Here is a 54307-nt window from a genome sequence, read left to right as displayed (position 1 = left end):
GGAGGAGAAGTCGGCCCCGTCCTCCCAGCCGCCCAGGTGCAGTTCCACGGTCTCGTCGAGAGACTGCGTGACGCAGCCGTCGGCCTTGAAGTAGGCGGTCTCGGTGTGCTGCATGTGCAGCTTGGCCCGCAGGATGATGCCGGTGAGGCCGATGCCGCCGACGGTGGCCCAGAACAGCTCGCCCTTCGGGTCGTCCGGTGTGCCCTTCGGCGCGAGCGTCAGGATGCGGCCGTCGGCGACGAGCAGCGTGATCTCGGCGACCTGATTGCCGAAGCTGCCGGTCGAGTGGTGGCTCTTGCCGTGGATGTCGTGCGCGATGGCCCCGCCGACGGTGACCTGCCGCGTGCCGGGGAGCACGGGGACCCACAGGCCGAAGGGCAGCGCCGCCTTCATCAGGGTGTCGAGGTCGACGCCGGCGTCCACGTCCGCGATGGCCTTCTCGGCATCGATGTCGTGGATCGCGCTGAGCGGCGTCATGTCGATGGTCAGGCCGCCGGAGTTCTGCGCCGACTCGTTGTACGAGCGGCCCAGACCGCGCGCGATGACGCCGCGGCGCAGGTAGGCGGGCTTGTCGGCCTCGGCGTCGGCCACGACGGCGACGGCCTTGGCGATCTGGTCCACGTCGGGGGTGGACAGCACGTGCCCCTCGATCGGGGTGGTGCGCGACCACCCCATCAGCTTGCGCGTCGAGATGGGCAGATAGGGAAGAGTTGTCTCGGACATCGCAGGCCAGAATACCGCGCCCAACCTGAGTCGACACTGAGCTTCCCGCCCGCTGTGACGCTTCCGGCGCATCGCACCGGGGCGATCGCGTGGCGGGGGTACGCCATTCGCGCGACACTCGGATTCGGTCCGTACCGGACAGCGTGTCCATATCGGACAGGATCCGAGTGCGCCGGGATCGACCTACCCCGAGGTCGCGGCGCGAAGTGAGCTCGGACCGGCGTCACGCCTTCCCGGGCTCGGTGTTCACGGACAGCAGGGGCTTGTCGTCCGACGGTGCGCCGGGCTCCCGCAGGTGCTCCCACATCGCGTCCACGAGGGGCTGCAGGAACAGGGTGCCGAGCTGCCGGACCATCATGGCGATGACCTGGTCGGACTCGGGGCGGTCGGTGGACGCGAGGTGGGCCGCGCGCAGCCGCACGACCTCGCTGCGGCCGAGCTCGGTGAGCCGGATCAACAGGTTCGAGCCCGCGGGGTCGAGGAAGGAACGGCGCAGGTAGTCCACGACGGCCGGATGCCGGGCCAGCATCTCGCGGACGGCCGCGTCGCGTGCCGCCGCGACCTCCGCGGGAGCACCCTCGTCCGGCACGCTCGCGATCGCCCGGGCGTGGTACTCGACGATCTGCTCCTCGACCGCGCCGCGCAGCCCGTCCTTCGTCGTGAAGTGGTGTTGCACGAGGCCGACGGTGACCCCTGCGCGGGCCGCGACGGCGCGCAGGGGGACGGCGCTCGCACCCTGCGCGGCGAACAGCTCCAGTGCGGCGTTGCGGATCCTCGCCTTGGCGGTGAGGTCATCGCTCGTCGCAGGGAGATCGGTCACGGATGTCCCTTCCACCTGCGTGATGGTACTGGCTCAGGGGTTGCGCTGTACAGGCGCATCGTGGACTATACAAACGTATCGTCCGTTGATCGAGCTGGAGAAGAGACCGTCGTGACCGCACTGTTCCCCGAGTACCGCCCCTCCTGGGAGACCCCCGAGCACACGGAGTTGCGTGCGCACGCCGCGGAGTTCTTCCGGCGCGAGGCCGCCCCGAACCAGGAGCGATGGGCCGAGCAGCACCAGGTGGACCGCGAGTTCTGGAACAAGGCCGGTGCCGCCGGACTGCTCTGCACCGAACTGCCGGAGTCCCTCGGTGGCGCGGGCGGGGACTTCGGTCACGATTCGGTGGTCGTGCAGGAGCTGGCCCTGTCGGGGGACTCCGCTTTCGGCTTCGGCGTGCATTCGACGATCTGCGCGCACTACATCGAGGACTGCGGCACTGAGGAGCAGCGTGCGCGCTGGCTGCCGGGCGCCGCCTCCGGCGACGCGGTCCTCGCGATCGCGATGACCGAACCGGGTACCGGCTCCGACCTGCAGGCCGTGCGCACGACCGCGGTCCGCGAGGGCGACGACTACGTCATCAACGGCAGCAAGACCTTCATCTCCAACGGCAGCCACTGCGACCTGCTCATCGTCGTGGCCAAGACCGATCCGTCCCAGGGCGCCAAGGGCATCTCGCTCATCGTCGCCGAGACCGACGGACTCCCGGGCTTCGAGCGCGGGCGCGTGCTCAAGAAGATCGGTCAGCACGGTCAGGACACGCGCGAGCTCTCCTTCGTCGACATGCGGGTTCCGGTCGCGAACCTCCTCGGCGGTGTCGAGGGCCAGGGCTTCTACCAGTTGATGCGGCAGCTTCCGCGCGAGCGGCTGAGCATCGCGATCGGCGGTGTCGCAGCTGCGGAGGCCGCGCTGGCGGAAGCGGTCCGGTACACCAAGGAGCGCAAGGCCTTCGGCAGCGCGATCGCCGACTTCCAGAACACCAAGTTCGTGCTCGCCGAGTGCAAGGCCGAGGTCCTCGCCGGAAAGACGCTGGTGGACCACTGCATCGGGCTCGCCATCACCGGCGGCCTGGACGCCGCCACGGCCTCGATGGCGAAGCTGTGGGCGACGGAGATGCAGTGTCGCGTGATCGACCGCTGCCTGCAGCTGTTCGGCGGCTACGGCTACATGATGGAGTACCCGATCGCCCAGATGTACGCGGCGGCGCGCGTCCAGAAGATCTACGGCGGCACCAACGAGATCATGAAAGAGCTGATCGCCCGGGGGATCTGAGGTCCGCGCGAAGGGCCTCGAGCGCGCGGTGCTGGCGGACGCGGACGGCGTGCGGCGAGAGCCGTAGGGCGGCGGCCGTCTGCTCGACGGTGCGTCGCTGCACCACGCGCAGATGCAACACGCGGTAGAGCTCGGGCGGAAGCGCTGCCCGCAGGCGCGCATCGGCGCACGGAGATTCGTGTCCCATGGTGCTTCCACGGTAGGGAGCCGCGCACCGTCACCGCATCCTCCGAACGGATGATGAGTCCTCCGACTATCGGACGATTCGACGTTGGACGACGTGCGGACCGTTTCGGCGGTACGTTGAGAGGGACCGAGACGGACGCCATCCGAGGAGGTCCGATGAACGATTCTTGGGCCGAGACCGTTGCCCGGGCCACCGAACTCCGACGCGAACTTCATCGCCGCCCCGAACTCGCCTGGGCGGAGCACGTCACCGCCGCGGCCGTGCGCGCCGAACTCGACGCGATCGGCCTCGCGTGGAACGCCTGTGCGGGGACGGGCACGGTCGTCCGCCTCGCGCCGGACGCCGCCGGGCGGCACACGGCGCTGCGCGCCGACCTCGATGCCATGCCGATTCCGGAGGCCACGGGACTGCCGTACGCCTCGGAGAACGACGGTGTCATGCATGCGTGCGGTCACGACGGGCACACCGCCGCGCTGCTCGCCGCGGCGCGCTGGCTGCACCGCCACGCGTCGAGCCTGCCCGGCCCGGTGACGCTGCTGTTCCAGCCCGCCGAGGAGGGCGGGCACGGCGCGCGCGGGATGATCGACGACGGCGCCCTCGACGGCGTGGATGTCGTTTTCGGCTGGCACAATTGGCCCGGCCTGCCCTTCGGTCGGGCGCTGTGTCCCGACGGTGCCGTGATGTCGGCGAACGGCACCTTCGAGGTCGAACTGATCGGCCGGGGCGGCCACGCCTCCCAACCGGAGGCCACCCACGATCCGGTGCTGGCCGCTGCGGCGGTCGTGGTCGCTCTGCAGCAGATCGTGGCGCGACGCATATCGCCGCAGCAGGCGGCCGTCGTCGCCGTCACCTCGCTGCGGGCCGAGAGCGCCGCCACCGTCACGCCCGGGTCGGCCTCGCTCGCCGGTAGCGTCCGCGCCGCCGCCGACGGCGCCCGTACGCGCATCTTCGCACTCATCGACGAGATCTCCCGGGCCACCGCCGCTGCGCACGGCGTGGCGGCCGAGGTCCGGACCGTCGTGCGCTACGGCGCCACCGTCAACCATCCGGGACCGGCAGCCGAACTGCGGGAACATCTGTCGACGGTCCTCGGCCCGGACTGGCACGATCCCGTCGCGCCGACACCGGTCCTCGCCTCCGAGGACTTCAGCTACTACCTGCAGCGAATACCCGGTGCGTTCGCGCTCCTCGGGTCCGGTGCCACTGCGCCGCTGCACAGCGGCGACTACGACTTCGACGATGCCCTGCTCGACCCCGCCGCGCGCCTGCTGGTGGGTCTCGCGGGGGCGCCGGAGCCGCCCTGAACGGAAGTCACTCGCACGGAACGAAAGGGATTCGCATGGACACCACTGCATTCGAGAACTGGGAATCGGAAGTCCGCGGCTACTGCCGGAACTTCCCCACCGTCTTCGCGTCCGCGTCGAACGCCCGACAGGTGGACGAGGCCGGGAAGAGCTACATCGACTTCTTCGCCGGCGCCGGCGTGCTCAACTTCGGACACAACAACCCGAACATGAAGCGCGCCATGATCGACTTCCTCGAAGCCGACGGAGTGGCGCACAGCCTCGACACCTACACCACCACCAAACGCGACTTCCTCACCCGCTTCCACGACGTGATCCTCGCCCCGCGCGGCATGGACCACCGCATGCAGTTCACCGGCCCGACCGGGACCAACGCGGTCGAGGCGGCCCTCAAGCTGGCGCGGCTGGTCACCGGTCGGCGCGAGGTGGTGGCCTTCAGCCACGGCTTCCACGGCATGACCCTCGGCGCGCTCGCCGCGACCGCGAACGAGGCCTTCCGTCAATGGGCGGGCGTGCCCCTGCGCGATGTCGTCCGGCTGCCCTTCGAGACCGCGCCCGGCGGGAAGGCCGCGCTCGCCGACTACGCCGCGGCCCTGGCGGATCCGTCGAGCGGGCACACCGCGCCCGCGGCCTTCCTCGTGGAGGCCGTGCAGGCCGAGGGCGGTGTGAACGTCGCGAGCTCCGACTGGCTGCACGCGGTGCAGGACCTCGCGCGCGAGACCGGCGCGCTCTTCATCATCGACGACATCCAGGCCGGCTGCGGCCGCACCGGCAGCTACTTCAGCTTCGACGGCTACGGCCTCGACCCCGACGTGATCACCCTGGCCAAGGGGCTCGGCGGCTACGGCACGCCGATCGCCATGAACCTCAACAGGCCCGCGGTCGACGCGCACTGGTCCCCCGGCGCGCACACCGGCACCTTCCGCGGGCAGGGTCTGTCGATGGTGGCGGGCACCGTCGCCCTCGACTACTTCGCCGACGACGAGCTGATGACCGCCGTTGCGGTGAAGGGCGAGACGATGCGCGAGAAGCTCGCGGCGATCGCCGCGGCCCACCCGGACCGGGACTGGGAGGTGCGCGGCAAGGGCATGATGCAGGCGCTGGACACCGGCGATGGTGCCTTCGCCAAGGCCGTGCAGAAGGCCTGCTTCGACGCGGGATTGCTCATCGGCCCCTGCGGTAGCGGCGGCCGGGTGCTCAAACTCATTCCACCGCTGACGATCCCCGACGAGGACCTGGCCGCGGGGCTCGACATCCTGAAGGGCGCCGTGGCGGAGGTGGCCCGATGAGGGCGCGCGACGACATGACCTTCCCTCCCGAGGAGTACGAGCGGCGCCTGGGCGAACTGCGGGAGCGGATGGAGCGCCGCGGGTTGGACGCGGTGGTGATCACCGATCCCGAGAACCTCATGTACCTCACCGACTACCAGACCACCGGGTACTCCTTCTTCCAGGCGCTGGTGGTCCCGCTCGACGACGAGCCCGTCATGATCACCCGCGCGATGGAGGAGTCCAACGTGATCGCGCGGACCTGGGTCGAGCGCACCCGGCCGTACCCCGATACGGGCGACGCCATCCAGGAACTGGTGCTCACCCTCAAGGAGGGCGGCCTCGGCACGAAGCGCGTGGGCTACGAGCGCAACAGCTACTTCTTCCCCGCCTACCAGCAGGACCGCGTGCACACCTCGTTCCAGCAGGGGGTGCTCATGGACTGCTTCGGCATCGTCGAGGCCGGCCGGGCGCGCAAGTCCGACGCCGAGATCGCGGTGATGCGCAAGGCCGCCCACGCGGCGGAGGCCGGCATGGCCGCCGGGTTGGAGGCCGCCGTTCCCGGCAACACCGAGAACGACGTAGCGGCGGCGATCAGCGCCGCGATGTTCCGGGCGGGCGGCGAATTCCCCGCCGTGATGCCCTATGTCGCGTCGGGCCCGCGGTCGATGATCGGACACGCCACCTGGGAGGGCCGCACCATCGAGCCGGGGGAGCACGTCTTCCTCGAGGTCGGCGGCTGCTATCGCCGCTACCACGCGGCGCTCATGCGCACCGTCGTCAACGGGGATCTGTCGGGCACCATGCTCGAGGCGCAGGAGCGGATGAAGCTGGCACTCTCGGAGCTGAAGTCGCTGATGCGTCCGGGAATGACGGTCTCCGACGCCGATTCGCTGGTACGGCGCATCATCTCGGACAACACGGTCGGGGCGCGGCTGGTCACCCGGTCCGGCTACTCGATCGGGATCGCCTTCCCGCCGTCGTGGGACGAGGGCTACATCCTGTCGCTGAACCCGGGTGACTTCACCGCACTGGAACCGGGCATGACCTTCCACGTGATCCCGTGGATGTGGGGCGTCGACGGCGACAAGACCGTCGGCATCTCCGACACCATTCGGATCACCGACGACGGATGCGAGTCCTTCTTCACGCTGGACGAGGACTTCACCGTGCACGACGGTTCCGCCGGCGACGGTGCGACCCAACAGGAAACGACCGAGGAGGTGCTGCCATGACCACGATGCTGACCGTGATCGATCCCTCGACCGGTGACCGGATCCGCGAGGTTCCGGCCGCCGGGCCCGTGGAGATCGAGACGACGCTCGAGCGTGCCGAATCCGCCTTCGTCGACTGGCGGCGGACCGGATTCGCCGACCGGGCGAAGCTGCTGCGCGCAGTGGGTGCCGAACTCCGCAGGGGTGTAGAGGATTACGCGTACGTGATGACCGAGGAGATGGGCAAGCCCATCACCGAGGCGCGCGGCGAGGTGATCAAGGCGGCGTGGGCGGCGGAGCACTACGCCGAGCACGGCGAGCAGTACCTGGCGGCGGAGTCCGTCGAATCCGATGCCACGTCCAGTTACGTGCAGTACCTGCCGCTCGGCCCGGTACTCGGCGTGCTGCCGTGGAACGCCCCGTTCTGGCTGGCCTTCCGGTTCTGCGCGCCCGCGCTCATGGCGGGCAACACCGCGGTCATGAAGCACGACCCGCACGTGCCGGGCTGCGCCGCCGCGATCGCGGGTGCCTTCCGCGCGGTCGGGGCGCCCGACGGTGTCTTCGCCTCCCTCCCGGCGGCCACGGCCGACGTGGCCGGGGTGATCCGGGACCGCCGGATCCGGGCCGTCTCCTTCACCGGGTCCGATCGCGCCGGCGCCGCGGTGGCGTCCGTGGCCGCGTCGGAGATCAAGCCCGCCGTGCTGGAACTGGGCGGGTCGGACCCGTCGATCGTGCTGGCGGACGCCGACATCGAGTCCGCGGCCGAGACGCTGGCCCTGTCCCGGATCATCAACGCGGGGCAGTCCTGCATCGCGGCCAAGCGGATCATCGTCGAGCGGCCGGTGCTCGACGAGTTCGTCGAGGCCCTGCGCACGCGGCTCGCCGCGCTGCGGATGGGCGATCCCCGGCACGACGACACCCAGGTGGGCCCGATCGCGCGTGCCGACCTGCGCGAGAACCTGCACCGTCAGGTCACCGAGACCGTCACCGCCGGCGCGACCTGCCTCCTGGGCGGGACGGTGCCCGACGCCCCGGGCTTCTACTACCCGCCGACTCTGCTGACCGGCGTGCGCCCGGGCATGGCCGCATGTGCCGAGGAGACCTTCGGCCCCGTCGCCGCGGTGATGACGGCGGTCGACGCCGAGCATGCCCTCGACCTCGCGAACGCCACCCCGTACGGCCTCGCGGCGAGCGTCTGGACCGACGCCGCGCGCGGCGAGGCCATGGCCCGCGACCTGGAGGCCGGACAGGTCAGCGTCAACGGCATCGTCAAGACCGACCCGCGGCTGCCCAGTGGCGGTGTGAAGCGCTCCGGCTACGGCCGCGAGCTGGGCCGCGCGGGTATCCACGAGTTCGTCAACGCTCAGCAGGTGTGGGTGGGGCCGAAGCGGGACTGACCGTGTGGCGGCCTATTCGACGGTGACCGACTTCGCCAGGTTCCGGGGGCGGTCGATGTTGAGGCCCAGGCTCAGCGCCGCGTAGTAGGCCAGCAGCTGGGTCGGGATCATCAGCAGGATCGGGTCCAGCTCGGGCTCGTTCTTGGGCACCGTCAGCGTCACCTTGGACTCGGGCAGGTCGACGCCCGGGTTGGTGATCGCCACGATGTCGCCGCCGCGGGCCGCGATCTCGTGCAGGGCACCGATGTTGCGGTCGAGCAGCTCGTCGTCCGGCACGATCGCGACGGTCGGCATCTCCGGGTTGATCAGCGCGAGCGGGCCGTGCTTGAGCTCGGAGGCCTGGTACGCCTCGGCGTGCCGGTAGCTGATCTCCTTGAACTTCTGCGCGCCCTCGCGGGCGGTCGGGTACCCGCGCACCCGGCCGATGAAGAACAGGCTCGGCGCCTCGGCGAGCAGCTTCGCGGCCTGCTCGACATCGCCGGGGGCGTCGATGATCTCACCGATCTGCGCAGGGAGGGCCTTGAGGCCCTTGACGATCCGCGTACCGTCGGTGATGGAGAGGTCGCGGACGCGGCCCAGGGCGAGCGCGAGCAGAGCGAAGCCGACCGCCATGTGCGTATTGGCCTTGGTGGAGGCGACGGAGACCTCGGGCCCGGCGTGCAGGTAGATGCCGCCCGAGACCTCGCGCGCGATGGTCGAGCCGACCACGTTGACCAGGCCGACGATGGTGCCGCCCTTGCGCTTGACCTCCTGCACCGCGAACGCGGTGTCGGCGGTCTCGCCCGACTGGCTCACGGCGACGTACAGGGTGTCGGGCTCGACGATCGGGTTGCGGTAACGGAACTCACTGGCGGGCTCGGCGTCCGCGGGGATGCGCGCGAGCTCCTCGATGAGCGACGCGCCGAGCTGACCCATGTAATAGGCACTGCCGCAACCGAGGATCTTGACGCGCTTGAACCGGCGCATCGCCTGCGCATCCAGGTTCAGGCCGTCGAGGCGGGCGGTGGCGAACCGTTCGTCGAGCCGGCCGGAGAGCATCCGCTCGAGCGAGAAGGGCTGCTCGGCGATCTCCTTGAGCATGAAGTGGCTGTGGTTGCCCAGCTCCAGGTCGTCGGGCGAGATGTCCACGGTGGTGGCCGACTTCGCGACGGCGCGGTTGTCGTCGGCGTTGAACATGCGGAACCCGGACGCGGTGACGGTGGCGCACTCGCCGTCGTCCAGGTGGACCACCTGGCTGGTGTGCCGCACCACGGCGGAGATGTCGGAGGCGACGAACATCTCCTTGTCGCCCACGCCGAGGATCAGCGGCGAGCCGTTGCGGGCCACGACGATCCGGTCGGGGTGCTCGGTGTCGATCACGGCCAGTGCGTAGGTGCCGCTGAGCCGGGCCAGGGTCTGCCGGACGGCGTCCTCCAGGTTGTCCGCGCCGGTGCGGGCGATGAGGTGCGCGACCGCCTCGGTGTCGGTGTCGGAGGTGAGCTCCACCCCGTCGGCCTCGAGTTCGAGGCGGAGGTCCCGGGCGTTGTCGATGATGCCGTTGTGCACCACGAAGATCCGCTCGGTCACGTCGGTGTGCGGGTGGGCGTTCGGCTCCGAGGGAGCGCCGTGCGTGGCCCACCGGGTGTGGCCGATGCCGGTCTTGCCCGCCAGCCGCTTGGGCAGCGCCGCCTCGAGATCGCGGACGCGGCCGACGCTGCGCACTCGCTTGGCGCCCGACGGGCCGAGGACCGCGATGCCCGCCGAGTCGTACCCGCGGTACTCGAGCTGGGTGAGCCCGTCGACGAGGATGTCCACGGCCGTCTGGCCACCGATGTATCCGACGATTCCGCACATGCTGGGGTGGGGCTCCTAGCTGTAGATGAGACGGCGCAGCTGCCGCTCGGTGAGATCGGGCGCGGCGACGAGCCTGCTGCGCAGCTCGTCGGACAGGGTCGCGAAGATCTCCGCGTTCTTCGCCCCGCGGCCCTGCAGGGCGCTGTGGCGGCGGCGGACGAACTCCTCGACGGGTTCCCGGTAGTAGGCCGTGACATCGTCGATCACGCGCCCGGCCTCGGCGGCCGAGAGCCCCGTGGTCCGCGCGATGTGATCCACGAGGTCGCTGTCCGGCACGCCTCGATCTTGCGGGTTCGACGGTGCCGTGTCAATTATCTGCCCGGAATCGGGCAGAACTGAGACGAAACCTGCGTATCGCGACGCGCTCGAGTCGCGATGTCAAGAAGGCTTGACATAGAAATGTCAAGTCTGCTTGACTATGTGCGTGGAGGATGAGAACCCGGTGCGGGCGCGGCGACGCGCCCAGCGCATCACCCAGGCCGAGCTGGCCGTCGTCGTCGGCGTGAGCCGTCAGACGGTGGTCTCGGTCGAGAAGGGCGACTACGCGCCCAGCGTGTACCTGGCGTTGAAGATCGCCCGGGCCCTCGACAGCACCGTCGAATTGCTTTTTCCGCTGGAGGAGGAGAGTCATGTCCGCTGATACGAAGCTCGAGGAGTTCATCCTGGCCCCGTCGGACCCCGCCTGGGGCGACGAGCGCAACCGGGACGAGTACTACCGCGCCAATGCGATCGCCTCCTTCTGGAGCATCTACGCCTTCTTCGGGGTGGCGATCGTCGCGGCGGCCGAGGGCGCGGTGGCAGCCGCGCTGCTCGCGCTCGTCGCGCCGGGGGCGATCCAGATGACGGCGGTGCAGCGGTACTGCCGGCGGCACGGGGTGCCCCTGAGCCAGGTGCTGAGCATGTTCAACCGCGGTCGGCGGCGGTGGATATCCCTGGCGACCACGATCCCCCTCGGGCTCGCGGCGCTGATCCTGATCCTGCTGCACGAGGGCGGCCGGTTCCGCGACCTGGGCACGCTCGCGGGCGGCCTGGTCGGCGGTGTCGTGGGCGCCGGCGCGGCTTTCGTCGCCCTGCGCGTGCTCGCCTCCCGCGAGCGCAAGAGCGAGGAGCGGGCCGCCGCCGAGGACGACGTATTCGAATAACGAAGGATCCGTCGGTACGATATGACCTCGTGACCACCTCCGAAGCCGCTGATCGGGAGCATCTCGATCTCAAGACGCAACTCGTGCGCTTCATCGTGACCGGTGGCTTCTCGGCGATCGTGGACTTCGGCCTCACGCTGCTCCTCGGCAAGTTCCTCGGGCTCGATGAGGCCCTCGCCAAGACCATCGGCTTCATCTGCGGAACCACCACCGCGTACCTGCTGAACCGCCGCTGGACCTTCAAGGCCGAGCCGTCGACCAAGCGGTTGATCGCGGTGTGGGCTCTGTACATCGCGATGTACGGCGTGCAGCTGGGTCTGTACATGGCGTTCTTCACGCTCTTCCCGCCGCCGGAGGACGGGATCGGGAGCTACGTCAACCGTCTCGTCGCCTTCGTGATCGCTCAGGGCACCGCGACCGTGGTGAACTTCATTGTGCAGCGCACGGTGATCTTCCGGTTGATGTGATGTCCTCGGCACCGCGGCCGCGGCCGCGATGGCGAGATCGGGAGGGGCATTGGCCGCGGCGAGCACTGTTCCTTCCCTGGGCGTTCGCGCTCGGCGGCGTCCTGCTGTCGCTGTGGCACGGCGGGCGGCCCTCGGTGTGGTTCGACGAGCTCGCCACCGCGTCCGCGATCGACCGCTCGCCCGGTGAGCTGTGGCACCTGCTGACGAACATCGACGCGGTGCACGGCCTCTACTACTGGTGCGTGCGCACCTTCTCCCTGGCATTCGGCATGGACGAGACCGCGTTGCGGGCCTTCTCCGCGCTCGGCGTCGGCGCGGCCACGGCGGCCTGCTACGTCCTCGCCCGCCGGCTCGGCGGCGATGTCTTCGCGCTGGTCGCGGGGATTATCGCGCTGATCCTGCCCCGGATCACCTGGGCCGGCGTCGAGGCCCGCTCGTACTCCTGGGTGATCGCCTCCGCGGCACTCGTCCTGATCGCGGCGCACCGCGCGGCGTCGGCGGCCGGTGCCCCCGGTGCCGCGACGTCAGGCGCGACCGTCATGCGGCGGGCCTGGTTCGGTTACGGTGCGGCGCTGCTCCTCGCCACGGTGCTGTTCCTCTACTCGGCGACCCTCGCGCTCGCCGTGGCGGTCGTCCTCGCCTCCGACCCGCGGACCCGCACGCGCGCCGTCCTCCGGCCGGCCGTGATCGCGTCGGTCGTCGCGATCGTCCTCGCGAGCCCGGTGGCGATCCTCGCGGCCACCCAGCGCGATCAGGTGTCGTGGCTGCGCTGGCCGGGGTGGCGGATCTTCCAGAACGTCATGGTCGACCAGTGGTTCGACCATTCCCTCGCCTTCGCCGCGGCCGCGTGGCTCGTGATCGCCGTCGCGGCGGTCCTGTGGTGGCGCCGCGGCGTCGCCGGCCCCGCCCGGACCGCGGGGGCGGCACCGTCGGACCTGGGGCCCGCGGTGCGCTACGGACTGGCGGGAGCGCTGGTACCGCTCGCGGCGATCCTGCTGGTCTCGCCGGTCGTGCCCTCGTACGTGGGGCGGTACGTGAGCTTCACGGTGCCCGGTGTGGTGCTGGTGCTCGCCGCCGCGGTCACGACGGTGGCGCGCGCCCTGCCGCGGCCGCGGGTGGCGGGCGCAGTGGTGCTCGTCGCGCTCACGGTGGCCGCGATCCCGGGCTACCTGTGGCAGCACAGCCCGCTGTCGAAGCCGGGCGGCAGCGATTTCAGCTATGCGGCGCGATACATCCGCGACAACGCGCGGCCGGGCGACTGCGTGTTCTTCCAGGTGCAGCCGAGCTGGGCGTGGCCCTCGCTGCGCATCGCGTACGACGGCCTGCCCGGGATGTTCGACGGTCTGCGGGACATAGGCGACGACGGGAACCGGCGCACCGAGGGCAAGCTCTGGGACAAGGAGAAGGGCGTCAACCAGTGGGCCTCGTGGGCTGCTGACAACTGCACGGCTGCATGGGTTCTCACAGATGCGGACCGGCCGGAGACGGACTTCCGGCAGGAGAACGGGAATCTGTGGTGGACCTTCCGTCCCTTCCAGTTCATGGGGACGGACATGCAGGTATCGCTGGACGACGGCGGCCTCGCGGTGACCCATCAGGAGCAGTTCCACATCCTGCAGGTGGTTCATCTCGTGCAGCCGGAGGCGTCATCGGGGCCGATTCCGCCCCCGCTGCCCCCGCACACCCGCCACTCCTACTGGTGAACCGCACGCCGTCGGAATGTGTGGTCATTCGTACTCACGATCATGGGAACGGATGACCACACATTGCCGGCCGGCCGGACCTCAGGCGGCCCGGGCGCCGATCGCCTCGGCGAGGGTGGTGATGACGCCCTCGGGGTCGTCAGTGAGGTGGTGCCAGGAGAAGTTCAGCACCGACCACCCCGCGACGGTGAGTGCGTTCGCCTTGTCCTGATCGCTCTGCCACCGCGCCCGGGACCGGTGGAAGGCCCAGCCGTTGATCTCGACCGCGAGCCGGATATCCGGGAAGGCGATGTCGACCCTCCATCCGCGGAAGGTGAGCTGCATGGTCCAGCCGGTGATTCCGTGCAGGTGGAGGAGTGCCAGGAAGATGCGCTCGGCCTCGGACTCGGTGTCGCCCGAGGCGATGTCGAAGATCGCTCGCGCCGCACTGATGCCTTTCGCGTGCGCGTTCCGCTCCAGCGCCTCCGACAACTCCTCCAGCGTCACGTCACCCTGCTGCAGCGCGCGGTCCATGACCTTCGCGTCGGCCATCTCAAGGACGCTCAGCGCCTTCGAGGTGACCGCGACCCCGTCGACGTCCACGACATCGGCGCGGTCCAGCGCGCGGCGACGCGTCCGGATCGCGTAGCCGTGCGTGGCGCGTAGTCGGCGAGCGACCGGCACTGTCACGCCGATCGTCGACGGCGATTCGTCGGTCATCCCGTGCCAGAACAGCGCGGTCTCCCGGTCCGCGACGCCGCCGGACAGCAGGCCCGCGACCCGGATCGCCGTCCTGTCGGTGAACGGGTGGTGTTTCGTACGGAAGAGCCCGGGCGCGATCCGGACCACTTCGTCGAGATCGACCCGAACCGCGATCATCGAATCGCTCACGCCCGCGGCGTGCAGCTCCCGCCGGGTGGCCACGCCGTCCTGCGCCGCGAACAGCAGTGCCGCATCCCTCCACATGTCAATTGGACGCACCAGCCCGGCGTGCGGTTCCCTCGCACAGGTGTGTGGTCATTCGTACTCATGATCATGAGTACGAATGACCACACGTTTTCAGTCCTTGGGCAGCTCGCGCTTGACCATCTTGCCGGTGGGGTTGCGCGGGAGGCGATCGAGGTAGACCACGTCGCGCGGGACCTTGAAGCGCGCCAGGTTCGCGCGGACGAAGTCCTTGAGCTCCTTGGTGAGTTCCTCGACGGCGTCGTCGGCCGGCGCACCGCCCTCGATCACCACGAAGGCGCGCAGGCGCTGCCCGAACTCGGGGTCGGGTACGCCGATCACCGCGGCCTCGACCACGTCGGTGCGGGTGACCAGCAGGTTCTCGACCTCGAGCGGGTAGACGTTCTCGCCGCCCGAGACGATCATGTCGTCGTCGCGGCCGTCGATGTGCAGCAGGCCGTGCTCGTCCCAGTGCCCCATGTCGCCCGACGACAGGTGGCCGTCGATGATCTGCTTGGTGCGGCCGTCGCTGTAGCCCTCGAAGGGCGCGCCGGCGCGGACGAACACGCGGCCGCGCTTGCCGATGCCCTCGACCAGCCGGTCGTTCTCGTCGTAGAGGCGCACCGTCGTCAGCACCGGGGGCTTGCCGACGGTGCCGGGCGCCGCGCGCAGGTTCCGCGGCGTGGCGACGGTGGCGACCGCGACCTCAGTGGAGCCGTAGACGTTGTAGAGCACGTCGCCGAAGACGTCCTGGAACTTCTCCGACAGCTCGGGGGAGACGGCGGACCCGGCCACGACGACAGCCTTGAGGCAGCTCGTGTCGTACTTCGCGATGGTCTCGGCCGGCAGGCCGAGCATGCGGGTGAGCATGGTGGGCACCGCGACCAGCATGTCGGCGCGGTTGTCGGCGATCAGCTTGAGCGTGTTCTCCGGGTCGAAGCGGCGCATCGTCACGGTCGTGCAGCCGACGGACATCCCGGCGGACCACATGGCGAAGCCCGTCGAGTGGAAGATCGGCGACGCGATGACGATCGTGCCGCGTCGCCGGAACGGGATCCGGTCGACCAGCATGGCCGTCGCGAGGGACGGGACCTTGCTGCGGGTCGCGCCCTTGGGCAGGCCGGTGGTGCCGGACGTGAGGATGATGAAGCCGCCCTGCTTCTCGGGCGGCGGGACGCGCTTGGCGTCGCGTCCGGCGGCGAGCTGATCGATCGTCTGCGCGCCCTCGGGGATCGCGTCGGCCTCGTCGACCCAGGTCAGATAGCGAGGCATGTCCTCGGGCAGCGCGTCGAGCAGGCTCGTGAACTCGCTGTCGTGGAACACCGCCTGCACCTTCTCGCGGGCGCAGACCTCCGCGAACTGGGGCTTGGCGAAGCCGGTGTTCATCATGGCCAGGCGCATGCCGGCGCGGGCCGCGGCGCTGATGATGAGCAGCAGGCCGCGGTGGTCGCGGGCGAGAACGGCGATCACGTCGCCGGACTTGAGGCCGGTCGCGCGCAGGCCCCGGGCCAGCGCGTTCGACTGCGCCTCGTACTGCGCGTAGGTCAGCGCGCCGCGCTCGTCGACGATGGCGGTGCGGTCGGGGCTCTCCGCCGCGCCCTTGATGACCAGCGCGGCCTGCGGGCCGTACTGCCGGTTGTAGCCGAGGGCGCGCAGCGCGACATCGGGCCGCGCGGGATCGACGACCCGCCGCTGCAGCATGCGCGTGAGGGCATGGCCCTGTGCGAACAGATCGGAGACCAGGCTCGTTTCCATGACGACGATGATAGGCGCACCGCCCCCGGTTTGTTGAGAGGGCTTCAATAGTGGCTCGGAAGACGGTGCGAGACCCGGTTCAGTACCTGGTCAGGGCCGGGTGAACCGCTCGTCGCGCCCCAGCTTGCGCAGCCGCAGCCACTCCCGGAAACCCGCGACATCGCGCCGCTGCACCAGGAAGAACCAGCCGAACCGCGCCCACTCCTGCGGGATCAACTTGCGCATGCCCGGCTGCGACTGCAGGTAGCCGCGGTTGCGGTAGGTGAAGAAGCGCTTGGTCTCGTTGTCCGGGTACTGGGTGTGCATGCGCCCGCCCAGAATCGGCCGGAACTCGTCCGCGCCGTTCGGGTGCAGGTAGGCGGTGGTCAGGCAGGTGCCGAAGGGGAGCCCCGAACGCACCAGCCGCCGATGGATCTCGACCTCGTCGCCGCGGATGAACAGCCGCAGGTCCGGCACGCCCACCGCCGCGACGGTGTCCTTCCGGAACAGCGCGCCGTTGAACAGGGACGCGATCCCCATCAGCACGTCGTCCGACGGTGCGCCCGGGTCGATCAGCTCCGACCGCTTGCGTCGCCAGACCAGGCCGCGCCGCAGGGGGAAGGCCAGCGTCTCCGGGTCGTCGATGGTGGCGACCACGGGGGAGACCTCCGCCAGGCCGTGCCGCTCGGCGGCCTCGAGCAGCGTCGCGAGAACCTGCGGGCCCTCCGGGCGGCCGTCGTCGTCGGCGAGCCAGATCCAGTCCGCACCCATCGCCAGCGCGTGCAGCATGCCGAGCGCGAAGCCGCCGGCGCCGCCGAGGTTGAAATGCGAGGGGAGGTACGTGGTCGCGACAGGCTGTGCCTCGACCAGCGCGCGCACCTGCTCCTGCGCCGCGTTGTCCACGACGATCAGGTGATCGATGGGCCGTTCCTGGGAGCTGAGCACCTCGAGGGACTTCGCCAGCAGTTCCGCGCGGTTATGCGTGACGACCACCGCGATGACCGTCTCCCGGTCGGGTCCCGCCGATGCCGATGCCGATGCCGATGTCGATCCGGCGGCCGGACCGGGCGTGCGACCACCGTCGGGCCGCCCGTCAGTCATCCTCGGCCTCGACCATGTCGAGCACCTTGCGCACCTGGGCGCCGGCGTCGGGGCCCTCGTAGGCGGTCACGACCTCCTCGATGCCGCCCTCCTGGCGGATCTGGCCGTGGTCGATCCACATGGCGCGGTCGCACAGCTGCGCCAGGAACTCGTTGGAGTGCGACGCGAAGACGAGGATGCCCGACCGCTCGACGAGCGCCTGCAGGCGCTTGCGGGCCTTACGCATGAACTCGGCGTCGACGGCACCGATGCCCTCGTCGAGCAGCAGGATCTCGGGATCGATCGAGGTGACCACGCCCAGCGCGATCCGCACGCGCATGCCCGTCGAGTAGGTGCGCAGCGGCATGGAGAGGTAGTCGCCGAGCTCTGTGAACTCGGCGATCTCGTCGGCCTTGCGCATCATCGACTTGCGGGTCTGCCCGAGGAACAGGCCGCGGATGATGATGTTCTCCATCCCGGAGATCTCCGGGTCCATGCCCACGCCCAGGTCGAACACCGGCGCGACGCGGCCCTTGACCACCGCGGTGCCGCGGGTCGGCTCGTAGATGCCGGACAGCAGGCGCAGCAACGTCGACTTGCCGGCCCCGTTGTGGCCGACGAGGCCGACCCGGTCGCCCTCATCGAGGCTCATCGTGATGTCGCGCAGGGCCTCGACGACGACCACCTTGTCGTCGGCCATCACCTTGCCGCCGGCGGAGCCCATGACCGCGCGCTTGAGCGAGCGCGACTTCGCATCGAACACCGGGAAGTCGACGCAGGCGCCCTGCGTCCGGATCGAAACGGTCATCTCACACCCAATACGCGACTCGGGAACGGAACTGCTTCATCAGCAGCAGGGTCAGCGCCACGCCGATCACGGTGCAGCCCAGCACCACGTACCAGTGCTGCGGGTCGAAGGGCTTGCCGATCAGCGGCCCGCGCACCAGCTCGAGGTAGTGGTAGAGCGGGTTCAGCTTCACCAGCTGGGCGCGCTCGCTGTTGCCGCCGGGCACCGTGTCGAGCGTCCACACCACCGGGGTCACGTAGAACAGCAGCTGGGTGAGCGCGGTGAGCAGTGGCGAGATGTCGCGGAACCGGGTCGCCAGAATGCCGAAGAACATCGCCACCCACACCGCGGTGATCGCGAGCATCACGATCGCCGGGATGATGCTGAGCTGGGTCCACGACCAGTGCTTCGGCGGGAAGATCGCCAGCACGATCACCAGGATGATCGCGTTGTGGGCCAGGAACAGCAGTTGCCGCCACACCAATCGATACACGTGCACCGAGAGCGGCGCAGGTAGCTGTTTGATCAGTCCCTCGTTGGCGATGAACACCTCGGAGCCGTCGATGATCGAGTTCTGGATGAAGCTCCAGAGGATGAATCCGACGGTGAGCTGGGGCAGCAGGGTCGCGACGTCCGCGTTGAGCAGCACCGACCAGAGCAGTGCCAACGCACCGGCGGTGACACCGGTGGCGATGGTGATCCAGAACGGTCCGATCACGGAGCGGCGGTAACGCTGCTTGATGTCCTGCCAGCCCAGTTCCAGCCACAGCTCGCGGTGCACGACGGCACCGTCGACGAGGTCCCGGATCGCGCGCTTGAAGGTGCGCGAGTCCGAGACGAGGGGCGCCGACTGGGAGGCGGCGGGGCTATCGACGGGCACGATTCTGAAGGGTACCCGTCGCCGCCTGCGGACCCCGGCAGGTCGACGGTGCCCGCCCGCTCGGGCCCGGCACCGTCGCCGTCACAGGTACTGGCCGTGGCCCGTCTGCGACTCCGGTCCCGGCGTCATACCGGGCGGCAGCGCGCCCTGACGCATCTGCTCGAGCTGCGCCCGCGCCGCCATCTGCTGCGCGAACAGCGCGGTCTGGATGCCGTGGAAGAGGCCCTCCAGCCAGCCGACGAGCTGGGCCTGCGCGATCCGCAGCTCGGCGTCCGAGGGGGTCGACTCGTCGGTGAAGGGCAGCGCGAGCCGCTCGAGCTCGGCCTGCAGGTCGGGCGAGAGCCCGTCCTCGAGTTCCTTGATGGACGTGCGGTGGATGTCCTTGAGCCGGGCGCGGCTGGCGTCGTCGAGCGGGGCGGCGCGCACCTCCTCGAGGAGCTGCTTGATCATGGTCCCGATCCGCATCACCTTCGCCGGCTGCTCGACCATGTCGTGCAGTTCCTCGGCCGCGCCGTCGGCACCGTCCGTCGCGCCGGACGCACCGCCGTCGGCTCCGGCAGGGATGATCTCCACCTCGTTGCGATCACTCATAGCACCATTCTGGCAGCTCGACGCGGGCGGGCCACGGAGTCGTCGGTGGGGCGGTGTAATCTCCGTGCCAGTGAACACGTTCTCAGAAGGCCAGGGTGCACCCGGCCGGGCTTCGACTGCGGTTGCGGTATCCGCATTCGACGTTGCCCGCGTCCGGGGGCTCTACCCTGCGCTGGGAGACGGGTGGATCCACTTCGATCCGCAGGCAGGGGCCCAGATCCCCGGCGCGGTGTCGTCGGCGGTGGCCAACGCCTTTCGCGGGTTCGTGAGCAACCCGCACGGTGTGTACGCCGGGGCCGCCCACACTCGGGGGATCGTCCAGGCGGCCCGCACCGCGGTGGCCGATCTCGTCAACGGCAAGCCCGAGGGTGTCGTCCTCGGCCCCTCCCGGGAGCAGTTGCTCGCCTCGTTGGCGGAATCGCTGAGCGCCCGGCTCGGGCTCGGCGCGGAGATCGTGCTGTGCCGCCTCGACGACGATGCGAACGTGGCCCCGTGGCTCCGTGTCGCGGACCGGGGCGGCGGCCGCGTGAAGTGGGTCGAGGCCGATATCGAGACCGGTGAGGTCCCGGAGTGGCAGTTCGAGGAGCTCGTGAGCCAGGCCACCTCGGTGGTCGCGGTCCCGCTGGCCTCGTCCACCATCGGCACCGTCATCGACGTGGCTGCGGCGGCGAAGGCCGCGCACCGGGTGGGCGCCCTGCTCGTGGTCGACGCGACGAGTGCCGCGCCCTACGAGCTGCTCGACATCGAGCGCCTCGGGGCCGACGTGTTGCTGGTCAGCGCCAACCGCTGGGGCGGCCCGCAGGTCGCGGCGATGGCCTTCCGCGATCCGTCCATCTTCAACCGCCTGCGGGCGGTCAACCCGGACCGCGGCGCGACGGGCCCTGAACGGTTCGAGCTCGGCGAGCACCAGTACGCCATGCTCGCCGGCCTCATCGCGTCGATCGATCACCTCGCGGGGCTGGACGAGTCGTCGGTGGGTGCCCGGCGGGATCGCCTGGAGCACTCCATGTTCGGCCTGCGTCAGTACCAGCAGCGGCTCTTGTTCTACATGCTCAACTCGCTGGCCTCGGCGCCGCAGGTGGCCATCATCGGCCGCGCCGAGCGGCGGGTGCCCACGGTCTCCTTCACGCTGCCGGGCGTCCCGGCGGCGAAGGCGGCCAAGCGCCTCGCCGACAACGGCGTGTGCGCGCTGTCGAACGTGCCCAGCCGGTACTTCGCCGGGCTGGGCGTGCCCGAGTACGGGGGCGCGGTGACCGTCGGGCTGGGCCCGTACTCCACCCCGTACGACGTGGATCAGCTGGTCCGCGCGCTCGCCTCCCTGGGCTAGCGGGTGGCCCCGTCGGCGCTCGCCGCCGCGTTCGGGGCGGGGATCGTCGCCGGCCTCGGCGTGGTCCTGCCGCTCGGCGCGATCGGCATCATGCTCCTGCACGAGGGCGCCTCGAAGGGCCGCCGCCGCGCGGTGCCGGCCGCCGCCGGTGTCGGCACGGCGGACCTGTTGTTCGCGGTGCTCGCCCTCGCCGCGGGCACCGCGCTCGCGCCGATCGTCGAGCGGTGGGGCCGGTGGCCCGCCGCGGTCGGCGGCCTCCTCCTGCTCGCCGTCGCGGTTCTCATGGTGCGCAAGGCTCTTCGTCCCGCGGTGCCCGGGGCCGACGGTGCCGAGCCCGCCGGCGGGGCGACGGGCTGGGCCCGGTACGCGATGTTCTTCGGGCTGACCGTGGTCAACCCGTTCCCGCTCGTCTACTTCGGCGCGATCGCCGTCGGCCTGGGGGAGGGGCTGCACCGGCCGCCGGTCGCGGCGGCGTTCGCCGTCGGCGTGGGCATCGCCTCGTTCGGCTGGAACCTGGTGCTGATCTCGCTCGGCGCGGTCCTCCGCGCGCGCTCGACCGCGCGTATCCAGCGCGTGGTCACCGGGATCGGCGGCGGGATCGTCGCGGTGTGCGGGGTGGTCGTGCTGGTGACCGCGTTCGCCTGATCCGTCAGTCGGCGCGGAGCATCTGTTCGACGCCGGGCTTGAGCAGGTCCGCGATGCGCTCCCACGGCACTGTCACGGGCACGTAGTCGCCGATCACGTGCGCCACCCACACATACACCTCGAGTCCCTGTGCCGTCGGGAGCCAGTTCGCGAAGGTCTCGGTCTCGAGCTTGCGGTCCTGTAGGCGGAGGCTGGAATCCAGCGGTGGGACGATGGTGCGCAGACGCGAGCGGGCCGCCGCCGGGTCCCGGTACAGGTCGTCGACGGTGACGGGAGTCGCCGTCTTCGTCGCGATCACGACGGTGCCCATCGAATGATTCGGGTGAGCCGCGCCGTGCCCGTACCAGAACACTACGAGCCGGCCGGCCACGGCGCCGGCACCGATCCGGGTGACGCCGCTGCGGTCGCCGCCGGGAAGTTCACCGTCGCTGGCATCCGTCTCGGGATCGTTCTGCGGCATGCCGGCCATGCTGGTCCGCATCGCGGAGTTGAACCGCGCGGTGACCGCTGGGTCGCCGCCGGCCAGCTGTGGGGTCGTGAGCACCCGCCCGGGCTGCGATGTCGGCGTGGTGATCGCCGTGATCGTGTACCCGTGCGCAGCGACCGCGAGGGGCGCGACGGGGGCAGGGCTGCGGAAGGGACTGTAGGGGTTGGTGCTCGACGTAGCCATCGGATTCGACGGTGCCGCACTGCTGCTCGGCCCCGCGGGCACGACCGGATCGCATCCGGCGAGTAGGAGCAGCGCCGCGACGCCGGCGACCAGCCGGGGCCTCACGGCCGGGGTTCGATCGCGGCACGGTACTCGTCGGACTCGAAGAACGGCGTGAGGCGGCGGCGCAACAGATCCTCGATGACGCCGCGTTCGTCGAGGGTGGCGAGCACGGGCGGGCCGAAGCGCAGGGCCTCCTCGATCATGTCCTCGCGGCCCACGCCGAGCTCGGCCAGGAGTTCGTAGAGCGAGGCGTCGCCGTACTTGTCGAAGACGTGGTCGATGCCCTCGTCCAGGAGCGCGCGGAAGTAGTCGGTGTCGCGGAAGGTGCGCCAGAACTCGAAGATCAGCACCACCACGTCCTCGACATCGGCGTCGGTCAGCACGCCGCGGTACTCCGCCACGGAGTTGCTGCGGTGTGCGCGCCAGAAGTCCCGAACGGCGTCGGCGAGGGTCTCGTCGCCGTCGGCGGCGACCCTGCGCAGGGCGAACCGGACGCCGCGCCGAGCGGCGGCGTCCGCGCGCTGACCGAGCGCCGGGAGGGCGGGACGCAGGGCCCGCGTGGCGGCACCGGCGACGGTGCGCGTCACCGCGTTCCGGGCCAGGGCGCGCGTGGCGTCGTCGGCCGCGGACGATGCCGCCGCGTGCAGCACGGAGGCGACGGCGTCCTCGGTGACGGGGCTCTCGGAGAGCACCTGGAGCACGCGCCGGGTCAGGTCCATCTCGGTGACGGTGCTCAGCAGCTCCTCGAAGCTGCGGCTGTCGATCACCTCGTCGAGGCGGGTGGTGTCGTTGACGGTGTGCCGGTACAGGCGGCCGGCGATCTCGCCGACGAGCTCGGGGATCGCGCCCTCGACCGGGACCTGGACGGCGTACTTGGCGGCGACGGCCTTGATCATGGCGGGCGTGACGGCCTCGGCGAGCGTGAGGTCGGAGGCGACGGCGAGCGTGTTGTCCACCTCCTCGATGACCAGCGCGTGGAAGGCGTTGTCCCGGAGTTGCTTGCGTGCGAACGCGATCTGCGCCTCGAGGAGGCGGGCGGTGAGGTCGTCGATCACGGTGTCAGCACCACCTTTCCGACGGATTCGGGGGAGTCGAGGAGGTCATGGGCGGCGTTCGCCTCGGCGAACGGGAGACGGGCGGAGACGACGGGGCGCAGCGCACCGTCGGCGAACAGGGGCCAGACGTGCTCCCGGACCGCTGCCACCACCTCGGCCTTGCTGTGCGGCCCCACGGCGGGCCGGCCGCGCAGGTTGGTCGCGCTGATCCGGCCCCGTTTGCGCAGCAGTGCAGCGATGTTCAGCTCGGCGTCGACGCCGCCCTGCATGCCGATGATCACCAGCCGTCCCTGCGGCGCGAGCGCGCGGATGTTGCGCGGCAGGTACCTCGCGCCCATGATGTCGAGGATCACGTCGGCGCGGTCCCGCAGGACCTCCGCGAAATCCTCTGCGTGGTAGTCGATCACGATGTCGGCGCCCAGTTCGCGGCAACGCCGCGCCTTGTACTCCGAGCCGACGGTGACCGCCACCGTGGCACCGAGCGCCTTGCCCAGTTGGATCGCGTGCGTGCCGATGCCGCTGCCGCCGCCGTGGATCAGGAGCGTCTCACCGGCGCGCAGGCCACCCTCCATGACCACGTTCGAGTACACCGTGCAGGCGCCCTCGGGCAGGGCGGCGGCGTCGACGAGCGGGACCCCGGCGGGGACGGGCAGGCACTGCGCCGCGGGCGCGATCGCGTACTCGGCGTAGCCCCCGCCCGCCAGGAGCGCGCACACCTCGTCGCCCACAGCGATCCCGGTGACCTCCGCGCCGAGCGCGTCGACGATGCCGGCGACCTCGAGCCCGAGGATCGGGCTGGCGCCGGGCGGCGGCGGGTACAGGCCCCGACGCTGCAGCAGATCGGCCCGGTTCACCGCGGTGGCGGCCACTGCGATCCGCACCTCACCGGGTCCGGGCTCGGGAACGGGCAGGTCGACGAGCTGGAGGTTCCGCGTGGTCTCGTCGACGTCGATCGCCTTCATGGTTCATGGGTAGCACACGCGCTCCGCGGCGACCGGGTCCGCGGTGGTCCCGTGATCGCGTCCGTATCGCCGTTGGCGCAATTCCGGTACTGATTGTCGAATTCTCGCGAACCACTTGACCGCAGCACTGTGACTGCGGTTACATCTTAGGGGTAAATAGTTGAGCACTTAGCAAATCTCGACTGCAGCTCCACCCAGCCCAAGGGAGCCCCTTCAGAATGAGTACCTCCGTCACACCTGCTCTGTCCGCCGAGGTGATCGGCGCACGGATGGAGCGGTTGCCGATCAGCCGATGGCACATCAAGGCGAGAGTCATCGCCGGCGCCGTCACCTTCTTCGACGGGTTCGACCAACTGATGATCGCCTACTCGATGCCCCAGATCGCCAAGCAGTGGCATCTGACCTCGTCATCGATCGCCTGGATGATCGCCGTGGGCGGCATCGGCATGCTGGTGGGCGCGCTTCTCGGCGGATGGTTCGCCGACCACTACGGCCGGATCAACGTGATCATCGTCTCGCTCGTGGTCTACTCGGTCCTCAGCCTCGGCATGGGCCTGACGCACAGCCTCGAGCTGTTCGTGATCTTCCGATTCCTGCAGGGGCTGGGGCTCGGCGCCGAGGTCCCGGTGGCCGCCAGCTACATCGGCGAGATCACGAAGGCGCACGGCCGCGGCCGCTTCGTCCTGCTCTACGAGACGGTGTTCCCGATCGGCCTGGTGTGCTCGGCGCTGGTCGCGTCGTGGATGGTGCCGGCGCACGGCTACCGCTGGCTCTTCGCCCTGGGCGCCTTGCCCATCCTCCTGGTCCCGTCGCTGTTCCGACTGCAGGAGTCGCCGCGCTGGCTGGCCTCGCGCGGCCGGCTCGACGACGCCACCCGCACCCTGGAGAAGATCGAGTCGGAGGTCACCAAGCAGTTCGGAACGCTGCCCGACTACGACCGGAACCCGCCGGCCGAGGTCACCGTGCGCAGCTCGTTCGTCGAACTCTTCAGCGTTCGTTACCGCCGCCGCACCGCGATGGTCGCCACGGCGTGGCTCACCGCCTACTTCGTCAACTACGGCATCGCCTCGTGGTTGCCGGTGCTGTTCACCCGCATCTTCAAGGTGGGGGAGAAGACCGCGCTGCACTACAGCGTGCTGACCAGCCTCACCGGCCTGGTCGGTTGCCTCACCGTGGCGTTCCTCATCGACCGCCTGGGCCGCAGGCTCTGCATCTCCGCCTCGCTCGGATTCGCCGCCCTGACGCTGTTCCTGCTCGCCGGATTCGGTACCGGCTCGGCCGGCCAGGTGGTGCTGTGGGCCGCGGGCACCGCACTGTTCATCTTCGCCGTGAACATGGCGCTCTACGTCTACACCGCCGAGCTCTACCCGACCCGGATCCGCGCCCAGGGGTGCGCCTTCGGTGGGGCCGCCGGCCGCCTCGGCATCATCTTCGGCCCGCTGGTCGTCGGTTGGGTGCTCACCGCGAGCAACGACTCACTGTCCTGGCTGTTCACCACCTTCGGACTCGTGGCGGTCGTCGGCTGCCTGGTGGTCGCGACGTTCGGGATCGAGACCAAGGAACGCACCCTCGAGGAGATCAACCGATGAACGCCCCTGTGACCACGGCGACGCCGTTCGTACCGGTGACCGACGAGATCGGCGTGGGCGGCGTGTGGCGCCGCGGCACGGGCCCCGTGTTCGAGGTCGTCGACCCCGCCACCGGCCGGGCGCTGCAGACCATCACCCAGGCCACCGCCGACGACGTCGACATCGCCGTCGAGGCCGGCCGACGGGCCGCCGAGGACCAGGAGTGGCGCGGCCTGCAGCCGCACCAGCGCGCCCGGTACCTGGCCCGGATCGCCGACGCCATCGAGCTGCACCTCGATGAGCTCGCGGCCCTGCAGACCGCGAACACCGGCAAGTCGATACATGAGACGCGAGCACTGGTGGGCAGCGCGGCGGGTACCTTCCGCTACTTCGCCGCGGTCCTCGAGAGCGGCGACGCCGATCTCACCGCACCGCGGGGCGACTACCTCACGATGAGCGTCTACGAGCCGATCGGCGTGGTCGGCGCGATCGCGCCGTGGAACTCGCCGATCGCGAGCGATGCGCAGAAGATCGCCCCCGCCCTCGCGGCGGGCAACGCCGTCGTGCTCAAGCCCGCGGAGTGGACCCCGCTGGTCTCGATGCGGCTGGCCCGGATCATCGACGAGTCCGGCCTGCCCGCGGGCCTGCTGTCGGTGCTCCCGGGCAAGGGTTCGGTGGTGGGCGACGCGATCGTCCGGCATCCGGGCATCGGCAAGGTGACCTTCACGGGCGGCACGACCACCGGCCGGCGGATCGCGCACCAGGCCGCGGAGAAGCTGATGCCGGTCTCGCTCGAACTGGGCGGAAAATCGCCGACCATCGTGCTCGACGACGCCGACATCGACCTCACCGTGAACGGGATCCTGTACGGGATCTTCTCCTCCAGCGGGCAGAGCTGCATCGCCGGCTCCCGACTGTTCATCGACCGGAGCCGCTACGACGAGGTGCTCGCCCGCGTCGTCGAGGGCGCCCGCGCACTGCGGCTCGGTCCCGGCTCGGATCCGCGGACCCAGGTCGGGCCGCTGGTGCACGCGAAGCACCGCGACGACGTCGCCGGCTACGTCGACCTCGCCCGCGAGGAGGGCGGCAGGATCCTCTGCGGCGGTGAGCGACCCGATGATCCAGCACTCGCCGACGGCTCGTACTACCTGCCGACGGTGATCGACGGACTGGCCAACGACGCCCGCGTGTGCCAGGAGGAGATCTTCGGCCCGGTCCTCGTCGCGCTGCCCTTCGACGGGGAGGAGGACCTGCTGGCGCAGGCCAACGACTCGGTCTTCGGTCTGGCGTCCGGCATCTGGACCCGCGACTACCGCCGCGCCCTGCGGCTCGCCCGCCGGCTGCAGGCCGGCACGGTGTGGATCAACACCTACAAGCAGTTCAGCATCTCCACGCCCTTCGGCGGTGTGAAGGAGAGTGGCCTGGGGGTGGAGAAGGGGCGCGCGGGGATCGCCGCGTACTCCCGCCAGAAGAGCATCTACCTGGGCATGGACCCGGAGCCGAATCCGTGGGCGATCCCCCGGTGAATCCATGAGCGCCGCACCGACATCCGCGGCGATCTCGATACCCAGCAGGTACGGAAGGACAGCAGAGAAATGAATCCACCCATCGCTCGCATCCGCGCGCTCCGCTCCGTGGAGCTCCGCGTGCCGACGGTGACCGACTCCACGGACTTCTACGAGAACGTCTGGGGCCTGAAGGTCGTCGAGCGGGACGGCGCCCAGGCGTGGTTGCGGGGCACCGGCATGCAGCACCACGTGCTCCAGCTCAGCGACGCGCCGCAGAACGGCCTGGGCCGCATCTCCTTCGCCGTGGCCACCCCGGCGGAGGTCGACGAGGCCGCCCGCAGGCTGGAGTCCAGGGGGATCGGACCGATCGCCGGGCCAGGACCGCTCGAGCAGGTCGGCGGCGGCTACGGCCTGCGCTTCGCCGATCCCGAGGGCCGGGTCGTCGAGATCTCCGCCGACACCTACGCCGTCACGAAGATCGAGACCGGCGACGCCGTCCCGGTGGGCGTGACGCACGTGGTGCTCAACACGGTGGACATCGATGCGGCCGTGGCCTTCTACACCGACGTGCTCGGCATGCGGGTCTCGGACTGGTCCGAGCACCAGATGGCCTTCCTGCGCTGCAATGCCGATCATCACAGCATCGCGTTCAACCAGGCCGAGTGGACCGCGGTGAACCACATCGCCTACCAGATGCCCACCGTCGACCACTTCATGCGCGGCATCGGACGCCTTCGGCACCACGGCATCACGCCGCTGTGGGGTCCGGGCAAGCACGGTCCCGGCGACAACACCTTCTCGTACTTCGCCGATCCGGCCGGGCTGGTGTGCGAGTACACCTCGGGCATCGCGCAGGTCGACGAGGACGCCTGGCTGTGCCGCGTCTGGCGTCGCGTGCCGGAGCTCTCCGACCTCTGGGGCACCGCCGGCCCGCCGTCGAAGCAGGTCCGCAGCCACATGGCCGGCGTCCCGGATCCCGGCCCCGCGCGGCCGGCCGCCGTCGGCGCCGCGGTGTCGTCGTGACCGTGTACGTGCAGGAGGCCGGGACCGGGCCCGCGCTGCTCATGTTGCACGGGATCGGGGGCTCGTCCGAGACCTTCGCGGGCCAGTTCGCGGGGATCGGCGGGCTGCACCTGTTGGCGTGGGACGCACCGGGATACGCCCGTAGCGACGACCCCGCGGAGCCGCTCGACCTCGACGACTACGCCGACGCGGCGGCCGACGTGATCCGGAGCCGGTGCGCCGACGGGGCGCACGTGCTCGGTATGTCCTGGGGCGGCGTGATCGCCGTCCGGCTGGCGTTGCGGCACCCGGACCTGGTGCGCAGCCTGATCCTCGGCGATTCCACAGTCGGATCGGGCACGTCGCCCGAGTCGGCGGCCGCGATGCGCGCTCGGGCGGACGAGCTCGGTGCGCACGGCGCCCCGGCGTTCGCCGCGGCGCGCGCGCCCCGGCTGCTCGCCCCCGGTGCCGACGACGACGCCGTGAGTGCGGCAGCCGACCTGATGGCGGCGTCGATCCGGTTGCCCGGCTACGGCTACGCGGCCGAGTCGATGGCGGCCACCGATCACACCGAGGCCCTCGCCGGGGTCGCGACACCCACTCTGGTCCTGTGCGGCGACGAGGACCGGATCACCGGCCGGGATGCCAGCCAGGCGCTGGCCGGCGGCATCCCCGACGGTGTGTTCGTGACCGTCCGCGGTGCCGGGCATCTCGCGAATCAGGAACAGCCCGAGGCGTTCAACGCCTGGACCGAGTCGTTCGTGCAGATCACCGAGCTACTGCTCACCCGTTGACCACCACCCCAACAGACACAGGAGAAAGAACATGTCGCACTCGCCCGCAGCCCCCCAGGACTACCTCGAGAACGATCTCGCGGAGTACGCCGATTCACTCATCCTCACCAAGGCCAGCCGCTACGAGGACTGGGACACCCTCTCCTTCCAGGAGCAGGCCGGACCGCAGTTCCGCCGCGCCCAGATCCGCTACGTCGGCTCCGGCGCCACCGGCAACCACGACGGTGACGGCCGCAGCATCGCCTCCCGCGGCTTCACCTTCTCGAACATGCTGCTGCCCCCCGGCGGCGAGGGCCCCGAGCACACCCACCACGACGTGGAGGAGGCGTTCTTCGTCCTCGAGGGCGAGGTCGAGGTCGGCGTGCACCGCGACGGCGAGGTCGTCAAGCGCGTGCTCGGCTACCGCGACATGATCGTGGTACCCGCCGGCGTGCCGCGCAGCCTCAAGAACATCGGCGACACCGACGCCCTGTTCTGCGTCATCATCGGCACGCAGAAGCCGCAGATCCCGACCTACCCGGAGACCTCGGTCATGCACGGGGTCAGCCGGAACTGATGGCGGACAAGGCAACCGAACGAGGCTCCCTCGCCGGGCGGACCGTCCTGGTCACCGGCGCGGGGCGCGGCCTCGGCCTCGCGATCGCCCACCGCCTCGCGGAGGCCGGCGCCCGGCTGTGGCTCGCCGATGTCCGTGCGGACTGGGGCGAAGCCGCGGCCGAGGCGCTGCGGACCGACGGTGCGGACGCCCGGTTCCTCGAGGTGGACCTGCGGGACGAGGAATCCGTCGCCGCGATGGCGGCCGTGGTCTCCGCGGACGGCCCGCTGTACGGCCTGGTCAACAACGCGGCCCTCGCCGACGGCGTCGGCGGCAAGGCGGTGCACGAGCTCGCGGTCGCGGAATGGGACCGGGTGCTCGGGGTGAACCTGCGCGGGACCTTCCTGGTCAGTCGTGCAGTGATCCCCGCGATGCTCGAGGCCGGCGGCCGGATCGTCACCATCGGCTCGGACGCGGCGCTCTACGGTTCCGGCCGGCTGTGCCACTACGTCACCTCCAAGGGCGGCGTCGCAGCACTGACACGGGCGATGGCTCGCGACCTCGGTCCGCACGGGATCACCGTCAACACGGTCTCGCCCGGCCTGACCGAGTCCGAATCGGCCGCCATGGTGCCCGCGCACCGGCACGACCTGTACCGGGCGAACCGCGCACTCACGCGCGACCAGCAGCCCGCCGACCTGGTGGGGGCCGTCGCGTTCCTGCTCGGCGATGAGGCCTCGTACATCACGGGGCAGGAGCTCGTCGTCGACGGCGGCTTCGTCTTCCACTGATCCGACCCATCGACACGATCAAGGACCGACCGTGGATCTTCAACTGCAAGGACGTACCTACCTGGTCACCGGGGGCAGCTCCGGGATCGGGCACGCCACCGTCCGGCTCCTTCTGGCCGAGGGCGCGAACGTCGCCACCTGCGCCCGGGACCTCGGGCGCCTGGACGCCGTCTTCGACGGTGCCCCGGGGCGCGACCAGCTGTTCACGGCGGCGTGCGACGTGCGCGACGGCGCCGAGGTCCGGGCCGTGATCGACGGTGCCGCCGACCGGTTCGGCGGCCTCGACGGGCTGGTGAACAACGCGGGCGGATCCCGGATGAAGCCCCGTGACCAGGTGACGATGGACGACTGGCGCGACGAACTCGATCTCAAGTTCGCCGGCGTGCTGAACCCGGTCGAGGCTGCGCTGCCCCTGCTCAAGGCGTCGTCGTCGGCGTCGATCGTCAACATCAACGCGGTGCTCGCCCGGCAGCCGGAGCCGAGGCTGGTCACCACGAGCGCCGCCCGCGCGGGACTGCTCAACCTGAGCAAGTCGATGTCGCTGGAGTTCGCGTCCGACGGCATCCGGGTGAACTCGGTGGCGCTCGGCCTGGTGGACACCGGGCAGTGGCGCCGCCGGTACGAGGAGAGCAGCGACGCCCGGAGCTTCGCCGCCTGGGAGGCCGACATCGCCGCGGACCGGGGCATCGGCCTCGGCCGCTTCGGCCACGCGCACGAGGTGGCTCCCGTCATCGCCCTACTGCTGTCCCCGGTCGCTGCCTATGTGACCGGAACCACCGTCGAGGTCGACGGAGGCGTCGCCCGCTATGTCTGAGGAGAAGAGAACCATGAAGAGCAACGGTGGCGACCTGCTGGTGCAGGTGCTTCGAGAGGCCGGCGTCGACACGGTCTTCGGCGTGGTCAGCGTCCACAACCAGCCGCTGGTCCAGGCCGTCAGCCGGGACCTGCGGTTCGTGCCGGTCCGGCACGAGGCCTCGGCGGTCAACGCCGCGGACGGCTACGCCCGCGCGACCGGCGGCCTGGGCTGTGCGCTGACCAGCACCGGCACCGGCGCGGGGAACGCCGCCGGGGCGCTGATCGAGTCGCTGAGCTCCGGTACGTCGGTGCTGCACGTGACCGGCAACATCGAGAGCCGGTACCTCGGTTCCGGCCGCGGCTTCATCCACGAGACGAAGGATCAGCTGGGGATGCTGACCGCGGTCTCGCATCACGCCGAGACGATCGTCGACGCGGACGGCGCGGGCAAGGTGCTCCGGGCCGGTGTGGCGCGCGCGCTCGAGCGGCCGGGCGGCCCCGTCAGTATCGAGTGGCCGATCGACCTGCAGTACTCGGCGCAGGTGGTGGAGCCCGCCGCCGCGCCCGAGCCGGAGGCGGGCACGGCACCGTCGGACGCCGCGATCGCAGGGGCCGTCGAGGCGCTGCGCGGCGCCCGCCGGCCGGTCATCTGGGCGGGTGGCGGCGTGGCCCGGGCCGGCGCCGAGCTCGCCGGACTCGTCGAGAGCTGGGGTGCGGCTCTACTGACCAGCAACTCCGGGCGCGGCGCGGTCCCTGAGGATCACGAGCTCTGCATCGGCAACTACGGCAACTCGCCGCTCGGCCGCGAGCTGCTCGCCGATGCTGACGTGTTGCTCAGCATTGGAACGCATTTCCGCTCCAACGAGACCGGTGACTACGCGATGCCCGTGCCGACGGTCCATGTGCAGGTCGACCTCGACGAGGCCGCGATCGGCCGCGTCTACCCTGCGACCGGAGTGGTAGGTGATGCGGCCGCCGTGCTGACCGCGCTGACGGCCGCCGGCCTGGGAGCCGCGGACCCCGCGTGGACGGAGCGCGCGCGCAGCACCCGCGACGAGGTCCGTGCGCGCCAGCGCGCCGGGCTCGGCCCGCACGCGCTCCTCGCCGATGCGATCCGCGCGTCCGTCCCGCGGGACGCCGTGGTCGCCCGTGATGTCACCATCGCCTCCAGCTCGTGGGGCAATCGCCTTCTGCCCATGTACGATCCGCGCTCGAACATCTTCCCGCGCGGCGGCGGTATCGGCCAGGGCCTCGGGATGGCGATCGGCGCGGCGCTCGCCGACGAGACCCGCCCCACCGTCGGCATGGTCGGTGACGGGGGCCTGGCCGTGCACTTCGGCGAGTTGATGACGATGGCGCAGGAGCAGCCCTGGCTCGTGCTGGTGGTCTTCAACGACCGCGGCTACGGCGTTCTGCGGAACATGCAGCAGGGCCTCGGACAGAGCACCTACGCGGTGGACTTGGCGACACCGTCGTTCGAGATGCTGAGCGCCGCGCTCGGTCTCGAGTACCGGTGCATCGCCACGTCCGAGCAGGCCGGCCCGATCCTGCGTGAGGCCGTCGACCTGCGCCGCCCGGTGATCGTCGAGGTCGACCTGGCGAGCTACGGGGAGATGCCGGCACCGTTCACGCCGCCGGTATCGGTGCCCGACGCCGAGGAGGCGTGAGGTGGGGGCGGGCACCGTCGCCGTCGTCGGCGGCGGCATCGGCGGCTTGACCGCGGCGATCGCTCTGCGTGCGCAGGGGATCGATGTCGTCGTCCACGAGCAGGCCTCGCGGTTCGCCCGCGTCGGCGCGGACATCAACCTCACCCCGAACGCCGTGCGCGCCCTCGACGGGCTCGGCGACGGGCTCGGCGGCGGGCTGGGCGAACGGCTGCGCGAGAACGCCGCGCGCCCCCGGTACCGGATCAGCCGGACCTGGGACACCGGCGTGGAGACCTCGCGGATCGCGATGGGTGAGGACGCGGAGATCCGTTACGGTGCGCCGCAGCTCACCCTCCACCGCGGCGATCTGATCTCAGCGCTCGAGGACCGCCTACCCGCGGCGACGGTACGCTTCGGTAGCCGGATCGAGTCGGTCGATCCCGGGGGCGCAACCGACTCCGACGGTGCCGTTCTCCGTTTCGCGGACGGCTCGGCGGAGGAAGCGGACCTGGTGATCGGCGCCGACGGCATCCATTCGCGGGTGCGGACGGCGATGTTCGGCGCGGAGCGTCCGACCTTCACCGGCGTGGTCGCCTTCCGCTCCGTGGTCCCCGCCTCGCGCCTGACGGGCGTTCCGAACCTCGACTCGTTCACCAAATGGTGGGGGCCGGACCGATCGACCCAGATCGTCACCTTCCCGCTGACCCGCGGCGAGGAGATCTTCGTCTTCGCCACCGTCGGGCAGGAGGAGTGGACCGAGGAGTCGTGGACCACGCCGGGCAGCGTCGACGAGCTGCGTGCGCTGTACGAGGGCTTCCATCCGGAGGCCCGAGCCCTCCTCGAGGGCTGCGACGAGACCCTCAAATCCGCTCTGTACGTGCGCGATCCACTGGCCGAATGGTCGGCGGGCCGCGCGGTCCTACTGGGCGACGCATGCCATCCGATGATGCCCTTCATGGCGCAGGGCGCCGGTCAGGCGATCGAGGACGCGGTGGTGCTGAGCAGGATGCTCGCCGCCCATGCCCGGGCGGCGGACGCCGTCCGGGCCTACGAGGCCGAGCGGCGCCCGCGCACGGCGCGCATCCAGATCGGTTCGCGGGGGAACGATTGGCTCAAGTCCGAGGGCTCCGGCGACTGGGTCTACGGGTACGACGCCTGGTCCGTTCCCACGACGGTGCCCGGCACCGTCGCCTGAGCGCGGGGACGCCGGACGGGACCGATTCTCCGGAAGGTGTTCCCTTCTTAATAACTTAGCGCTAAACTATTGAGAGCAAAGTCACATTGTCGCCGCGGCCAGCCACCGCTCACACTCACCGTCTCGAAGGATCACGACCATGTCAGTAGCTGACGCCCTTCAGCTCCGCGTCCGCCAGTTGCGCTGGGAGTCCGACAACGTCGTCTCGCTGGTGCTCGAGCACCCGGCGGGCGAGTCGTTGCCCGAGTGGGCGCCGGGGGCCCACATCGACGTGCACCTCGGGTCCGGCCTGATCCGGCAGTACTCGCTGTGCGGCGACCCCACGGACAAGACCCGGTACCGGGTCGCGGTGCTCAAGGAGGAGGCCGGGCACGGCGGATCGCGCTACGTCCACGAGCGCCTGCGCCCGGGTGACCTCCTGCCGACCGCGGGCCCGCGGAACAACTTCGACCTGATCGACTCGCCCGAGTACGTGTTCCTCGCCGGCGGCATCGGCATCACGCCGATCCTGGCGATGGTGGCCGAAGCCGAGCGCCGTGGCGCGCGCTGGGAGCTGCACTACGGCGGGCGCAGCCTGGATTCGATGTCGTTCCTGGGCGAGCTCGCCGGGTACGGCGACCGTGTGCACCTCGTGCCCCAGGACGCCGAGGGCATCCTCGACCTGCCCTCGATCATGGGCACCGCACGGCCGGACACTCTCGTGTACGCCTGCGGCCCGGAGCCGCTGCTCGCAGCGGTGGAGGAGACCGGTGCGGCCTGGCCGAGCGGATGCATCCAGCTCGAGCGGTTCAAGTCCGTGCCGCGCGAGGCCGGGGAATCGTCCTCGGACACCGAATTCCGAGTGGTCGCCGAGCGCTCGGAGATCGCGGTGACGGTCGCCCCCGGCGTCTCGATCATGGACGCGCTCGAGGGCGTGGGCATCGACGTGCCCAACTCGTGCCGGGACGGCATCTGCGGGAGCTGCGAGACGCGCGTGCTCTGCGGCCAACCCGACCATCGCGACTCGATCCTGTCGGCCGACGAACAGGAGACCGGCGAAACCATGATGCTCTGCGTCTCCCGCGCCCTGTCCGACGAGCTCGTGCTCGACATCTGACCCGCGAAACAGCCCCAGCCCAACCGATGGAGTGACGATGACAACCCACACCGCCGAACCCGCGTACCTGGTCCCCAACCAGACCCGCCGCGGTCCCCTGACGCCCTACGACGACAAGCTCGCCAACGCGATCCGGGCGGTCTTCGCGACCGGGACGCACGACCTGCGGGGCCTCGTGGAGGGCCTCAACGATGTGGGCATCCACGCCCCTGACGGTAAGCCGTGGACCACCGAGACGTTCACCCACGAGATGAGTGTGAAGGGAGCCTGAGATGGCCAACTACTACAAGCAGCAGGGGCTCGACGCCGAGCGGATCCTGGCCACGGGTCTGCGCGACCAGTGGTACGCGATCTGCCCGTCGGACTTCGTCGAGACCGGTGGCATGCGCCGGATCACCCGCTGGGGTCAGGACTGGCTGCTCTTCCGCCTGTCCGACGGCACCGTCCGGATGCTCGCCGACCGGTGCCCGCATCGCGGTGCACCGCTGTCGCAGGGCATGCACCTGGGCGACCGGGTGCAGTGCAAGTACCACGGGGTCCAGGTGGACGGCAGCGGCACCGTCGTCGCCGTCCCCGGCATGCCGGGCTGCCCGCTCGAGGGGCAGGAGCTGGTCACCAGCCTGCCGGTCCGTGAGATCGGCGGCGCGGTCATGGCGTTCTTCGCCGGCTCCCGGGACTCCGAGCCCGTGGAGTTCGGGCTGCCCGAGCCCCTCGAGGATCCCGAGATCTCGAGCTTCCTCTGCTACGCCGAGTGGGACGCGCCGTGGCGCTTCACTCTCGAGAACCTGCTCGACCCGATGCACGGCGCCTACTTGCACAACGATTCGCATTCGATGTCCGAGGGTGAGTCCTCGGCCCGGTTCCGTATCCGCGAGACCGACCGCGGCTTCTTCTTCGAGAAGACCGACCAGATCGGCAAGAACTTCGACTGGGTCGAGTACAGCTTCACCGGGGGCGATTGGGTGAACCTGTCGATCCCCTACCCGGCGTCCGCGGGACCGGGCGGTGTGTTCGGCATCGTCGGGATGGGCACCCCGATCGACGAGAACCGGACGGCGGTCTTCTTCTGGCGCTACCGCAAGGTGGAGGGCTGGGAGCGCGACGTGTGGCGGTTCCTGTACCGGACCAAGCTCGAGGACGACCACTGGGTGGTGCTCGAACAGGACCGCGTGATGCTGGAGGGCATGGCGACCGACACCGACGCGGCGGAGAATCTCTACCAGCACGACTTGGGCATCGTCCGGCTGCGGAGGTTGTTCAAGGGGAAGGCGCAGGCGCAGGCCAAGGCGCTGCTCGGCTGAGACCCGGACGTGAACGGGCGGTGGTGCGGTTCCGCGCCACCGCCCGTTTCGGCGTCGTGCGGGCGATCAGGCCGGATCGGGCCCGGGGGCCTTCGCGGTGACGATCGATGTCTCCAGGCGTGAGAGCAGTGACCCCAGTTCGGTTCGCTCGTCGGCCTCGAGTCCGGCGAGCATGTCCGCCTCGTTGGCGAAGTGTTCGCGGGCCACCGTGTGGATCTTGTCGAGTCCCGCATCGGTGAGGCGGACGTAGACCACCCGCCGGTCGTCGACGTCCCGCTCGCGGGTGACGAGGCCCGCCGCCTCGAGGCGGTCGACGCGCAGGGTGACGCCGCCGGTACTGACCAGCGACGACTCTGCGAGATCGCGGGAGGTCATCCGGTACGGCGCGCCCGAGCGGCGGAGCGCCGTCAGGACGTCGAACGAGGCGATGTTGATGTCATGCCGGGCGAACAGGTCGGTGAGGCTGGCCGCGTACCGCACGTACGAGCGGTGCAGCCTGCCGAACACCTGGAGGGGAGAGACGTCGAGGTCGGGCCACGTCTCGTGCCATTGCTCCGTCGCCTGGTCGACGGCGTCGGCCGGACGTTGATCCCGACGGCCCGATCCTGCTCGTCCCATTCCCTGCCTCCTGTGTCCGGCGTGTATGCCATATCAATACCAGCATCTCGATCCCGCAGGATTCCGGACCGGGCCGCGGGGCCTCAGGGGCGCTGCGGCAGCGCGGCGATCGCGTCGATCTCCACGGAGGCGCCGTACGGCAGTCCGGCGACGGCGAGGAAGGTCCGGGCGGGACGGGGCTCGGCGAAGATCCGCTCGAACTGGGCGTTCGCATCGTCGCGGAGGGTCAGGTCGGTGACGTAGTACGTGAGCTTCACGACGTCCGAGAGCTGCCCGCCCACGGTCGCGAGCCGCTCCGTCATGCGGTCGATCGCCGCGTCGAGGGCCTCGGTGCGGCCCTCGACCGCGTTTCCCTCGGGGTCGACGGAGAGCGCGCCCGAGACGAACGCGAGGTTGCCGGTGGCGACGGCGGGGCTGTAGGGGTGGGATGCGGGGGAGGCGAACGACATGGTTCCCAGCTTTCGGTCGGGGGCTGACCTCTAAAGTTTAGCGCTTAGTAGTTGATATGTGAACTATATGCGCGAGGTCATCCGCCGGCGAGTGGCGTGGAGTTCGCGTATGCGGGCTCGGAAACGGAGACGGAGCTGGACCGGGGCATCGTCGATGTGTTACAAGTTAATGATCATTCTGTCACTTGGTGACACCGCAGAAGGACGTGCTCGATGAACCTGCAGAACAAGACCGCGCTCGTGACCGGTGGTGCATCGGGCCTGGGCCTCGCGACGGTCACCCGGCTCGTCGCGGGCGGCGCCCGGGTGGTCGCCGTCGACCTCCCGGCCGCGGACACCGCGGCGCTCACCGCGCTCGGCGACGCGGTCCGCTTCGTGCCCGCGGACGTCACCGACGAGGCCGCGGTGCAGGCGGCGGTCGACCTCGCGAACGACGAGGGCACGCTCGCGGTCGTCGTGAACTGCGCCGGCATCGGCAACGCGATCAAGACCACCGGCAAGAAGGGCCCGTTCCCAATGGACGCCTTCTCGAAGGTGATCTCGGTCAACCTGATCGGCACGTTCAACGTGATCCGCCTGGCCGCCACCGCGATCGCCGGAAACGATCTCGACGGCGAGGAACGAGGCGTCATCGTCAACACCGCGTCGGTCGCGGCCTTCGACGGCCAGATCGGGCAGGCCGCCTACTCCGCGTCCAAGGGCGGCGTCGTGGGCATGACCCTGCCGATCGCCCGTGACCTGGCTTCCGTCGCGATCCGTGTCGTCACCATCGCGCCGGGCCTGTTCCTCACGCCGCTGCTGGGCACTCTGCCGGAGGAGGCCCGCGCCTCGCTCGGCGCGCAGGTGCCGCACCCCGCGCGGCTCGGCGACCCGTCCGAGTACGCGGATCTCGTCGCCGCCGTCGTGGGCAACCCGATGCTCAACGGCGAGACCATTCGCCTCGACGGCGCCATCCGCATGGCCCCGCGCTGACCAGCCACCCCGAATCGTAAGGAACACAGCCATGACCGACGCCGTCATCGTCGACATCGTCCGCACCCCGTCCGGGAAGGGGAAGCCCGGCGGGGCACTGCATCCCGTACACCCCGTCGACCTGTTCGCGGGCGTCATCTCCGCCCTCATCGAGCGCAACGACCTCGACCCCGCCCTCGTGGAGGACGTCATCGGCGGATGCGTTCAGCAAGTGGGGGATCAGGCCCTGAACATCGCCCGGGTCTCGGCTCTCGCCGCGGGCCTGCCGATCGAGACACCCGGCACCACGATCGACCGTCAGTGCGGATCCTCGCAACAGGCAGCGCATTTCGCGGCGCAGGGCGTGATCGCCGGCGCCTACGACGTGGTGATCGCCGGCGGTGTCGAGTCGATGAGCCGTGTGCCCATGGGGACCAGTCCCGTCGGTGGTGCGCCGTTCGCGCCGCTCGCGGCGCGCTTCCCGAGCCTGCCGCACCAGGGCATCGGTGCCGAACTGCTCGCCGCTCGTGGCAAATTCGACCGTGAGGCGCTCGACACCTTCGCGGCCGAGTCGCACCGCCGGGCGGCGCGCACCCAGGCCGACGGTGGTTTCGACAGTGAGATCGTCCCCGTCGCGCTGCCCGACGGTGCCGTGCACACCGTCGACGAGACCGTCCGGGCGTCGACGACGGCCGAGAGCCTGGCCGGGCTGAAGCCGGCCTTCGCCGATCCCCGGTTCGCGGAGCAGTACCCGGAGATCGACTGGTCGATCACGCCCGGCAACTCGTCGCCGCTCACCGACGGTGCCTCCGCCGCGCTGATCATGAGCGCGGACAAGGCCGCGGCCCTGGGCCTGCGGCCGCGGGCGCGGTTCCACGCCTTCTCCGTGGTCGGCTCCGACCCCGAGGTCATGCTCAGCGGACCGATCCCCGCGACGCACAAGGTGCTCGCCCGCGCCGGTCTGCGGATCGACGACATCGACGCCTTCGAGGTGAACGAGGCCTTCGCCTCCGTGCCGATGGCCTGGGCCGCTGAGTTCGACGTCGACCCTGCGCGCCTGAACCCGCGTGGCGGCGCCATCGCGCTGGGCCACCCGCTCGGCGGCTCAGGTACCCGCCTGCTGACGACGCTGGTCAATCACCTGGAGGCCACCGGCGGCCGCTACGGCCTGCAGACGATGTGCGAGGGCAACGGCATGGCGAACGGAACGATCATCGAGCGTCTCTGAGCGATCGTGCGCCGGCGGGTCCGGTATCGTACGGCGCAGGGAAGCGTGGCAGAGCGGCCGAATGCACTCGCCTTGAAAGCGAGCGTGGGTGAAACCACCGGGGGTTCAAATCCCTCCGCTTCCGCAGGTAAAGCAGGGTCCCGGTGCTGACACGGCATCGGGACCTTCGAAACTTGCCACTCCTTGCCACTATCGCCGAAGGAATTCTCGGCGCTAGTTTCGGCGTGTCGTCCCGGCTGGCTGGTGATCATAGAAATCACCGATGGGATGTACACATGGCTCGACTACCCAGCTACATCACGCGCATCGACGGTCCGCGTGGATCCCGATACGAGGCGCGGATCAACGCCACTCTTCCCGGTGGGAAGCGACTCCAGCACCGGAAGCGGTTCCGGTCGCTCGACGAGGCGAAAGCGTGGCACGCGAAGACGACGGCGGAGCTCGCGGCCGGAACCCACACTGCGCCCAGCGACCTGACGGTGAGCGAGGCGGTCGAAGCCTGGCTCGCTGCGAAGGAGGTGCGCACGAAGCCCAGCACGGCCGCCGCGTACAAGTTCTCCTTGGCACCCGTGGTCGCCGCGTACGGCAACACGAAGGTGCAGAAGCTCTCGAAGGCGGATGTCGAGCGACTCGTCACCGATCTCCGCACCGGCGCGGGCGACCGCGGATTGTGGAGGCGCACCTCGATCAATCCGATGCTCGCTCGGTGGCGGAGGGTCTGGGCCGACCTGCATGCGGAGGGAGTCGTCGCGCGGAACGTCGTGGCATTGGTGGAGCCGCTGCGCAAGCCGAGTGGTGAGCCCGCGATGAAGGTCGATGACAGCCTCTCGGAGGCTGAGGTGGAGCTGCTGATCAAGGCGCACAGCGACGGCGTGGACAGTTACGCCCGACGACGTGAACCGTTCGTGCACCTGGCATTGCTCGGGCTCCGCCGCGGGGAACTCAGCGGGCTGCGCTGGAGCGCTGTCGACCTTTCTTCGGAGAATCCCACGTTCACGGTCGCCGCCACCCGGGTCGCGGTCACGGGGCGCGTCATCGAGCAGGACGACGCAAAGACCGCCTCCTCGTCGCGCACACTCCCGATCCCTCCGCACCTCCTGCCTATTCTCTGCCGTGCGCACGCGGACATGCAGGCCAACCGCGGAAGACTCGGGGAGCGGTGGGAGGGCGGCGACGATCCGTACTTGTTCGCGCTGGACCTCGGAGCGCCGCTCTCGCCGAGAACCTTGAACGCGTGGTGGAAGAAGAGTTTGGAGGACGCCAACCTGCCGCACCGCCGGCTGCATGCGTCGAGGCACACGGCTGCTTCGTTGCTGGCTCTGCGGGGTGCGCCGGTGCCGATGATCGCTGCGTGGCTCGGGCATGCCGATGGTGGCGTGCTGGCGATGCGCACCTATGTGCACACGCCGGGTGCTGCGCTCACGGATACTGCCGCACTGCTTAGCCATGAGACCTGACGCCGTTCCGCTGACGCGACGATCGGGGCGCGACACCACCGCGGTGGCGGATGCCGCACCCGGACGGTCGGGTCCAGCGGCTCGGGTCGGCAGAGGCGAGGTGGACCTGCCGCAGCGTGTCGCGGAGGGTGACGGCAGCGGTACGCAGCGCATCGAGGTCGCCGCTCTTGTGCCTCGTGAACCCGAGCAGAAGCTGGTCCATGTCGGCGTCGCTGCTCGTGGCCGAGATCGTCATCGCCGGGGTGATGGCGCTGGGTTGCGGCGCGTCCACCCGACCCAGCGCAGAGGGTCGTCGGCGCTACCACCGCGGGCGATCCGCGTGGGGCGTGGCGCAGTCAACGACTCCCACGGCTACGAGTCCAAGTAGGCAGATGTCAAGGCGAACCTTCGGCTATCGAACCTAGAGTCCGCCGTCGAAGCCGGCGCCGCGTTCAAGGCGCTCTGCCCTGTGCACAACCCGGAGGGCACGATTCTCGGCCACGAGGCCTAGACGCGTCACACCAATGCGCTGCCGCCGTTCGTCGTTGTTGCGTTCGACACGAACATCGCGGAGATGACGCTGCTCGCGCGGCCGGCCGATGGAGCCGATGTCGAGCAGGCAGACCCCGAGTCCACACCGCAGCCGCCGGTCGACGCCGTGTGAATGACTCGAATCCTGGGCAGGTATGTCCTCTGGAGGGTCTGTTTGGTCGACAACCCCATGTTCCGCGTGAGGTCCGGGGGCGAAGGCTGCCGCCGAGCGGATGCATGCTGACGGGCGATGTCCAGCGGCACTTGTTCAGCGGGCGGTGGGACATCGCCGCGAGCAACTCTGTGCGCCTGATAGGTCCGGGCGACCACGCGGCGTGGTCTGGCTGGGTGTCGCGTGCAGCGACTCCGCGATCGTGAGCGACGCGGAGAAGGCGCGCATCCGTGTGGCGATCCAGCGGCGCGAACTCGAAGCAGGGATTGAGCGGATGAACGAGGAGCGCGGGTGGCGGAGGTTGCCCGGGATTGAGCGCCTATGAATGGAGCCTACTTCTGAGCCCCACCGTCCTCGGCATAGCGATGTGTGCTACTGTGAAACCGGTTGACTTTCTTGGTGATACGCTCGCGAGAACTTCACGCGGCAGGTAGTCATCGAAATCCTGTATGTCAGTACTTCGACTTCGTAGAACTCCGCAGGCCCAGGCGCGAAATCGTTCGCCCTGCCAATTCACTTTCTCAGGAGATCTCCATGGCTCAAGGTACTGTCAAATGGTTCAACAGCGACAAGGGATTCGGCTTCATCACCCCCGACGACGGTGGCAAGGACCTGTTCGTCCACTTCACGGGCATCGTGGCCAACGGGGGCTTCCGCAACCTCGAGGAGAACAACCGCGTCTCCTACGACACGGAGGCGGGTGACCGAGGGCCGCAGGCGGTCGCGGTCCAGGTCCTGCCGTGACCGATGGCGGCGCTGATCGCGGTGAGCCCACCACCTGGTGGGGCAAGGTGCGACGCTCCGTAGACGACTTCTTCCTTCGCGGTGAGCAGGGAACGAAGCTCTACCCCTAACGGCTGATCTTCGGCCTACCGGGGAACTGGCCTCCGCCTATCGGCGGGGGCCAGTTTCGTCTGCGACGGCCCATAGCGCATGAAGTGTGGTCACTCTGACCCCGTCGCGGCGTGGCTGCCGACACCGTGGGCTGCCGGTGGCACAACGGTGAGCCGAACTATGTGCCCGCCGTCCACGTACACGTGCATCTCCTCACGCGGCTGACCATCCCCTGGGTCGCCGAGCAGGAGGCCACTGAGTCTCATCGTCCGAAGGCGCTCGATGGTCTCGTGGTTCCATGCGAATGTGATTCGCTCGACGCGCTGTCCGAGTGCCAGCCCGCAGCTGTATGCGAGGTCGTGGATCTCAGCGGCGTAGTCGGTCGAGCGGGGCCACCACAGGCCCGCTGTTAGCTCTTCGTCGAGGTCCAGGCGCACGCGCTCGGTGCCGGTGTCCAACCGATGCTTCGCGTGAGGAGAGTTCAACGCCGGTGTGAGCGTCGACTGTCGGTGGGATCCGATGGGCATTGACGACACCGCTTCATCTTCTAGTGAGGTGTAATGAAGTGGGCGCGCTCAAGCGGGGAGGTGACGCGCGGCGATCTCTTCTGCTGTCGATGTCGAGGCGTCGGGAGCGATGAGTGCGTAGATCACCGCGACCCGGGGGCCGGTGAAGACCACCAGGCCCGCGGTGACGAGGTGACGGGTCTCGATGACGGTGCCGTCGCGTGCTGGAAGCTGTCGGACTCGGGTGGTCCAGTCCGCAGGGCTGAAGTGGATGCACTCGAGGGTCTGCAGTTTCAAGCCGACGGATGGGAGGACGGTGGGGAGCTCTGTCTGGAGGTCACGGCTGCGAGGCCACCACACTCCATCGATCCCGCGGGCGAGCGAGGAGCGGGGCGGCAGGAGCACTCGGCCCGGTATCGGCGTCGGGACTCCGTCCCGAGCTGGCCCCCGATCGAGGAGCCGGCGCAGAGCCTCGGGCCCGGGGTGAGCGCGTGAACTCACTCGGTGCCCGCGTCCGTGGACATGACGGTCCGCGCGTCGTCCCGCGCGGTGGTCAGGGCAGCGATGACGCTGTCGAGTACCGCCACTGGGATCCCGATTCGGCGCGGTGACTTCTGGTCGGTGACCAGTAGCTCGACGTCAGCGGCAGAGATCTCGCCAGCACTGTTGTTGAGGGTCTTGATCGTGGTCTCGATGGTGACTTGCCGGTGCGTGAGCGTGCGGGCGGACCACCACCGTTCGACGGAGCCATCGAGGTTGCGGTACGTCGTGATGGGATCCATAGACATGCGCAGTGGGGCGTTCATGGCGTCACCTCAGCGGGCCGCATGGCGGTTCGGGAAGGCGGTGGGGCGTGACCGCCCTCGTCGTCCCACACGCGTTCAGCGACCTGACGTTGATGAATCCTGGCAGTGGTGTCGGCGGCTTCCTCGTTGAGTGCGTGCGCGGATTGGGTCACCGCGCCGGTCATCGCGAGCATGGATGCCAGCTCCGCGACCTCGGGCTCGGTGCCGGGAGGGATCAGAGCAAATACCAATGACGTTCGGATGCCGACGAACCGGACTGTGTCGAGTTCCTGGGTGGTGTAGCCGTCTAGCCGAACGATGTCGCCGTCGATCGATACCTTGCGAGGGACTGAGTCCCAGTTCGAGTAGCGGTAACACACTCTCTCGAGATGGCAGACCCGATCGCGGAGGAGAGGGTAGACCTGCAGCAGCTCGTCGCGCAGGTTGCGTGATCGCGGCCACCAGACGCCGTCGACCGCGCCGACGATCGATCCGAGCGGTTTCAGTTCGAACCGCGCCGATTCGAGGGGCAATAGGTGAAGTGGATGCGTCATGAGGACGCTCCGATCCGGAACAGAATTCCGCTGAGCAAGTCGAGAGCACCAAGCGGATCCCGGTGGGAAATCAACTCCTCTTAAGCGTACGCCTGTGATCGACATGTCGGGCACCGGCGAGTCTTATCGTTCGTCCGACGAACAGGATTCAGTGCCCGTTGGAGCGCGGTTCGCCGGTTGCCTCTCCGGCTTGTGCGTGAGTGAGGCGAGGGACTAGCCGACCTGGCGTCGGCTCCACCTCGCGCCGCAGCAGATCCATGAGCTCCTCGGCGTATCGGACAAGGCCGGTCGAGTCGATGCGGTGAGGGGCGGCGCTGCGGCTGTGCCCGATCCGAACTGCCGCACGTTCGAGCAAGACGATCGCTCCCTTCGGATTACGCCGCTGTACATGGGTGATGCCGACCGCGAGTTGCGCGAGCCCTTGCCAGAGCTGGCTCTCCTCGCCTGGGCGGCTCTTCCACGCACTCTCGAGGACCTCGTGCGCGGTGAAGGCGTACCCGCGGTTCAGCGAGTCTTGCGCCCAGCACAACGCAACCTCCGGCGGAAGGTCCAAGTCGTCGGGTACACGGTCGATCCCGACGCGCCCGATGGGGAGGGGACGACCGAGACGATCGCGTGGGCGGGCATTTCGTGCCCGTCCATCGGAGTCGCGATCGCGCTCCCGACCACCTGAACTACTCACGGGCTCTATCGTGCCGCAACACAGCGGAGCTCGTCGATAGCGTGCATCGCTCCTGTGCGGTCTCGGTCTCGCAGGACCTCTCTTGGCTGTGGCGAGGGCGTACAGTAGGGGATAGCCGGATCCATATCTGACAGGTTTCTGTTCAGCGTCTCCGGTGAGACGACGACCACCGTATGGTCAGTCAGGTGGCCGAGATGCCCACTACTCGCAGTACTCCCCACTCCCACGCACTTGAAGAGCTTCCACGAAGCCGCCTCTACGGGCATATGCGTGACTATCGTCGCTCCCGGCCCGGGCATACCGCTCCTGCAGAGAGCATCGTCGCCGGCATCCAGGAACAAGACGCACGGTTCGTGCTCGGAGACCTCCTCGCCGAGTGGGACCTACTCTTCTACCCAGCCGCCGACAACAAGCAACCAGACGTGCGCGGCGACGTCCTCGCACGTCGCACGGTGAGGCGTGCACGTCACTCGCGGACCGAGGTCGTCGACAGTGACACACACCCGGTGATCCTGCTGGCGACGGATGTTCCGCGCAGCGAGATCAGCGCGATCTGGCGGAAGGTCCTGCACTCGGTCGAATCCGGCGGCACCCTGTCCGACGTCCTCGTCGAAGCCGACAAGCCGCACCGCACCCCATGACGTACCGCGCCGACCTGCCACCAGTGACAAGGAAATTCAACACCCAGATCGCCAGCGCGCTCGACCTAGACAACGTCGACCCTGCCACCGCTTCAGCGATCAGAACGCTGAGCACCCTGTTCCTCAACGCCTTAGCCGAACTCGAGAACGACCTGATCATCAACACTCGCTCCCGGCACGCATACTCGTCTCTACGGTGGCACCTGAGCCCCTGGGAATCAAGCCCGGCGAGCCCTCCCAGCCGCCGAGCAGGCGAGGACCTTCTCGACTAGGCGAAACCACGCAAGGCCCTGATCCGGCCCAGGCCAGGTACCGGGAGTCATTGCGCGAACCGATGCTACGACGTGGGCGACCGCTCGTGGCAAGGAAATGTCTGGGAGCAACAGATGACGCAGATGAGCACACAACTTCGACCGAGAGCATCCCGCGACCTGTTTGGTTTGCAGGCCGACGATGTCGAGCGCCTCGGTTCTGAACTCGACAACCTGCACCGAGTATTGGCCCACTCACTAGGTACCCGAGACGCTACCTACATCCACCGAGTGATCGCCGCGCAGCGAGCGCTCGACGTTATCGCGCGGATCACAATCGGTATGACGCGGACACGAGTCGGGTGGCTACTCGGCACCGCCGGGCTCGCGCTGGCCAAGATCATCGAGAACATGGAGATCGGCCACAACGTGATGCATGGGCAATGGGACTGGATGAACGATCCGGAAATCCACTCCACAACGTGGGAATGGGACATGGTGTCGGTGTCGCAGCACTGGCGTCACTCACACAACTACCTGCATCACGTCAACACCAACATCGCAGGCGTCGACGACGACCTCGGATTCGGCGTGATGCACGTAACCACTGACCGTCCCTGGCGGCCACTCGACCTTGCCCAGCCGGCCCGCGCCGCACTGCTAGCGGTGCTCTTCGAATGGGGCATCGCACTGCAGGGCTACTACGCAGCACGCGACAGCGCCCCCACCCCAGAACTCAGAGCAGAGGCCAAACGGAAACTACTCCGCAAGATTCGCAACCAGTGCACGAAAGACTACCTCTGGTACCCGCTTCTGAGCACGACACGGTGGCGACGCACGCTCACCGCAAACGCCACCGCCAACGTCCTTCGGAACATCTGGGCCTACATCGTGATCATGTGCGGTCACATCCCCAGCGACGCCGCCCGCTTCACCTCATCAGCCGCCCGCAGCGAGACGCGCGGCGCATGGTACGCACGGCAGATGGCAGGGTCCAGCGACTTTCGAGCAGGCCCCATCCTCGGGTTCCTTACTGGGCACCTCAGCCACCAAATCGAACATCACCTCTTCCCGACGTTGCCCAGTCGCCGGCTCGACGAAGCGAAGAAGGCCATCGAACAGATCTGCAACAACCACAGCGTCCCACTACCGACCAGTTCGTTCCTGCACCAGGTCGTCGACTCCCATCGCCCTGTCATCGCACTGGCCCGACCACCCCGCAGCACCTTCTTCAAAGGACGAGACCATGAGTGATAAGTCGCCCCGGCAACACATGTCCAAGACCTCCGACAAGTCGATCAAGCAGAAACGCGCCGACAAGCGTGCGAAAGCAGACCGTGCGTTCAGTGACCACGCGGAACTGAAGCGGAAGTGACAGCTGTTCGTGCATCCTCGACCTTGGGTATCGTCGGAACGTCGGCGAAGGAGAGCGAGTACCGCTTGCCCGTCCACCCCGCCCACCTGGCGCGAATCGCACCCGAGATACGTGCCCGCACTACACTCGAGCGTGGCTACGGCGAACGCTTCGGCGTCTCCGACGCATACCTCGCGCCGATCGTCGGAGGGTTCAGCGACCGTCAGACACTGATCGCTGAATCCGACGTAGTAATACTCCCGAAGCCCCAGCACAGCGACGTCGCAACCCTCCACGAAGGCGCGACACTTTGGGGCTGGCCCCACTGCGTGCAAGATCCAGTCATCACGCAGATCGCCATCGACCGCAGCCTCACACTCATCGCGTTCGAAGCCATGAACCACTGGGCACTCGACGGCAGCATGGGCGTGCACGTCTTCCACAAGAACAACGAGCTCGCTGGCTACTGCTCCGTACTGCACGCCTTGCAACTGACGGGATCCACCGGAGACTACGGTCGGCGCCTCACCGCCGTCGTGATCGGGTTCGGGGCGACAGCGCGGGGCGCGGTGACCGCGCTCAACGCCCACGGCGTGCACGACGTACACGTGCTCACAAACCGCTCAGTTGCCGCCGTCGGATCTCCCATCCACTCAGTTCAGATCACACAGTTCGACCACGACGACCAGACTCCCTACCTAAGCCATGTAATAACCGATCGTGGCCGACTTCCACTCGCCCCGTTCCTCGCCGAGCGCGACATCATCGTCAATTGCACCCTCCAGGACGCAAACCACCCCCTCGTGTACCTGAACGAATCTGACCTCAGCGCCTTCCAACCAGGCACCCTCATCGTCGACGTCTCCTGCGACCTCGCCATGGGATTTAGCTGGGCTCGTCCGACGAGCTTCGAATCGCCGATGTTCGAGGTCGGCGACCGCATCGCGTACTACGCGGTCGACCACAGCCCGTCATACCTCTGGAAATCCGCAACCTGGGAGAACAGCGAAGCTCTCCTCCCCTTCATAGACACGGTCATGGCCGGCCCAGACACCTACGAAAGCCACGAGACAATCCGCCGCGCCATCGAGATCCGCAACGGAAACATCGTGAACCCGAGCATTCTGTCGTTCCAAGGTCGCCCTGCTACGTACCCGCACTGAAAGGACGAGTCTGCCAGGCGCACCGGAACAAGTCGCTACTAGCGTCTGCGAAGACGTCACGTGCGCCAGCAGCGCGACTGACCTGTTCGGCCAACCGGGCGAGCTGACTTCGGCTCACCGCGAGCCGAAAACTCTCCGTCCTCGTAGGCCAGGATGTGCCGCGCCATCCAAGGCTCTCGTTATCACGGTCCAGGTAAGTCCTGGTGTGCGGAAGCGCGGCTCGGCAGCGATGAACTCCCCAGGAACGCGTTCGGCCTTCGCTATCGCTTGATCCTGGGATCGGCCGGGCTCACCGTCGGTCAGCGGCTCGGGTCGGTGCGGCAACCGGTCACGCCGAGCTGGTCGCGATCAACGCGACGGAGCTGGCTCTCGCCCAGCGGGGTGGCCCAGACCTCGCCGCCGAACCCCGTGATCACCTGGCTGCAGACACTGTCGACGCTGCGCTGCTCAAGGGTGGCCGGCGGGGGCACCCCGGCCGAGCGCTGCGGGGTGAAGGTGAGCGCGAGCAGCACGCCGATGACGAGCGCCAGCGCGGCGATCAGGCCGGTGCGGACGAGGGGGCGGGCGAAGATATTCATGGCTGTTCTCCTTGATCGGGATCAGTTCGGGATGGTGGCGGGCGGCGGGATGGGGACGCCGTTGACGCCGGGGATGGTCTCGCCGGCGATCGGAGTGAGGGCGAGACCGACGCCGACGGTGCCGGGAAGGATGTAGACCTGGCCGTGCCAGCGCACGTAGGTGTTCCCGTAGTCGGCGGTCCAGCGGAAGGGCTCCGGTGCGCTCGGGTCATCCACGGTGGGAATTCCCTCGGCCGGGGTGCAGCGGCCCGGCTCGTAGTCCGGGTCGGCTCGCCACGCGGCCTCGGTGCCACGATCGCGAGTCAGGCGGGAGGAGCCGGTGCCGTTGTCGTGCAGCGCGTAGAGGGCGCCGTCCGGCGACAGCCGGACCCAGGCGCACCCGCGGCCCGTGCCGAAGACGTAGGGCTTGCCGTCCTTCGCGGCGCCCTCCACGGTGCCGACATCGGTGCCGAGGTACGGCAGGCCGAGGCGGGCCGCAGCGGCCCGGCCCGCATCCGCCTGGTCGGCGTTGGCGGGCGCGGTGCTGCTCGGGGCGGTCGGGGAGCTGCTCCGCGCGGCGACGGGCTCGCCGGCGGTCGTGCCGCACGCGGTGAGGGTGAGAGCGACCGCGGCGAGGGTGGCGGTGCCGATGAACGTGTACTTCACGGGATGTCCTTTCTGGACGGGGTCGGTGTCGGTGGGGTGGGCGGTGAGCGAAGCGGTCTAGGCGAGGGCGGGCCGGACACCTCCGCGGCGAGCTCGGCGCGGGCCGCGATGAGCTTGGCGACAGTGCGCTTGTTCGCGACCTTCGCGCGGTCGATCGCGGTCTGCGAGTGGCCGGCGTCGAGGCGTGCGTACACCGCAGCAATCGTTTCGACCGGCAGCTCGGATGCGCCGGCCTGCACCACCACCTCGGCCTGCTCGCGATGCACCGGCTGCACCACCGGCACCTGCTCCGACTCGGTGGTGCGCTGGCGCACCGGCTGCGACTGCACCGCGACGAGGTGACGCTCCTCGGTGTGCACCGCTTCGGTCTCAACCTCCTGGTGCACCAGTGCACCAGGCCGGTGCACCACCTCGTTGTCGCTGGTCACCGTCGGTGCACCGGCCTGCTCCACGGGCTCAGGTGCAGTCTCCGTGGACTGGTGCACCGCCTGCTCCACGGCGGGCTGGACGGGCTGATGCACCGGGGCGAGCCACGTGAGGGTGTCGGGGTACGTCAGTGCATCTGCGTCCTCGACGTGGTGCACCGGGGTCTGCACCGCCTGCACCGGCTGCTCCGCGTCGGCGGGGGCGCTTCGCCACCATGCACGCACGCGCTGCGGGAGGGTAGGGCGGACGGCCTTCGCCTTGCGTCGCGGCCGCGTCGCGGCCACCAGTCCCACGGTGCAGACCGCGATCAGGCCATCCAGGATCAGCGGGAACAGTGCGGCGTCCGCCCATCCGTACCCGTAGCCGATCGCGAGGTCCCTGATCGCCGCGAAGCTGAGTCGGAACGCCGCGCCGGCCAGCAGCACGATCGCCCCAAGGAAGAACCAGAACACCGCGCTCCGGTCCGCAGCTGCTCGGGTCCATGCGGCCATGAGGTGGAAGAGGCCGAGCAGAGCGACGGGTGCCAGCATCGCGAACAGCACCGGGCCGACCGCCGCGAGGGTGAGTCCATGGGTGACCAGGGCGTGCGCGATGTTGGCGGCGACGCTGGCGAGGGTGGCCGCGACCAGCAAGGTCCAGAGGATGGCGCGGACTTCACGCATGGGATCCAGTGCCTTGTCGGCGGACGTCATGTACTTCTCCTCGTCATGTACCTTGACCTGCGGAAACGGCGCCACCGGCCGGTCCGGTTGATCGACGGCCACGGTGGCGGTTCCCGCCGACCACTCCGGCTGATCGACGGCCACGGCGCTCGTAGCGGGTGTTGTGGCGGTCCTTGTAGCGCGGGTTGTAGCGGAACCCGGGTTGCGTTTCGGCTCGTCCACACCCTCGAAGCCGGGGTAAACTTGCAGGTCGCGGGTCTGGAAACACATACCCCCACCCTCAGCGGGGTCGGCCGGACCGGTCACGGCGGAAGGCGCTTGTAGCGCGGGGGTGATCATGCGTTTGCCTCGCGTTCGACGCGTGCATCGGCGATCATCTGTGCGACGGCGTGGCGCCCCAGACCGATCCGGTCGGCCAGCGCGCGCTCGGAGACGCCGGCCTCGTGCAGCAACAGGAGCGTGTGTGCGATCCGCCGCCGGCGTCCCTTTTCGCCCCGGACCCAGCGTTCGAGACCCGCGAGGGCGTCGTCCGCGGTGAACGGATCTTCCGGGTGCCCCTCCAGCTTCTGCGCCGCGATGGTGATCGTCGCGCGGAGCTGGCTGGCCGCGCCGCGCAGCGCGTCGGTGGCGGCGGCCGCCGCTGCCGGATCCTTGGTCACGAACCTGGTCATTACGCACCTCCTTCGATGTGTCCCGGCCGTGACTGCGCGCGTGTCCAGACCGTGAGACGGCATGTCCGCACCGTGACTGACGGCGTGTCCGCACCGTGGGTGAGAGCGTGTCCCGACCGTGACTGGCTCGCACGGGTGACGGAAATGCGCTGGTCAGCGGACCGCAGGGCGCTCATGCGTTCACCCACGTGCCGTCGGGGAGCTGCGACATGGGCCGCCCACGGCCCACCGCGCGGGTCGGTGCCAGGTTCTCGCTCAGGGTGGTCGGCCTCACGCCGACCTTGCGGGCGGTCGTGGTCACCGCGGCGCCGCCGAGCACTGCCACGCCGAGCACCGCGTACTCGAGCTTCCGGATCGCGTCCGCGGCGCCGCGCAGCGAGGCGATAGCTTCGACGAGCTGCTGCGGGGTCGGCGGAGTCTCGGACTGCGTGAGCGCGTAGAGCGGAGCAGCTGCTGCACCCATCGCATCGAACAGTCGCTTCACGGCGGGACCGGCGAGATCGGCGGCGGCTGCCTTGTTGGCCTCGCTCGGGTTCATCTTGAGGTTCATCTCGTACATGGGGTCTCCTTGAGTCAGTTGATGTGCTTGAAGGCCTTGGAGCGCGGCGGCGATCCGGGTCGGTAGTCGCGGCTCGCGATGTCCCAGGTCGCCCTCGCCGGATCAGGTTCGAGCTCGCCGGTCGCGGTGCTGCGTCTGTCGAGCTCGACGGTTCCGAGGTCCTCGACGGTGCCGGCGAGCTCGTGCTTGGCGTCGCCTTCCCAGCCACCCCACTGCTGCCATGCGCCCTGCCCCCCCAGCTGCGTCGGGCTCGACCGGGAACAGGTGACCCCACCGCGTGAGGCGCGGGGTACCGGCCATCGCACGATCTAGCGCCGCCGACGCCGCGGCGTCGTTGTAGAACGCCTGCATCTGCACGACACCGCCGTCGTCGGCCTGGACGATCCCCCGGCCGCGCATGCCCGGCTCGATACCCTCGCGGGCGGCCTTCGCCGCGTCGCGCACGTCCTCCTCGAACAGGCGCTGGATGTGCACGTCGCTCGCGCGGCCGAGCACCACGCGGATGCTCAGGTTCTCCCGCAGCTTCGAGGGCAGCGCCGCCGAGTAGACGTGCTGACCCGCGACCAGGAGATGCACCCCGTATGCGCGGCTCTTCGCGGCGACCTCCGCCAACCAGTTCACGGTGTACTCGGCGTTCTTCCGCGCGACCGGGTCCGCGCCGTCGGAGAGCGCGCTGTTGAGGAAGGCGCCCATCTCGTCCCAGATCAGGACCACGCGGGTCCAGCGGATGTCGGTCACCCCGCGCTGAACGAGCTCGTCGCCGAGGTCGCGGCGGAATCGGTACAGCTCCAGGAGCTTGTGCACCGTCGCGTGCATGGTGGCCGGCGTGGCGACACTGAGGTGGGTGATGCCGGGAACGCGATCGAGGTACAGCTGGCGGAATTCAGGGGTGCCCTTGCCGTCGGCCAGCCAGACCTCGCATCCCTGGGCGGCGAGGCTCCGAGCGATGACCGACATGAGGGTCGACTTGCCCGAGTTGGTCATGCCGTAGATCGCTGCGTGGCTTCGGGTAGCCAGCTTGGGAGCGATCACCTCGCCGTCCTCCGTGACCCCCAGGAACAGCCGCACCTCCGAGGCGCAGGCGTACCGCTCGGCCTCCGTGCGCGGGAGGTACATCCGGTCGGCAGACAGCGGGTTCTGAGCCGGGTAGGACCGAACGAGCTTGCGCGTGTTCAGGTGGAGCACGGGCCAGACTCCCCGGCTCGTGACCTCGAGATCGGGTGCCCGCAGCGCCTGCCGGAGGCCCGGGACTGCCTTGCGCACTGCGTCGAGGGTCATGCCGGCCGGCGGCCGGAGCTCCGCTGTGGCGCCGCGTTCGTCCTCGCCCCAGCCTGATAATGCTTATTACCAGTGTAGTCGAGAATCGCTTGCCTGTCCGCGCTGGTTAGAGCCTGCCTGGCTGCGATTCCGCTGGCTTCGTCAGTGGTTGTGCGGAGGGCGGCTACCGCGGCCTTCTCGCCGCCCTCCTTGAGGGTCTTGGATGCGATCTGCTCTCCGCCTACTCGGAGTAGTCCTCCGAGTGCGCGTCCTGCGCCGGGTGCAGCGGCGGCGACGCCGACGACGTCGAGGATGCCGAGGAAGGTGTCGAGACTCTTGTCCTCCACAGCGCCGTTCGACAGGTGCTGAGTGCCTTCGTAACCGTTGGTAGCCGAGATTCTGGAGATATCGATCCCGGTGTTGGTGGCTTGCTCGACGCTAAATCCGCCGTCGGGTCGAGCGAATATCTTCGCCATTAGGGGCTTGCCGTTGCCGCCTAGGATCGGCTTTCCGTCGGGGCCGGTCATTGGTGTCGACGACGGCTGAATACTGAGCAGTGATCGACGGGCGAAAGTTGAGCAGCCCGGTTACCTGTTGAGGGGTGATCACTGTGGAGGACTGGGCGGAGATCCGCCGGTTGCACTATTCGGAAGGGCTGCCGAAGGCGGAGGTCGCTCGGCAGCTGGGCATCGCGAGGAACACGGTTCGGGCGGCGTTAGCGTCGGATCGGCCACCGAAGTATAAGAGGGCACGGGTCGGCTCGGTGGTCGATGCGTTCGAGCCGCAGATCCGGGTGTTGCTGTCGCAGTGGCCGACGATGCCGGCGACGGTGATCGCGCAGCGGATCGGTTGGCCGTATTCGTTGACCACGCTCAAGGATCGGCTGCGGGAGATCCGGCCGGAGTTTCAGGGCGTGGATCCGGCCGATCGGATCTCGTATGAACCGGGGAAGATCGCGCAGTGCGATCTGTGGTTCCCGGATGCGAGGATCCCGGTCGGACCTGGTCAGGACCGCGTTCTACCGGTACTGGTGATGGTGCTCGGGTTCTCGCGGTTGATCTCGGCGGTGATGCTGCCCTCGCGGCAGGGCGGCGAT

General features: G+C 69.3%; 60 protein-coding genes, 1 tRNA gene and 1 pseudogene (1 of these 62 cut by a window edge). 33 read left to right on the top strand and 29 right to left on the bottom strand.

Annotation, left to right across the window (positions count from 1 at the left end; translation table 11 throughout):
* A protein-coding gene (locus AXK61_RS08640; protein ID WP_068744805.1) for an FAD-binding oxidoreductase crosses the window boundary here: on the bottom strand, window positions 1-723 show its 5' portion. Its footprint begins 702 nt before the window's first position; 723 of the gene's 1425 nt are visible here — the first part of the coding sequence; its start codon is at window positions 721-723; its stop codon lies off the left edge, out of view.
* Window positions 724-946: 223 nt separating this feature from the next.
* A complete protein-coding gene (locus AXK61_RS08635) occupies window positions 947-1543 on the bottom strand; it encodes a TetR/AcrR family transcriptional regulator (protein ID WP_068744804.1) in 597 nt (198 codons plus the stop codon).
* A 111-nt stretch (window positions 1544-1654) separates the two neighbouring features.
* Here AXK61_RS08635 and AXK61_RS08630 point away from each other — a divergent pair, with 111 nt between their 5' ends.
* Window positions 1655-2815, top strand: coding sequence for an acyl-CoA dehydrogenase family protein (locus AXK61_RS08630; RefSeq protein WP_068744803.1), 1161 nt, complete (start codon window positions 1655-1657; stop codon window positions 2813-2815).
* On the opposite strand, the gene AXK61_RS26040 is transcribed toward AXK61_RS08630, so the two are convergent.
* Window positions 2784-3002 (bottom strand): RNA polymerase sigma factor, encoded by a 219-nt coding sequence (locus AXK61_RS26040; RefSeq protein ID WP_082789274.1) that lies wholly within the window; start codon window positions 3000-3002, stop codon window positions 2784-2786. The genes AXK61_RS08630 and AXK61_RS26040 overlap by 32 nt on opposite strands.
* A 155-nt stretch (window positions 3003-3157) precedes the next feature.
* On the opposite strand from AXK61_RS26040, the gene doeB2 reads away from it, so the two are divergent.
* Genes doeB2 through AXK61_RS08610 form a run of 4 tightly spaced genes read left to right on the top strand, consistent with a single transcriptional unit; the run spans window position 3158 to window position 8185 of the window.
* Window positions 3158-4306, top strand: a complete 1149-nt coding sequence (gene doeB2 / locus AXK61_RS08625) for a N(2)-acetyl-L-2,4-diaminobutanoate deacetylase DoeB2 (RefSeq protein WP_068744802.1) — start codon at window positions 3158-3160, stop codon at window positions 4304-4306.
* 35 nt (window positions 4307-4341) lie between these two features.
* Window positions 4342-5595, top strand: a complete 1254-nt coding sequence (locus AXK61_RS08620) for an aspartate aminotransferase family protein (RefSeq protein WP_068744801.1) — start codon at window positions 4342-4344, stop codon at window positions 5593-5595.
* Complete coding sequence (doeA, locus tag AXK61_RS08615; protein ID WP_068744799.1) at window positions 5592-6809, top strand: ectoine hydrolase; 1218 nt, start codon at window positions 5592-5594, stop codon at window positions 6807-6809. The genes AXK61_RS08620 and doeA overlap by 4 nt, the downstream gene beginning before the upstream one ends.
* Window positions 6806-8185: an NAD-dependent succinate-semialdehyde dehydrogenase gene (locus AXK61_RS08610; RefSeq protein WP_082789273.1), complete on the top strand. Its 1380-nt coding sequence runs from the start codon at window positions 6806-6808 to the stop codon at window positions 8183-8185. The genes doeA and AXK61_RS08610 overlap by 4 nt, the downstream gene beginning before the upstream one ends.
* Window positions 8186-8197: 12 nt before the next feature.
* On the opposite strand, the gene glmS is transcribed toward AXK61_RS08610, so the two are convergent.
* Window positions 8198-10018, bottom strand: a complete 1821-nt coding sequence (glmS, locus tag AXK61_RS08605) for a glutamine--fructose-6-phosphate transaminase (isomerizing) (protein ID WP_068570268.1) — start codon at window positions 10016-10018, stop codon at window positions 8198-8200.
* A 15-nt stretch (window positions 10019-10033) separates the two neighbouring features.
* Window positions 10034-10294 (bottom strand): HU family DNA-binding protein, encoded by a 261-nt coding sequence (locus tag AXK61_RS08600; protein ID WP_068570269.1) that lies wholly within the window; start codon window positions 10292-10294, stop codon window positions 10034-10036.
* Between the two features lie 148 nt (window positions 10295-10442).
* Here AXK61_RS08600 and AXK61_RS08595 point away from each other — a divergent pair, with 148 nt between their 5' ends.
* From AXK61_RS08595 to AXK61_RS08580, 4 genes are read left to right on the top strand one after another with little or no spacing between them, the layout of a single operon-like run.
* On the top strand, window positions 10443-10658 hold the full coding sequence (locus AXK61_RS08595) for a helix-turn-helix transcriptional regulator (protein ID WP_231855487.1): 216 nt from the start codon (window positions 10443-10445) through the stop codon (window positions 10656-10658).
* A complete protein-coding gene (locus tag AXK61_RS08590) occupies window positions 10648-11160 on the top strand; it encodes a hypothetical protein (protein ID WP_068570271.1) in 513 nt (170 codons plus the stop codon). The genes AXK61_RS08595 and AXK61_RS08590 overlap by 11 nt, the downstream gene beginning before the upstream one ends.
* A 29-nt stretch (window positions 11161-11189) precedes the next feature.
* Window positions 11190-11627: a GtrA family protein gene (locus tag AXK61_RS08585; protein ID WP_068570272.1), complete on the top strand. Its 438-nt coding sequence runs from the start codon at window positions 11190-11192 to the stop codon at window positions 11625-11627.
* Complete coding sequence (locus tag AXK61_RS08580) at window positions 11627-13330, top strand: glycosyltransferase family 39 protein (protein ID WP_068744797.1); 1704 nt, start codon at window positions 11627-11629, stop codon at window positions 13328-13330. Before AXK61_RS08585 ends, AXK61_RS08580 begins: the two co-directional genes overlap by 1 nt.
* A gap of 81 nt (window positions 13331-13411) precedes the next feature.
* Here the strand turns inward: AXK61_RS08580 and AXK61_RS08575 are convergent, their stop codons facing one another.
* From AXK61_RS08575 to AXK61_RS08550, 6 genes are all read right to left on the bottom strand, one after another.
* Window positions 13412-14275, bottom strand: coding sequence for a DUF559 domain-containing protein (locus AXK61_RS08575; protein ID WP_068570274.1), 864 nt, complete (start codon window positions 14273-14275; stop codon window positions 13412-13414).
* Between the two features lie 93 nt (window positions 14276-14368).
* The gene (locus AXK61_RS08570) at window positions 14369-16009 is read right to left on the bottom strand and encodes an acyl-CoA synthetase (RefSeq protein ID WP_068570275.1); all 1641 of its coding nucleotides are present in this window, start codon (window positions 16007-16009) and stop codon (window positions 14369-14371) included.
* Between the two features lie 90 nt (window positions 16010-16099).
* Window positions 16100-17089, bottom strand: coding sequence for a galactofuranosyltransferase GlfT1 (glfT1, locus tag AXK61_RS08565; protein ID WP_231855486.1), 990 nt, complete (start codon window positions 17087-17089; stop codon window positions 16100-16102).
* Entirely contained in the window at window positions 17082-17876 is a 795-nt protein-coding gene (gene wzt / locus AXK61_RS08560; protein ID WP_068570276.1) for a galactan export ABC transporter ATP-binding subunit Wzt/RfbE, read from the bottom strand. Before wzt ends, glfT1 begins: the two co-directional genes overlap by 8 nt.
* A gap of 1 nt (window position 17877) precedes the next feature.
* Window positions 17878-18735, bottom strand: a complete 858-nt coding sequence (gene wzm / locus AXK61_RS08555) for a galactan export ABC transporter permease subunit Wzm/RfbD (RefSeq protein WP_068570277.1) — start codon at window positions 18733-18735, stop codon at window positions 17878-17880.
* Window positions 18736-18816: 81 nt separating this feature from the next.
* A complete protein-coding gene (locus AXK61_RS08550) occupies window positions 18817-19326 on the bottom strand; it encodes a bacterial proteasome activator family protein (RefSeq protein WP_068570278.1) in 510 nt (169 codons plus the stop codon).
* Between the two features lie 70 nt (window positions 19327-19396).
* On the opposite strand from AXK61_RS08550, the gene AXK61_RS08545 reads away from it, so the two are divergent.
* Together AXK61_RS08545 and AXK61_RS08540 are read left to right on the top strand one after the other, a co-directional pair.
* Window positions 19397-20653 (top strand): cysteine desulfurase-like protein, encoded by a 1257-nt coding sequence (locus tag AXK61_RS08545; RefSeq protein ID WP_269451160.1) that lies wholly within the window; start codon window positions 19397-19399, stop codon window positions 20651-20653.
* 3 nt (window positions 20654-20656) lie between these two features.
* The gene (locus AXK61_RS08540; RefSeq protein WP_068570279.1) at window positions 20657-21298 is read left to right on the top strand and encodes a LysE family transporter; all 642 of its coding nucleotides are present in this window, start codon (window positions 20657-20659) and stop codon (window positions 21296-21298) included.
* Window positions 21299-21302: 4 nt separating this feature from the next.
* Here AXK61_RS08540 and AXK61_RS25665 read toward each other — a convergent pair whose 3' ends face one another.
* The 3 genes from AXK61_RS25665 to AXK61_RS08525 are packed head-to-tail and all read right to left on the bottom strand — an operon-like array spanning window position 21303 to window position 24027.
* Window positions 21303-22073 (bottom strand): hypothetical protein, encoded by a 771-nt coding sequence (locus AXK61_RS25665; RefSeq protein WP_231855485.1) that lies wholly within the window; start codon window positions 22071-22073, stop codon window positions 21303-21305.
* A complete protein-coding gene (locus AXK61_RS08530) occupies window positions 22070-23065 on the bottom strand; it encodes a hypothetical protein (protein ID WP_068570280.1) in 996 nt (331 codons plus the stop codon). The genes AXK61_RS25665 and AXK61_RS08530 overlap by 4 nt, the downstream gene beginning before the upstream one ends.
* Window positions 23062-24027, bottom strand: coding sequence for an NAD(P)H-quinone oxidoreductase (locus AXK61_RS08525; protein WP_068570281.1), 966 nt, complete (start codon window positions 24025-24027; stop codon window positions 23062-23064). Before AXK61_RS08525 ends, AXK61_RS08530 begins: the two co-directional genes overlap by 4 nt.
* Before the next feature lie 218 nt (window positions 24028-24245).
* Here AXK61_RS08525 and AXK61_RS08520 point away from each other — a divergent pair, with 218 nt between their 5' ends.
* The 12 genes from AXK61_RS08520 to AXK61_RS08465 all read left to right on the top strand — a co-directional run bounded on the left by AXK61_RS08520 (window position 24246) and on the right by AXK61_RS08465 (window position 36258).
* A complete protein-coding gene (locus tag AXK61_RS08520; protein WP_068744795.1) occupies window positions 24246-25616 on the top strand; it encodes an MFS transporter in 1371 nt (456 codons plus the stop codon).
* On the top strand, window positions 25613-27121 hold the full coding sequence (locus AXK61_RS08515; RefSeq protein ID WP_068570283.1) for an aldehyde dehydrogenase: 1509 nt from the start codon (window positions 25613-25615) through the stop codon (window positions 27119-27121). The genes AXK61_RS08520 and AXK61_RS08515 overlap by 4 nt, the downstream gene beginning before the upstream one ends.
* A 69-nt stretch (window positions 27122-27190) precedes the next feature.
* A complete protein-coding gene (locus AXK61_RS08510; RefSeq protein WP_068570284.1) occupies window positions 27191-28126 on the top strand; it encodes a VOC family protein in 936 nt (311 codons plus the stop codon).
* 41 nt (window positions 28127-28167) lie between these two features.
* Complete coding sequence (locus AXK61_RS08505; protein ID WP_068570318.1) at window positions 28168-28899, top strand: alpha/beta fold hydrolase; 732 nt, start codon at window positions 28168-28170, stop codon at window positions 28897-28899.
* Window positions 28900-28930: 31 nt separating this feature from the next.
* The gene (locus AXK61_RS08500) at window positions 28931-29455 is read left to right on the top strand and encodes a cupin domain-containing protein (protein WP_068570285.1); all 525 of its coding nucleotides are present in this window, start codon (window positions 28931-28933) and stop codon (window positions 29453-29455) included.
* Complete coding sequence (locus AXK61_RS08495; RefSeq protein WP_068570286.1) at window positions 29455-30225, top strand: 3-oxoacyl-ACP reductase family protein; 771 nt, start codon at window positions 29455-29457, stop codon at window positions 30223-30225. The genes AXK61_RS08500 and AXK61_RS08495 overlap by 1 nt, the downstream gene beginning before the upstream one ends.
* A gap of 31 nt (window positions 30226-30256) precedes the next feature.
* Window positions 30257-31039, top strand: coding sequence for an SDR family oxidoreductase (locus AXK61_RS08490; RefSeq protein WP_068744793.1), 783 nt, complete (start codon window positions 30257-30259; stop codon window positions 31037-31039).
* Between the two features lie 13 nt (window positions 31040-31052).
* Window positions 31053-32687, top strand: a complete 1635-nt coding sequence (locus AXK61_RS08485; RefSeq protein ID WP_068570288.1) for a thiamine pyrophosphate-binding protein — start codon at window positions 31053-31055, stop codon at window positions 32685-32687.
* Window position 32688: 1 nt separating this feature from the next.
* On the top strand, window positions 32689-33861 hold the full coding sequence (locus AXK61_RS08480) for an FAD-dependent monooxygenase (RefSeq protein WP_068744791.1): 1173 nt from the start codon (window positions 32689-32691) through the stop codon (window positions 33859-33861).
* A gap of 139 nt (window positions 33862-34000) precedes the next feature.
* Window positions 34001-34957: a PDR/VanB family oxidoreductase gene (locus AXK61_RS08475; protein WP_068744789.1), complete on the top strand. Its 957-nt coding sequence runs from the start codon at window positions 34001-34003 to the stop codon at window positions 34955-34957.
* Between the two features lie 37 nt (window positions 34958-34994).
* Window positions 34995-35228, top strand: coding sequence for a recombinase-like helix-turn-helix domain-containing protein (locus AXK61_RS08470; RefSeq protein ID WP_068744788.1), 234 nt, complete (start codon window positions 34995-34997; stop codon window positions 35226-35228).
* Between the two features lies 1 nt (window position 35229).
* Window positions 35230-36258 (top strand): Rieske 2Fe-2S domain-containing protein, encoded by a 1029-nt coding sequence (locus AXK61_RS08465; RefSeq protein WP_068744781.1) that lies wholly within the window; start codon window positions 35230-35232, stop codon window positions 36256-36258.
* Window positions 36259-36324: 66 nt separating this feature from the next.
* Here AXK61_RS08465 and AXK61_RS08460 read toward each other — a convergent pair whose 3' ends face one another.
* Window positions 36325-36876 (bottom strand): MarR family winged helix-turn-helix transcriptional regulator, encoded by a 552-nt coding sequence (locus tag AXK61_RS08460; RefSeq protein ID WP_068744779.1) that lies wholly within the window; start codon window positions 36874-36876, stop codon window positions 36325-36327.
* A gap of 83 nt (window positions 36877-36959) precedes the next feature.
* Window positions 36960-37325 (bottom strand): RidA family protein, encoded by a 366-nt coding sequence (locus AXK61_RS08455; protein ID WP_068570293.1) that lies wholly within the window; start codon window positions 37323-37325, stop codon window positions 36960-36962.
* Between the two features lie 213 nt (window positions 37326-37538).
* On the opposite strand from AXK61_RS08455, the gene AXK61_RS08450 reads away from it, so the two are divergent.
* The 4 genes from AXK61_RS08450 (at window position 37539) to AXK61_RS08435 (ending at window position 40961) form a co-directional block, all read left to right on the top strand.
* The gene (locus tag AXK61_RS08450; RefSeq protein WP_068744777.1) at window positions 37539-38297 is read left to right on the top strand and encodes a 3-hydroxyacyl-CoA dehydrogenase; all 759 of its coding nucleotides are present in this window, start codon (window positions 37539-37541) and stop codon (window positions 38295-38297) included.
* A gap of 31 nt (window positions 38298-38328) precedes the next feature.
* Window positions 38329-39504 carry a thiolase family protein gene (locus tag AXK61_RS08445; protein ID WP_068744776.1) on the top strand — a complete coding sequence of 392 codons (1176 nt, stop codon included), beginning with the start codon at window positions 38329-38331 and terminating at the stop codon, window positions 39502-39504.
* A gap of 39 nt (window positions 39505-39543) precedes the next feature.
* A tRNA-Ser gene (locus AXK61_RS08440) sits at window positions 39544-39628 on the top strand.
* Window positions 39629-39779: 151 nt separating this feature from the next.
* Window positions 39780-40961, top strand: coding sequence for a site-specific integrase (locus AXK61_RS08435; protein ID WP_068570296.1), 1182 nt, complete (start codon window positions 39780-39782; stop codon window positions 40959-40961).
* Here AXK61_RS08435 and AXK61_RS08430 read toward each other — a convergent pair.
* Window positions 40945-41232, bottom strand: coding sequence for a hypothetical protein (locus AXK61_RS08430; protein WP_068570297.1), 288 nt, complete (start codon window positions 41230-41232; stop codon window positions 40945-40947). The genes AXK61_RS08435 and AXK61_RS08430 overlap by 17 nt on opposite strands.
* Window positions 41233-42177: 945 nt before the next feature.
* Between AXK61_RS08430 and AXK61_RS08425 the strand changes: the two genes are divergently transcribed.
* On the top strand, window positions 42178-42387 hold the full coding sequence (locus tag AXK61_RS08425; protein WP_068570298.1) for a cold-shock protein: 210 nt from the start codon (window positions 42178-42180) through the stop codon (window positions 42385-42387).
* 200 nt (window positions 42388-42587) lie between these two features.
* Here the strand turns inward: AXK61_RS08425 and AXK61_RS08420 are convergent, their stop codons facing one another.
* The 5 genes from AXK61_RS08420 to AXK61_RS24305 all read right to left on the bottom strand — a co-directional run bounded on the left by AXK61_RS08420 (window position 42588) and on the right by AXK61_RS24305 (window position 45004).
* Complete coding sequence (locus AXK61_RS08420; RefSeq protein ID WP_068570299.1) at window positions 42588-42935, bottom strand: DUF5994 family protein; 348 nt, start codon at window positions 42933-42935, stop codon at window positions 42588-42590.
* Between the two features lie 117 nt (window positions 42936-43052).
* Window positions 43053-43388, bottom strand: a complete 336-nt coding sequence (locus tag AXK61_RS08415) for a DUF5994 family protein (RefSeq protein ID WP_269451158.1) — start codon at window positions 43386-43388, stop codon at window positions 43053-43055.
* 92 nt (window positions 43389-43480) lie between these two features.
* Window positions 43481-43789, bottom strand: a complete 309-nt coding sequence (locus tag AXK61_RS08410) for a hypothetical protein (protein ID WP_139057786.1) — start codon at window positions 43787-43789, stop codon at window positions 43481-43483.
* A complete protein-coding gene (locus AXK61_RS08405) occupies window positions 43786-44322 on the bottom strand; it encodes a DUF5994 family protein (RefSeq protein WP_139057787.1) in 537 nt (178 codons plus the stop codon). The genes AXK61_RS08410 and AXK61_RS08405 overlap by 4 nt, the downstream gene beginning before the upstream one ends.
* Before the next feature lie 148 nt (window positions 44323-44470).
* Window positions 44471-45004: a DUF309 domain-containing protein gene (locus AXK61_RS24305; RefSeq protein ID WP_082777865.1), complete on the bottom strand. Its 534-nt coding sequence runs from the start codon at window positions 45002-45004 to the stop codon at window positions 44471-44473.
* Window positions 45005-45198: 194 nt separating this feature from the next.
* On the opposite strand from AXK61_RS24305, the gene AXK61_RS08395 reads away from it, so the two are divergent.
* From AXK61_RS08395 to AXK61_RS08380, 4 genes are all read left to right on the top strand, one after another.
* On the top strand, window positions 45199-45645 hold the full coding sequence (locus AXK61_RS08395) for a hypothetical protein (RefSeq protein ID WP_068570320.1): 447 nt from the start codon (window positions 45199-45201) through the stop codon (window positions 45643-45645).
* A 386-nt stretch (window positions 45646-46031) separates the two neighbouring features.
* Window positions 46032-47150, top strand: a complete 1119-nt coding sequence (locus AXK61_RS08385; protein ID WP_231855483.1) for a fatty acid desaturase family protein — start codon at window positions 46032-46034, stop codon at window positions 47148-47150.
* The gene (locus AXK61_RS25880) at window positions 47143-47271 is read left to right on the top strand and encodes a hypothetical protein (RefSeq protein WP_269451157.1); all 129 of its coding nucleotides are present in this window, start codon (window positions 47143-47145) and stop codon (window positions 47269-47271) included. Before AXK61_RS08385 ends, AXK61_RS25880 begins: the two co-directional genes overlap by 8 nt.
* A gap of 23 nt (window positions 47272-47294) precedes the next feature.
* On the top strand, window positions 47295-48413 hold the full coding sequence (locus tag AXK61_RS08380; RefSeq protein WP_231855482.1) for a N(5)-(carboxyethyl)ornithine synthase: 1119 nt from the start codon (window positions 47295-47297) through the stop codon (window positions 48411-48413).
* Window positions 48414-48712: 299 nt separating this feature from the next.
* Here AXK61_RS08380 and AXK61_RS08375 read toward each other — a convergent pair whose 3' ends face one another.
* From AXK61_RS08375 to AXK61_RS24885, 7 genes are all read right to left on the bottom strand, one after another.
* Window positions 48713-48991, bottom strand: coding sequence for a hypothetical protein (locus AXK61_RS08375; protein WP_068570305.1), 279 nt, complete (start codon window positions 48989-48991; stop codon window positions 48713-48715).
* A gap of 21 nt (window positions 48992-49012) precedes the next feature.
* Complete coding sequence (locus AXK61_RS08370; RefSeq protein WP_068570306.1) at window positions 49013-49636, bottom strand: hypothetical protein; 624 nt, start codon at window positions 49634-49636, stop codon at window positions 49013-49015.
* Complete coding sequence (locus tag AXK61_RS08365) at window positions 49633-50868, bottom strand: DUF2637 domain-containing protein (RefSeq protein ID WP_068570307.1); 1236 nt, start codon at window positions 50866-50868, stop codon at window positions 49633-49635. Before AXK61_RS08365 ends, AXK61_RS08370 begins: the two co-directional genes overlap by 4 nt.
* Before the next feature lie 191 nt (window positions 50869-51059).
* Window positions 51060-51395, bottom strand: a complete 336-nt coding sequence (locus AXK61_RS08360) for a chromosome partitioning protein (protein ID WP_068570308.1) — start codon at window positions 51393-51395, stop codon at window positions 51060-51062.
* 172 nt (window positions 51396-51567) lie between these two features.
* Complete coding sequence (locus tag AXK61_RS08355; RefSeq protein ID WP_068570309.1) at window positions 51568-51954, bottom strand: hypothetical protein; 387 nt, start codon at window positions 51952-51954, stop codon at window positions 51568-51570.
* A 102-nt stretch (window positions 51955-52056) separates the two neighbouring features.
* A complete protein-coding gene (locus AXK61_RS08350) occupies window positions 52057-53217 on the bottom strand; it encodes an ATP-binding protein (RefSeq protein WP_197466777.1) in 1161 nt (386 codons plus the stop codon).
* A gap of 11 nt (window positions 53218-53228) precedes the next feature.
* Window positions 53229-53738: a hypothetical protein gene (locus AXK61_RS24885; RefSeq protein ID WP_156485614.1), complete on the bottom strand. Its 510-nt coding sequence runs from the start codon at window positions 53736-53738 to the stop codon at window positions 53229-53231.
* A gap of 74 nt (window positions 53739-53812) precedes the next feature.
* On the opposite strand from AXK61_RS24885, the pseudogene AXK61_RS08345 reads away from it, so the two are divergent.
* A pseudogene (locus tag AXK61_RS08345) lies at window positions 53813-54307 on the top strand (IS21 family transposase); the annotation flags it as partial.

This window comes from Tsukamurella pseudospumae, assembly GCF_001575205.1.
In the GTDB taxonomy this organism is placed as follows: Bacteria; Actinomycetota; Actinomycetes; order Mycobacteriales; family Mycobacteriaceae; genus Tsukamurella; species Tsukamurella pseudospumae.
This window is presented reverse-complemented; position numbering and strand designations above follow the sequence as displayed.

What these genes read in the sequence shown, in the direction of transcription:
- AXK61_RS26040 (WP_082789274.1), bottom strand. Translation starts at nt 3,002, where the DNA reads ATGGGACACGAATCTCCGTGCGCCGATGCGCGCCTGCGGGCAGCGCTT.
- doeB2 (WP_068744802.1), top strand. Translation starts at nt 3,158, where the DNA reads ATGAACGATTCTTGGGCCGAGACCGTTGCCCGGGCCACCGAACTCCGA.
- AXK61_RS08620 (WP_068744801.1), top strand. Translation starts at nt 4,342, where the DNA reads ATGGACACCACTGCATTCGAGAACTGGGAATCGGAAGTCCGCGGCTAC.
- doeA (WP_068744799.1), top strand. Translation starts at nt 5,592, where the DNA reads ATGAGGGCGCGCGACGACATGACCTTCCCTCCCGAGGAGTACGAGCGG.
- AXK61_RS08610 (WP_082789273.1), top strand. Translation starts at nt 6,806, where the DNA reads ATGACCACGATGCTGACCGTGATCGATCCCTCGACCGGTGACCGGATC.
- glmS (WP_068570268.1), bottom strand. Translation starts at nt 10,018, where the DNA reads ATGTGCGGAATCGTCGGATACATCGGTGGCCAGACGGCCGTGGACATC.
- AXK61_RS08590 (WP_068570271.1), top strand. Translation starts at nt 10,648, where the DNA reads ATGTCCGCTGATACGAAGCTCGAGGAGTTCATCCTGGCCCCGTCGGAC.
- AXK61_RS08580 (WP_068744797.1), top strand. Translation starts at nt 11,627, where the DNA reads ATGTCCTCGGCACCGCGGCCGCGGCCGCGATGGCGAGATCGGGAGGGG.
- AXK61_RS08575 (WP_068570274.1), bottom strand. Translation starts at nt 14,275, where the DNA reads ATGTGGAGGGATGCGGCACTGCTGTTCGCGGCGCAGGACGGCGTGGCC.
- AXK61_RS08570 (WP_068570275.1), bottom strand. Translation starts at nt 16,009, where the DNA reads ATGGAAACGAGCCTGGTCTCCGATCTGTTCGCACAGGGCCATGCCCTC.
- glfT1 (WP_231855486.1), bottom strand. Translation starts at nt 17,089, where the DNA reads ATGACTGACGGGCGGCCCGACGGTGGTCGCACGCCCGGTCCGGCCGCC.
- wzt (WP_068570276.1), bottom strand. Translation starts at nt 17,876, where the DNA reads ATGACCGTTTCGATCCGGACGCAGGGCGCCTGCGTCGACTTCCCGGTG.
- AXK61_RS08550 (WP_068570278.1), bottom strand. Translation starts at nt 19,326, where the DNA reads ATGAGTGATCGCAACGAGGTGGAGATCATCCCTGCCGGAGCCGACGGC.
- AXK61_RS08525 (WP_068570281.1), bottom strand. Translation starts at nt 24,027, where the DNA reads ATGAAGGCGATCGACGTCGACGAGACCACGCGGAACCTCCAGCTCGTC.
- AXK61_RS08520 (WP_068744795.1), top strand. Translation starts at nt 24,246, where the DNA reads ATGAGTACCTCCGTCACACCTGCTCTGTCCGCCGAGGTGATCGGCGCA.
- AXK61_RS08515 (WP_068570283.1), top strand. Translation starts at nt 25,613, where the DNA reads ATGAACGCCCCTGTGACCACGGCGACGCCGTTCGTACCGGTGACCGAC.
- AXK61_RS08510 (WP_068570284.1), top strand. Translation starts at nt 27,191, where the DNA reads ATGAATCCACCCATCGCTCGCATCCGCGCGCTCCGCTCCGTGGAGCTC.
- AXK61_RS08505 (WP_068570318.1), top strand. Translation starts at nt 28,168, where the DNA reads ATGTTGCACGGGATCGGGGGCTCGTCCGAGACCTTCGCGGGCCAGTTC.
- AXK61_RS08500 (WP_068570285.1), top strand. Translation starts at nt 28,931, where the DNA reads ATGTCGCACTCGCCCGCAGCCCCCCAGGACTACCTCGAGAACGATCTC.
- AXK61_RS08495 (WP_068570286.1), top strand. Translation starts at nt 29,455, where the DNA reads ATGGCGGACAAGGCAACCGAACGAGGCTCCCTCGCCGGGCGGACCGTC.
- AXK61_RS08485 (WP_068570288.1), top strand. Translation starts at nt 31,053, where the DNA reads ATGAAGAGCAACGGTGGCGACCTGCTGGTGCAGGTGCTTCGAGAGGCC.
- AXK61_RS08475 (WP_068744789.1), top strand. Translation starts at nt 34,001, where the DNA reads ATGTCAGTAGCTGACGCCCTTCAGCTCCGCGTCCGCCAGTTGCGCTGG.
- AXK61_RS08470 (WP_068744788.1), top strand. Translation starts at nt 34,995, where the DNA reads ATGACAACCCACACCGCCGAACCCGCGTACCTGGTCCCCAACCAGACC.
- AXK61_RS08465 (WP_068744781.1), top strand. Translation starts at nt 35,230, where the DNA reads ATGGCCAACTACTACAAGCAGCAGGGGCTCGACGCCGAGCGGATCCTG.
- AXK61_RS08460 (WP_068744779.1), bottom strand. Translation starts at nt 36,876, where the DNA reads ATGGGACGAGCAGGATCGGGCCGTCGGGATCAACGTCCGGCCGACGCC.
- AXK61_RS08455 (WP_068570293.1), bottom strand. Translation starts at nt 37,325, where the DNA reads ATGTCGTTCGCCTCCCCCGCATCCCACCCCTACAGCCCCGCCGTCGCC.
- AXK61_RS08450 (WP_068744777.1), top strand. Translation starts at nt 37,539, where the DNA reads ATGAACCTGCAGAACAAGACCGCGCTCGTGACCGGTGGTGCATCGGGC.
- AXK61_RS08445 (WP_068744776.1), top strand. Translation starts at nt 38,329, where the DNA reads ATGACCGACGCCGTCATCGTCGACATCGTCCGCACCCCGTCCGGGAAG.
- AXK61_RS08435 (WP_068570296.1), top strand. Translation starts at nt 39,780, where the DNA reads ATGGCTCGACTACCCAGCTACATCACGCGCATCGACGGTCCGCGTGGA.
- AXK61_RS08425 (WP_068570298.1), top strand. Translation starts at nt 42,178, where the DNA reads ATGGCTCAAGGTACTGTCAAATGGTTCAACAGCGACAAGGGATTCGGC.
- AXK61_RS08410 (WP_139057786.1), bottom strand. Translation starts at nt 43,789, where the DNA reads ATGAACGCCCCACTGCGCATGTCTATGGATCCCATCACGACGTACCGC.
- AXK61_RS08405 (WP_139057787.1), bottom strand. Translation starts at nt 44,322, where the DNA reads ATGACGCATCCACTTCACCTATTGCCCCTCGAATCGGCGCGGTTCGAA.
- AXK61_RS08395 (WP_068570320.1), top strand. Translation starts at nt 45,199, where the DNA reads ATGCCCACTACTCGCAGTACTCCCCACTCCCACGCACTTGAAGAGCTT.
- AXK61_RS08385 (WP_231855483.1), top strand. Translation starts at nt 46,032, where the DNA reads ATGACGCAGATGAGCACACAACTTCGACCGAGAGCATCCCGCGACCTG.
- AXK61_RS25880 (WP_269451157.1), top strand. Translation starts at nt 47,143, where the DNA reads ATGAGTGATAAGTCGCCCCGGCAACACATGTCCAAGACCTCCGACAAG.
- AXK61_RS08375 (WP_068570305.1), bottom strand. Translation starts at nt 48,991, where the DNA reads ATGAATATCTTCGCCCGCCCCCTCGTCCGCACCGGCCTGATCGCCGCG.
- AXK61_RS08360 (WP_068570308.1), bottom strand. Translation starts at nt 51,395, where the DNA reads ATGACCAGGTTCGTGACCAAGGATCCGGCAGCGGCGGCCGCCGCCACC.
- AXK61_RS08355 (WP_068570309.1), bottom strand. Translation starts at nt 51,954, where the DNA reads ATGTACGAGATGAACCTCAAGATGAACCCGAGCGAGGCCAACAAGGCA.
- AXK61_RS24885 (WP_156485614.1), bottom strand. Translation starts at nt 53,738, where the DNA reads ATGACCGGCCCCGACGGAAAGCCGATCCTAGGCGGCAACGGCAAGCCC.